The following is a 57,671-nucleotide window of genomic DNA, read 5'->3' on the forward strand; positions in this document are numbered from 1 at the left end:
GGCCGCGTTGTCCCGGACGAGCTCGGCCGCCTGCCGCTGGTCGCCCGCGTACCACAGATGCTCGGCGACCTCCGCGAGGCGGCGGTGGTGCAGTACGTGGCGCTCCACGGCCACCTCGAACTCACCCGCCGCGCGCAGGCGTTCGGTGCCGAAGTCGCGGGCGACGCGGGTCATGCGGTAGCGGGGCGGGCGCAGGCCACCCGGCTCGTCCAGGGTGTCCAGCACGCCGGTGGCGGCCAGCCGGGCGAGGCAGGTGGAGACCTGGTGCGGGGTGACGCCCGCGCCCGCGCACAGGTATGCCGCCGTCGGCTCGGTGAACGCCCCCTGGAACACGCTGCTGCGACTCCACACCGCGCGCTCCGGCCGCTCGCAGAGCAGGTACGCCGCGCCGACGGCCGATCGCAGCGAGCGGTGCCGTCGCAGCGCCGGACCGGGGGCGGACAGCCAGCACTGGCTCTGCTCCAGCCGGTCGGCCAGCGCCTGGGCGGAGGGTTCCGCGTCCAGTTGGCCGGCGGCCAGCTCCACGGCGAGGGGCACGCCCTCCAGCAACCGGCAGATCCGGGCCACGGCCGCCGGCTCCGCGCGGAGACCGGGAGCGGCGTCGCGGGCGCGCGTACGAAAGAGTTCCGCCGCCGCGTCCGGGGCCAGCGGTGTCAGCCGCAGCACCCGTTCCTCACCCAGCCCGAGCACCTGGCGACAGGTCACCAGCACTCGCACTCCGGGCGCGTCCATCAGCAGCCGCTGCACCAGCCCCGCGCACTCGGTACGCACCGCGTCGGCATCGTCGAGCAACAGCAGCACGGGCCGCCGCCCGGCCGTGTCCCGCAGCGCCGCGACCAGGTCGGCGAGAGCGGGCCGGGCCTTCGCACGGGCGCCACGCCAGACCGGTACGGTCCCCGCGCCGACCGTCCGCCACCCGACCGGGTCCGCGCCCCGCGGCCCCACCACCGCCTCCGCCATCCGCGCGGCGAGCGCCCCCGCGGCGACAGGTCCGCCCCCGCCGGGGCACCGGACGTAGACCACCCGAGCCCAGGGGGGTCCGTCACCCCTGCCGTCCGCCAGCGCGACGGCGGCCAGCGCACTCTTCCCCACCCCAGCCGCCCCCGTCACCGTGACCAGCCGATGCCGGGCCAGCTCTTCCCGGAGGGCGTCCGTCTCCTCGCCCCGTCCGATCAGCCCGTCCGGTCCGCAACGCCCCGCTGCGGACGCCCACTCGGTGTTTTCCGCGTATGCCCACACTGTTCTGCGCTCCGTAGCTCGCGGCGGTGCGGCGCGCCCGTGGCCGCACGCTCAGAGGGCAGCCGAATCGTTCCTGCACCGCGCCGCCCCAACGCACGGTCCAACGGCCGCCCGCGAGCCCGGGTGCGGAGGCCGGCCAGGGATCACACTCCGCACTGAACCCTCGTACACGGGTGCACATGCTGGTGGGCGGCCCGGAGTCCGGACCGCCCATCGGTATGGCCTGCCGGACCGAGAAGCGCTTCAGTACTCGTCGTCCTCGTCCGGCCCCTTCCGCCTGCCGCCGCCACGGCCCGTCTCGTCGTCCTGGTCGATCGTCCTGACCGGGCGGCTACGGCCGGGCTCGGGCAGTTCGCCCAGGTCGCTGCGTAGGTAGAGGACGTCGCCGATGAAGAGGTCGTAGAGGAAGATGCCGACCAGGCCGCCGATCAGCGGGCCCACGATGGGAATCCACCAGTAGCCGCTGAACTGGCCGGGCTCGCTGCCCGGGAAGGCGAGGCTGCCCCAGCCCGCCAGCCAGGTGAACAGCCGGGGGCCGAAGTCGCGGGCGGGGTTGATGGCGTAGCCGGCGTTGGCGCCGTAGGACATGCCGATCGCGGCGACCGCGAAGCCCACGATCAGCGGGGCCAGATTCGCCTTCACCGCCTGGTTGCGCAGGTCCAGGATGGCGACCACGAACATCACCAGGAAGCCCGCGCCGACGATCTGGTCGATCAGCGGACCCCAGATGCCGCCGTGGAAGTAGGGCGCCGGGAAGGTGGCGAAGATGGAGAACGAGGCCAGGGAGTGGCCGTTGGTCTTCTGTCCCGGCACCGCCGCGTCGAAGGCGGCGATCGCGCTGTGGTAGACGAGGTACACCAGCGCCGCCCCGACGAACGCCCCCGCGACCTGGGCGAACCAGTACGGCAGCACCTTCAGCCACGGGAAGCCCCGGCGGACGGCCATGGCGAGGGTGACCGCGGGGTTGAGGTGGGCGCCGCTGACGCCGCCGGCCACGTACACGCCGAAGGTCACGGCCAGCGCCCAGCCCCAGGCGACCAGCAGCCAGTCGCCGGCGGCGAGGAAGATCGTCGTGGGGGTGGCGGCGCGGCCGGAGCCCGGCAGCGCGGCGACCGCCATGGCGACCACACCGCAGCCGAACGAGATGAGGACGAAGGTTCCGATGAACTCCGCCATGAGCTCGCCCGCCAGACCACCCCGGTGCCGGAGCCGGGACGGCTTGATGAGCGGGGGAATGTCTACAGCAGCCATGGAGGCCCCCTAGCAGAGGAGCGGTAGGGCAGACGTCCTCATGTTCACCCACCCCACTCCGGCCCGCAGGGCGGGAAACCCTTCTGGCCTAAGGGTTCTTGCGGGGCGCCCTCGCAAGGAACGCCCTACGCGGCGTCAGGCCCACGCGAGACGCGCCGTCTGTGCCGCCGTCACCGTACGCACCATCAGCGCCCCCGCCGCGGCCGCGCCCGCCACGGCCAGGTCGGCCGCGAGCAGCGCCCGATCTCCGAGTGAGGCCGGGCGATGACGGAGTCGGCGTCCCCCTGCCGGAGGGCCCCGCCGAGCAGACCGGCCGGCCACAGACCCCACCCCACGTCGACCACGGCCGGCAGCCGCCGCTCGGGCGCACTTCGCCCGGTAGGCGTCGGCCACGATGCCGCGCGGGAACCAGAGGTTCACGCGCCCCGGCGGCCAGGCGGGCGAGGGAGTGAGTCCGAGGCCCGCGGGTCGGGGGGCGCGGCAGGGGTGTCGAGAGCGCTGTCCGAGGTCATGGGGTCACGGGGTCATGGGGTCACGGGGTCACGGGGTCACGGGGCACATCCTCGCGCGGCCGGACGGCCCGGTAACAGGGACTGTCGGGCCCGCGAGACCCGTGAAGAACAGGACAGGACAAGGGGCCGGTGCCGCGCGGGAGAGCGTCGCGGCACCGGCCCGTAGGGGGGAGGCGGTGGTCAGATGACCGCACGGCCCTCCGGGTGCCAGTTCGCCAGCGCCCAGATGATGAAGAAGTCGATGGCGATCAGGATCAGCGACCAGATGGGCGCGTACGGCAGGAAGAGGAACTGCAGGATCAGGCCCAGCGAGGTGATCACGATGCCGATCACCCGCGCCCAGGCCGCGCCCATCAGCACCCCGGCACCGGTCGCCACCACGATCACACCGGCCACCAGCAGGATCCAGCCCCAGCCGGTCAGGTTGATCTTGTAGACGTAGGCGTTGATCCGCGCGTACACGTCGTCCGCGGCGATCGCCGAGATGCCCTGGAAGATGTGGAGGATGCCGTTCACCAGCATCAGCACACCCGCGAAGATGGCGCCTCCCTCGGCCAGCCGGTTGTGCTCGGGCCGCGCCGACTGCGTCTGCTGGGTCATGGCCGTTACCTCCGACGTCTCGTCCCCCCGTGACCCCGGACGGGGTCTAGGAACGACGATCCGGCTCGTGGCGCCCGGCGACCACGGGGACTAGGCCGTACGGGTGACGCCCCGGTGCGGTCCGGGACGCCTCACGCCATCGAGAGGAACACCGCTCCTCGCTCCGGTCGCCCTCCTGTCCAGCCGAGCCACACGCGCCGGCGCACCGGGTTCGAGGCCGGGCACCGCGCGCGGTCCGGGCCGCGTCTCCGTGGTGCGGGGGCGCCCCCTGGCCCGGTCCTCCGTGGCGAGGCACCGCTCGCGGACCGCACCGGCGTCGGGCAGGGCGTCGTCGAGCGTCCGGTGGTCGCGGCCCTGGCGATGCGGCAGGACGGGCAGGGCGGCGGACGTCCCGGTCGGTGGCCGTGGGGACATGCGGCGAATCCAGGCCGGTGACCTGGGACGATTCGCCCGGGGAGCGGTCAACCTCTGCCCAATGTCCGCTCATACACTGGCTGTTCGCGGGCCGAGGGCGGCCCCGCGGCACAGCACCGGGGACCGGCGCGGAATCTTCACGGTGGATGTCGAGACGAACCGGCTCCGCGTCCGTACTGCTGTGTGTCTGAACCGCCTGTCGGCGGAAACCACGACCGGGCAGGAGGAACGGTGCGCTTTTCGCGGAACGCGACGGGAACTCTCTTCGTGGGCGGTGCCATGGCACTGACCCTCGCGGCGCTGGCATACCCGGGCATGCTCGGGCTGGACACCGTCTCCACTGCGCAGACCCGCATCATCGCCAACACCCAGTGGGGTCCGCTCACCGAGCAGGACCGGGACTTCGTGGTGAAGGTGCGCGCGGCCGGGCTGTGGGAGTACCCGCTCGGGCAGATCGGGCTCCAGAAGGGCGCCTCCCCGGGGGTCAAGGAGGCCAGCAAGCACTTGGTCGACGGGCACGCGGCGCTGGACGCCTCCTGCCGCAAGATCGCGCCGATGCTGAACATCACGATCCCCAACGTGGCGAGCCCCCAGCAGGAGGGGTTCGTGACCCAGCTGAAGGGCGAGACGGGCAAGGCGTTCGACACCGACTTCGCCAACATCCTGCGGATGACGCACGGCTCGATCTTCAACGCCATCGCGAAGATCCGGTCCACCACCAAGAACTCGCTGATCCGCTCGCTGGCCGACCAGGCCAACGACACCGTGCTGGACCACATGACGGTGATGGAGAAGACCGGCCTGGTCGACTTCGACCAGACCATCTTCCAGCAGACCACCCCGCCCAAGCTGCCCTCGGACAACCTGACGCCGCCCGCGCCGGACCCCGGCCAGCCGCAGGTCGTGCTCACCCCGCCGCCGAACGCCACCTCGACCCCGCTGGCCATCCCCGGCGTGCCCGGCTCGAACAGCACCCGCGAGGAACCGGCCCCGGCCCAGCCGAGCCCCACGCCGACGATCGGCTGAGGGCTGTCGTCCGGATCAGGCCGGGCTCGCGTGGGCCGGGGAGGATCAGGACGGCAGGCCCTGGCCCAGCCAGACCGTCGTGTCCGGCGGGAGCACGTCCGGCTCGCTCAACGGGATGCTGGACAGCAGGAGCTGGCCGGCCGGACGGTCGACCGGTTCGGTGCCGAGGTTGGTCAGGCAGCGCCAGCCCTGGGCGCGGGTGAAGTCCAGTACGCCGGACGGCGCGCCGGGCGTCCAGGTCAGTTCCTCGCCCTGCAGCAGCTTGCGGCGCAGCCGGAGGGCGGTGCGGTACAGCTCCAGCGTGGAGCCCTCCGCTCCGGCCTGCGCCTCGACGGCGTACCGGGCGAACGACTCCGGCTGCGGCAACCAGGCCGGACCCGGCCCGAAGCCGTACGAGGGCCCGGTGACCGTCCACGGCAGGGGGACGCGGCTGCCGTCCCGGCCCTTACGGGTGTGCCCCGACTGTTCCCAGACCGGGTCGCGCAGGGCCTCGGCGGGCAGGTCGGCGACCTCGGGCAGGCCCAGTTCCTCGCCCTGGTAGAGGTACGCCGAGCCGGGCAGCGCCAGCATCAGCAGGGTGGCCGCGCGGGCCCGGCGCAGCCCTGCCTCGGGGTCGCTCTCGGGGTCGGTGCCGCCAGAGCGCAGCCAGGCGTCCGGATCGGTGCCGGGCGGCAGGATCAGGCGGGAGGCGTGCCGGACCACGTCGTGGTTGGAGAGCACCCAGGTGGCCGAGGCACCGACGGTGTGCGCCTCCGCGAGGGAGGCGGTGATGGCGCGGCGCAGCCGGTCCGCGTCCCAGACGGTCTGAAGGTATTCGAAGTTGAACGCCTGGCCGAGTTCGTCGGGGCGGGCGTACAGGGCGCGGCGGGTGTCCGGGACCCAGGCTTCGGCCACGGCGGTGCGGGGCGGGTCGTAGGCGTCCAGCAGGGTGCGCCAGTCGCGGTAGATGTCATGGACCTCGTCCCGGTCCCAGTAGGGGTGGCTGCCGGGGGCGATCAGGGGCAGGGCCTCCTCGCCGGTGGCGCCGATGCCCCCGACGTCCCGCAGGGGTTCGGCGAGGTCCTTGGCCAGACCGTGGGCGACGTCCACCCGGAAGCCGTCCACGCCCCGGTCGGACCAGAAGCGCAGGGTGGTGCGGAAGTCCTCGCGGACCTCGGGGTGCGACCAGTCGAGGTCGGGCTGCTCGGGGGCGAACAGATGGAGGTACCAGTCGCCGTCCGGGACCCGGCTCCAGGCGCTGCCGCCGAACACCGACCGCCAGTCGGTGGGCGGGAGTTCGCCGTACGTACCCCTTCCGGGGCGGAAGACGTGGCGGGCGCGGGCCGGCGATCCCGGCGCGGAGAGCAGGGCCTCCTGGAACCAGGCGTGGCGGTGCGAGGTGTGGTTCGGGACGAGGTCGACGATGACCTTCAGGCCCAGCCGGTGGGCCTTGGCGACCAGGACGTCGAAGTCGTCCAGGGTGCCGAGGCGGGGGTCGACACCCCGGTGGTCGGCGACGTCGTAGCCGCCGTCGGCCAGTTCGGAGGGGTAGAAGGGGCTGAGCCACAGGGCGTCGACGCCGAGCGTGGCCAGGTGGCCGAGGCGCGCGGTGACGCCCGCGAGGTCGCCCATGCCGTCGCCGTCGGCGTCCGCGAAGCTGCGGGGATAGACCTGGTAGATGACGGCCTGCCGCCACCAGTCGGGGTTCCGGGACGAGAGGTCCGCCATGCGGGCTCCGTTCGTACGGGTTCACCTGGAGGTGTCGACGGGAAGCTGTCCACATCGCCCGGCGGGGGAAACCTCCCTCAGGGCCGCTCCACCGTCTTCAGGTACAGGTCCACGTAGCGGGTCACGTCGACGTCCAGGGCGACGTCCACCAGGGGCCGTGCGCGGGCGCCCCCGTGGATCTCGGCCTCGCCCGGCCCGGGGCGGCGGTCCACGACGGTCTGGCCGCGCCCGGGACCGGGGGCGAGGCCGATCTCGACCGGGAGCGGGCGGGTGGTGAGGCCGGCCGGGTCGGCCACCGCGCAGACCGCGCCCGCGTCGCCGAGGCCGCCCGCCTCCTCGTCGTCCGGGGTGGTGCCGGGTGCGCTGGGACGGTGGGCCAGCAGGTCGCCGGCGAGTCTCGCGCCGGGCTCCACCGAGGCGCGCAGGCGGCGCACCTCGGTGCCGGGCACCACGAGGCGGGTGAACACGTCCAGTCCGTACATCGTGATGGGCACGTCCGCGCCGAGCAGGATCGCGGCCGCCTCCGGGTCGTGCCAGACGTTGAACTCCGCGACCGGGGTGGCGTTTCCGACACCTACCGCGCCGCCCATGAAGACGACGCGCTCGATGTTGCGTGTCACCTCGGGATGGGTGCGCAGCAGCAGCGCGATGTTGGTCAGGGGCGCGGTGGGGATCAGGGTCACCGGGCGCGGGGAGGCGAGGATCTCCCGGCGCAGCAGGGTGACGGCGTCCACGGCGGCCGGGGCGCGGGTGGGTGCGGGCAGACCCAGGTCGCCCATGCCGTCGCTCCCGTGGACGTGGCGGGCCGGGCGGGCGGGCTCCAGCAGCGGGCGTTCGGCGCCCCTGGCCACCGGGATGCCGGGGGCGCCGGCCCGTTCCAGCACGGTGAGGGTGTTGCGCACCACCCCGTCCACGTCGGTGTTCCCGGCCACGCAGGTCACCGCACGCAGGTCGAGTCCGGGGTGGCGGACGGCGAGGAGCAGTGCCAGGGCGTCGTCGACGCCGGTGTCGCAGTCGATGATCACGGGCACCACGGGCTGCACGGCGGCCTCCTGCCGGTCGTCGCTGCGTAAGGACGCCTCGACCCTAAGGGAGCCTGCGGCCGCGGGCTTCCGGGTCCTCACCCGAACGGACCGGAGCGCTGGTGGGCCGTGATCGCCGGTGGTGCCGTAGGAGCAGGCAGCGGCCACAGCGACCAGGAGGAACACCCGATGACCGGAGGCATACGTACCCGCGGCGCCCGTGTCCTCCTGCCGCTCGGCGGACTGCTCGCGCTGAGCGGCTGCGCGACCCTCGGTCTGGAGCATCCGCCGACCGCCACGTACTCGCTGCCGACGGTCGAGAAGCCCGCGGCCACCTCCAGGGCCCCCTCCGGCGGGGGCTCCGCGCTCACCGACGCGCAGGCGCGGGCCGCGCTGGTCACCGAGTCCGATCTCGGCTCGCCGTGGGCGGCGGCGGGTGGCATCGCGACCTGGCGGGACGGCATGCTGAAGGCGAAATCCGAGGTGGCCGAGTGCCAGCGGCTGCTGGACGCGCTCTACTCCGACCAGGTCCTCGGCGCCCCCGCCCGCGTCGCCGTCGCCCTGGACGACCCGGCCTCCGAGGCCCAGCTCCGCTACCAGATCGGCGCCCGCCGCCCCTCCGACGTGGACACCGACCTGAAGTGGCTCGGCGAGATGCCGGCCAGGTGCGCCCGCTTCACCGCCACCACCCGGACCGGCTGGACCGAGGACATCCAGGTCTCCGGCCTCCCTCTCCCCGAGGTCGGGGACAGACGACAGGGCCTCCGCCTCACCCTCGCCGCCACCGACCCCGAGAACCCCGACGCCGAGGAACAGCACCTCACCCTCGAACTGGCCGCCGTCCGGGTCGGTGAGGACGCCTTCGCCCTCACCAACGGCGGCCAGGGCGACGTCCCGAACGACGCGACCCAGGCGGCGGTACAGATAGGCGCGCTGAGGCTGGCGGACGTACGGCGGCAGGGGCGGGCGCAGGTCTGAGGGACGTCCCGTGATCCCCGGCGGATCGGCGCGCGGCGTCGGACGCGGTGCGTCGCAGGGCGGAGGCCGTCCGCGTCCTGGCCGTACGCGGAGGGTCCGGCAACGCGGCCGGGCGCCGTGGCCGGCGTCGCGCGCCCGCCGAGGGATGCGGGAGAGCCCTCAGAAGGGCGGCGCCGCCGGTGCCGGGCCCAGGGTCGTCGTCCCCGGTGCCGTCCGGTGGCCCAGGCCCGTGCGGTAGGCGTCCAGAGCCGCTTCGGTGCGGCCCGTGCGGCGGAGCAGGTCGCCGAGGAGACGGCAGAGGTCGGCCAGGTCGCCCGCGGCGCCCGCGCGTTCGAGGAGGCTCAGGGCCCGTACGTAGTGCTCCTCGGCCACGTCCGTCTCGTCCGCGTCCTCGGCGATGATGCCGAGGAGGCGGTGGGCGGCGGCGGCGTGGACGGCGCCGCGTTCGGAGGAGAAGTCGCCCAGGACGCCTTCGAGAAGGGCGGCGGCCTCGCCGGGTCTGCCCCGGCGGTGCAGGACGTCGGCCAGTTCGACGGCGGCCTGGCTGCGGTACAGCGCGGCACGGGTCTCGGCCAGCATGTCCAGCGCGAGGCGCAACTCGGTCTCGGCACTCTCCAGTTCACCCGCCTGGGCATGGACGTAACCGCGCATCCAGTGGCAGTTGGCCAGCTCGGTGCGCAGCCGGAGCTGGCGGTAGAGCCCGGCCGCCTTGGCGAGGGAGGCGTCCGCCTCGGCGTGCCGGCCCTCGGCGAGCAGCGTACGGGCGACCGAGCGGTGCATCCGGGCGATCAGCGCGGGGTCGGCGGCGTGCGGGGCGAGGGCGAGGGCGAACTCCGCGGCCTGGGCGGCGCGGGCGTGGGCGCCCATGTCCATGTAGGGCCCGATGACGGCGGTGTAGAGGTGCAGCAGGGCGTCCGGGTCGTGCAGTCCGCTCCGGTTGAGTTCGTCGAGGGCGGACTCCAGCAGGTAGACCGCGTAGCGGAGTTCACCGGACAGGTAGTGCGCCACGGCCCTGCCGCGTACGGCGGGCACCCGTTCCGGGAGGGTCCCGCCGGACAGCAGTTCCTCCGCCCGCTCGAAGTGGGCCCGCGCCGTGTGCAGTTCGCCCGTCTCCAGCGCGCATTCGCCAAGTCCCAGCAGCCCGGCAGCCTGTTCGGGGACGAGGGCGTGTTCCTCCGCCTCGGCCAGCAGGCCCGAGTACCGCTCCCCGGCCTCCTCGGCACGGCCGTCCGCGAGCGCCCGCTGCGCCTCGGTGAGCCGGAGCCGCAGGGCGGTGGCGAGCCCGGCGGGGCGGCCGGAGGCCAGCTCGTCGTAGGTGACGCCGAGCCGGTCCGCGATGTGCCTGAGGGCGTCGTCGGAGGCGCGGACCCGGCCCGCCTCCAGGGTGGAGATGTAGGCGGGGGTGTAGGCGGGCTCCGCCAACTGCCGCTGCGTCATTCCCCTTTCGGCGCGCAGTCGTTGAACGCGTCGCCCGACCACCTCCGGCCCGTCCCGCTCCGGCATCCCTGCGCCTCCCCAACTCCCCTGGCGCCCCTTGTCGTTGGGGCTCCGCAGCCCTAGGTTAAACGGCGGCTCAAGTCCGCTTGACCCGTCGCTGATGTTGCGAGGTAGCCGTGCCAGGTCGCACCCCCACCCCCGTCGCACGCCCCCATGCTGCCGCCCGCGCGCGGCTCCGCCCGGCGGACGCCGGCCCGTTCGCCAGAGGGGTCGTGGCGGCCGTCGTGGCGGTGGCCACCCTGGTGATCGCCGGGCACGCCTGCCCGGCCCGCGCGGCGGACGCCGTCCCCGAGCCGGTGGCCCGGTACGCCCAGCCCTGAACCCCCCACAACCGCTCCGCGCAAGGGATTTTCTCGCCCGAACCCGGGTAAGGACCACTCCGGGCCGAGCGGCGAGCCGCTCCGAACCCTTCCAGGACAAAGGTTGTACGGGAGTGGAATATCTCACCGTCAACAGTTGACAGCGGCCCCCGCCATTAGGGTGTGCCTCGGTCCGGCCAGGCCCTTCACCAAGCGCGAACCGCCTTGCCGCTGAACGGGGTTTCTTTTCGGTGGCCGGGGTCGGGGGGCCAGGGCGGAAGGGCACGGGGGATGACGGGTAGCAGCCTGCGCACGGAGGACACCGGAGCACCGGACACCACCGGCGAGACCGTGCGGCCGCCCGGGAGACGGGCGAGACGCGTCCTGCGCTGGACCACCCTCGCCCTGGCCCTGCTCCTGCTCGGTACCGCCGCCGCCGGTTACCTCTACTACCGGCACCTCAACGGCAACCTCGCCAAGGCCCCGCTCAATCTCGGCGACAGCCCCAACCCCAGGGCCACCCCGGACGCGGCGGGCCGTACCCCGCTGAACATCCTGCTGATCGGCTCGGACAGCCGGAACACCGCCGACGACCTCGAACTCGGCGGCTCCAGGGGCGACGTGGGCCGCCCCCCGCTGGCGGACGTGCAGATGCTGGTGCACGTCTCGGCGGACCGGAACGACATGTCGGTGATCAGCCTCCCCCGCGACACCATGGTCCCGATCCCCCGCTGCACCGACCCCGCCACCAGGAAGGTGTATCCGGAGCTGAGCCTGGCGATGGCGAACGAGTCGCTCGGCCGGGGCGGACCCGGCTGCACGGTCGCCACCTGGATGCGGCTCACCGGCATTCCCGTGGACCACTTCATGATGGTCGACTTCTCCGGCGTGGTCGCCATGGCCGACGCCGTCGGGGGCGTCCCGGTCTGCGTGGAGCAGAACGTCTGGTCGCACACCGCGAACGGCCACGGCTCCGGCCTCAGGCTCAGGGCGGGCACCCACCCGGTCAAGGGCAGGCAGGCCCTCCAGTGGCTCCGCACCCGCTACGGCTTCGAGGACGGCACCGACGTCGGCCGCACCCACGCCCAGCACATGTACATGAACTCGATGGTCCGCCGGCTCCGCGCCGACGCCACCCTCGGCAACCCCGCCGAGATGCGGCGACTCGCGGAGGCCGCGACCGAGGCCCTCACCGTCGACGAGGGCCTCGGCACGGTCAAGAAGCTGTACGACCTCTCGATGGAGCTGCAGAAGGTGCCCACCGAGCGGATCACCATGACCACGCTGCCCACCACCCCCTGGTCGCAGGACCGCAACCGCCTGGTGCCCGCCGCCGACGACGCCGACAGGCTCGTCTCCCTGGTCCGCGACGACGTCCCGCTGGACGGCCGCGGCACCAAGGACCCCGCTCCGAAGGCCACCGACCCGGCGGCGCCCGCCGCCGAGATCACCGTCCGGGTCGAGAACGGCACCGGCGCGGGCCTGGAGTCCCCCGCGCCCGGCCGCGCCGGAGCGGTCGCCGGCATCCTCCGCGACCACGGCTTCACCCGCACCATCGAGGAGAGGAAACCCGCCGCCGAGCCCGGCACCTCCGTCCTCTACTCCGGCACCACGCTCAGGGGGGACGCCCTCGCGGTGGCCAAGAAGCTGAACATCCCCGCCGCCCGGGTCCGCGCGGTGGACGACGCCCGGGACATCACCCTCGTCGTCGGCGCCGACTGGCCCGTGGGGGACCGCTTCCCGGAACCCGCCACGCGCGAGGTCCCCAAGTCCGCGGCCGCACTGAAAGGCGACAGGACGGACGCCTGCATGAAGATCCAGGAAGGCTTCACCTGGTGATCACCGCGTGACGCGGTCAGAGGCATGACCTGATCTCTGCGCGGCCCACCCGGGGAAGACGTACCGGAACCGCACGGTGGAGATCCGGGCCGACCCCTACGGCGCCGGCAAGCCGGACAAGCTGGTGAAGTCCGGCAAGGCCGACTCCCACGGCGGCCTCGCCGTCACCCTCGGTGCGGTACACCGGCGGCCACGGCCAGGGGGGTCGGCTACCGTCTCCGGGTGCGTTCGTCGTACGTCGACGGCAGGTCCGGTGACAGCGTGGACTTCACGACCCGCGGCTCCTGGAAGTACTTCCTGTCCACCAAGTGATCTCAGCTCTGGTGCAGTTGGCCCAGCCGCTCCCGCACGTCGTCCAGGGCACCCTCCCGGCGCCCTGGTACGCGGGCCCGCAACTCCGCCAGCTCGCGCCCCAGTTCGCGGACCCGCTCCGCGTCCTCGATGCGGCCCCACTGGTGGTGGGCGCGGTCCACCGCGGACTCCACGGCGGGGGCGTCGGGAGCGTGGCCGGAGGAGAGGCGGAAGCCTGCCACACCGAGCCAGGCGCGGCAGCTGCGCACCGGGTCGCCGGCGAACATCGCCAGGTCGGCGCGGACCTCCGCCCAGTGCAGGGCGTCCTCGGAGGCCGGCCCGTGCCGTCGTACGGCCGCCTCCTGGTGACGGGCGGCCAGCCGGTCGGCGTCGGCGTGCCGCCCGGCCCGGACGGCGGCGCTCAGCGCGGCGTGCGGGTCGCCCTCGTCGTCCGGCGCGGTGAGCACCAGGTTCGACGTCAGCTCCGCCGCGATCCGTTCCAGCGCCCGCCGGTGCAGCTCCGCGACCGGCGGACGGTGCCCGCCGCGCAGCAGCGCCGCCACCGCCCGCATGTACGTCGGCTCCGCGATCCGGCGCCGCCCGGGCGGGGGCGCGATCCGGCCGTGCACGACCGCCGTGCGGCCCGAGTCCAGCGGGCGCTCGGCCAGAGTGGCCCACGTCTCGGCGTCCGCGTGCAGGTCCAGCAGCAGATGGGTGGTCCCGGCCGGACGGAGCCGCAGCTCGTCCTTCAGCCAGTGCCAGGGCAGCGCCGTGTAGCGGGCGGTGGCCGGGGTGGTGCGGGCCAGTGCCAGGTGCGGGAGCCGCTGGCGGCGGTCCAGCAGCAGTTGCCCGGTGACGTACACCGTCAGCGGGCCGGACGCGGCGGCGGCCGCGCGCAGCCGGGTCAGCACGCCCTGCGGATCGAGCGGGTCGGCGAGTTCCACCACGTGCGCGGTGTCGGTGCCAGCCAGCACGGACGGCGCGACCGCGCCCAGTACGGGCAGCACGGCCGCCGCGTCCACCAGGCGGCCGCGGCCCAGCGGCGCGGCCGCGAGCAGCAGCACGGTTCCAGGCATGGCGCCTCCCCCTCTTCGGCCGGCCGGTTACGCCGGTCAGCCAGCACCGTAACCGCTGGACGCGGGCGGCCGCGTCTCAGGGCGGCGAAGGTCGCCCGGTCGTGGGCCCGGAGGGGGGACCGGACTGCGGCTCGGGGAGCCTGCGCATGGCGAAGGCGGTGGTGTCGTCGCCGAGCCGGTCGCGGGTGTGCCGCAGCACGCCCTCGCGGACCAGGCGGACCAGCCGCCGTGGCTTGGTCACACCGGCGTCGCCGGCCACGGCCCGCGTGATCTCGGGCAGCAGTGGATAGAACTCGCCGGCACGGTCGCGGGCCTCGGTGACGCCGTCCGTCACCATCAGCAGCGTCTCGTCCTCGTCCAGCCGCTCACGGCAGGCGGGCGGCTGCGGATCACCGGAGGGCGTCCCGCACACGAGGTCCCCGAACCCGATCGGCAACCGCTGCCCGCCCAGCAGCGGGCGCACCCGGCGCGGGCCCACGGCGAGCGGTGGTTCGTGGCCGAAGTTGACCACCTCGACGGTGTGCCGGTCGTCGTCGGGGAACCCCAGCAGCAGCGCGGTGGCGAACCGGTCGGGGTCGTGGCGGCCGAGCGCGGCGGTGTGCCGGCGGTGGCGGCTCATGCGCGCCTCCAGCCGCTCGGCCACGTCCGCCAGCTCCGGCTCGTGGTACGCCGCCTCGCGGAAGGTACCGAGCAGCGCGGCGGCCGTCTCCACGGCGCCCAGGCCCTTGCCCTGCACGTCGCCGAGGAGCACCCGGGTGCCATGGGGGCTGGGCTGGATGTCGTAGAAGTCGCCGCCCACCCGAGCGTCCACGTCGGCGGCGAGATACACCCCCGCGTGCTCCAGTCCGCCCCAGTTCGGCGGCAGCGGGCGCAGCACGGTACGGCGGGTGGTCTCGGCGATGTCCCGCATGTGCAGGCCCTGCCGTTCCCGGCGGTCCCGCACCGCGGAGACGATCACGGCGAGCGCCCCGCCGAGCGCGAGCAGGACGAAGTCGACGGTGCCGGCCCGGTACCGCTCGGGGAAGACCGCGTCCGCCACCAGATACGCGGCCAGCGACAGCAGGGCGAACGTGATGGTGGTGCCGACCCCGCAGATCGCGGCGGCGATGCTCGGCACCAGGATGATCCAGGAGACGACGCGGAACTTCTCGGACGTCTGGAGGTCCACCGCCACGACGGCCACCAGCAGTACCAGCGGCACCAGCCAGGCGGTGCGGGGGCCGAGGAACCGTCGCTCGCGCCGGTCCCGGTACTCCATCTCGGTCACGAGCCCCATCTCCGTCCCGAGGCCGCGCGCAGGTCGCGGCGGGCCGCCGTCCTCGGAAACCTCAGGGGAACACGGGCCGGTTCCTGCCGCATCCGGGCCCCGTCACCCGCCCGGCCGAGTTGCCGGGCCGTCGCCGCAGGTGTGCCCTGGAAGCCGGGCCGTCACGTCGTGGCCCGAAGCGGCGAGAGAAGGAGCGCTCTCATGGCTCACGCGGCACCCGCGCCCGGCACGCCGATCCGAGGCGGCCGCAAGGACGCCCCGAAGGCGATCACCCCGCCCCCCGACATCTTCGACAGCCGTACCCACCGCATGGCCAGGGTGGCGGTGCCGGTGGTGCTGGCGCTGGTCTACGGCTACTGGGCGGCCGCGAACCGGCGCTCCGGCGGCCCGATCACCGGCTGGAACATGCTGTTCGGGTGGGTGACCGCGCTGGTCTTCGGGGTCGTCATGTTCGCCGTGCTGACTCTCGCGCCCCGGCTGCGGCGCGAGACGCACGCGCTGCTGTGGGCGGTCTTCGTCGGCGTGTCCTTCGGCTTCCTCTACAACCAGGCGGGCGCCTCGCCGGTGCGGTCGGTGGGCATCCCGCTGATCGTGGCGGCGGCGACGTTCATCGTGTTCTTCTACCGCTTCTACACCCGCGAGGACGCGGCGGGACACCGGGTGAGCTGAGGGGCGGGCCGGGGGCGCCCGTTCCCCCGAACGTACGCCCACCGCTCGCGCCGAAGGCCCGGCGGGACTTGCCTGGAGTGCGTGCACCCCCGACTGAGGAGTGCCCTGTCGGCCGCGCTGATCGCCCTGGCCTGCCTCATCGTGCCCTTCGGCGCACCTGCGGCCTGGGCGGCCTACACACTCACCGACACGGGCCGGTACGTCACCACGATGGCCCCGCTCGCCGCCGACCCGGCCGTGCGGGACGCCGTCGCGGACACCGTCGGCGACGGCATCCTCCGCGAGGTGGACCAGCACGCGGACATGACACCGGTACGCGGCTCGGTCGGCCCCTTCGTCCGGGACGCGGTGCGCTCCTTCACCCACACCCGCGCCTTCCGCCTCGCCTGGGACACCGGCAACCGGGTCACCCACGACGCGGTGCTGCGCGCGCTGCGCGAGGAGGCCCCGGCGGACGGCACCCCACGCGCGGTCACCGTCGACCTGGCCCCGGTGACCGCCGAGGTCAAGGAACGGCTCGCCGAGGACCACATTCCGCTCGCCGCCCGCATCCCGGTGCGCCACACCGAGGTCCCGGTGCTCCCGGCGGGGGAGCTGACCCGGTACCGCAAGGGATTCCACATGCTCGAAGTCGCCGGTCTGTGGCTGCCGGTGGCAGCCGTCCTGTTCGCCGCCGCGGGGATCGCCCTGGCCGTACGCCGCCGCCGCGCGATCGTCGCCACCGCCCTCGGCACCGCCCTGGGCGGCGCCCTCCTCGGCCTGGCCCTCACGGCCGGCCGCGTCCTCACCCTCGCCGACCTCCCCGCCGACGTCCCCCACCCGGTGGCCGCCGCCGTCTACGACACCCTCACCTCCGGTCTCCGTACGGTCTCCTGGCTCCTGCTGACCCTGGGCCTGGCGGTGGCCCTGACGGCGTGGCTGTCCCGGCGCAGGTCGGTGCGCCGACGGGGAGAGGGCGGGGGGAAGTCCACGAGGTCGCCCGCGCGGACCCGGGCGCGGGTGTAGGCGGCCCCACGCCGGAGGCCGGCCGGGCTCCGCCACGTGCGGGTCCGCTGCGGAGCGCCTCAACGTTTCCGCCGGGCGGGCCGGTTGGAGAGCCCTGATGGACACAGTGGACATAATGGGCGCATGTTCCGAGAGTTGCCCATCGGCCTCACCCCGCCCGACTGGCTCGTTCGGAACCTCCGGCCGCAGCCGGCGCCCGTCAACTGGGCCGCGGCGGCGCGGGCCTCCGTGGCGATGGCGTCGCCGCTGGCCCTCGGGTTCGCGGCCGGGCGGCCGGAGCTCGGGGCGCTCGCCTCCATGGGGGCGCTGAACGGGGTCATCGGCGACACCGCCGAGGCGTACCGGCTGCGGGTCATCACCATCGCCGTACCGCAGCTCACGGGGGCCGTAGGGATCATCCTCGGCCAGCTCGCCTTCGGGCGGGGATGGTTCGCCGTCGCCGTGGTCACCGGTGTCGCACTGGTCTCCGGGATGATCTCGACCATCGGCGCGGTGGCCTCGGTGTCGGGGCTGCTGCTCCTGCTCAACTGCGTGGTCGGCGCCGGGCTCCCGCTGCCCCACCCCTGGTGGCTGGCACCGCTGCTGATGACCGGGGGCGGCCTGCTGGTCCTGGCCCTCGCCCTGCTGGCGTGGCCGCTGCGGGCCGGGGTGCCGGAGCGCGCGTCGGTTGCGAACGCCTACCGCAAGGTCGCCGACCTGCTGGACGACACCGGCGACCAGGACCGCTACACCGCCACCCGCTTCGACGTCACCCGCGCCCTGAACCAGGCGTACGACCTGATCCTCGGGCACCGCGCCCGGCACCACGGCCGCAGCGAGGAACTCACCCGGCTGCTGGCCCGGCTGAACGCCATCACCCCCGTCGTGGAGGCCGCGCCGGCCGTCCACCTCACCGGCCGCACCCTGCCCCCCGAGGTGCCCCGCGCGGTACGGGAACTGGCCGACGCCATCGAGACCGGCCGTACCACCGGCCTGCGCCTGCCCGCGCTCCCCCTCGCCCTCACGGAGACCGAACGCGCCGTCGACCACGCCCTCAGGCACGCCGCGGAGGTGGTCACCTCACCCTCGGTGGACCCGCGCGGCGTCGACGAACGCACCGTCGCGCTGCACGTGCGCGTCGTCCGCGCCGCCCGGGACGCGGTGCTCTCCGCGGGCTCCTGGCGCTACGGGCTCCGCCTCGCCGTCTGCATCGGCATCGCGCAGGCCCTCGTCTCCCTCGTCCCGGTCCCGCGCTCGTACTGGGTCGCGCTGACCATCACCTTCGTCCTCAAGCCCGACTTCGGCTCGGTCTTCTCCCGCGCGCTGCTGCGCGCGATGGGCACGGTGGCGGGGCTGGTGATCGCCGCGGCGGTCCTGGCGGAGGTGCCGATCGGCTGGTGGGACGTACCGGTGATGATGCTGCTCGCGCCGCTCGTCCCGGCGCTCACCCCGCGCGGCTACGGCTTCCAGACCGCCGCGATCACCCCGGTGATCCTGCTGCTCTCCGACATCCTCAACCACCAGGGCACCGGCCTGCTGCTGCCCCGCCTGCTGGACTCCCTGATGGGCTGCGGGATCGCCCTGGTCGCGGGGTACCTCCTGTGGCCGGAGAGCTGGCGCACCCGCGTCGGCGACCGGCTCGCCGACGCGGTCGAGGACACGGCGGCGTACGTGGAGACGGCGTTCGGCGCGGAGACGGACCCCGCCCGCCGCACGCGGATGCGGCGCCGCCTCTACCGTGACCTCTCCACCATCCGGACGGAATTCCAGCGCGCGCTCACCGAACCGCCGCCCACCGGACGGCGCGCCGCGGCATGGTGGCCGCTGGTGGTCGCCGTGGAGCGGATCGTCGACGCGACGACCGCGGCGCGCGTCCGCGTCCACCACGGCGCACCGCCCCCGTCCTCCGCCGAGATCCGCCAAGTGGTGTGCCAGCTAGGTGAATTGGCTGAGGGTGTCCGGGAGGCCGACACCCTCATCGCCTTCCCCGTCCACCTGACCGGACCGGCCGGCAGCGTACTGGAACCGGTACGACAAGAAGTGGCGGCCGCGAGAGCCATCGCCACACCGCACTGACGGGCCGCTAACCTAACGTGGCCGTCCTGGCCAGGGATTACGGCGACAACTCACGCGAAGGGGTGCGCACATGGGCATTCTCACTCTCCTGCGGAACGCGTTCGGCCGAGGACGCAAAGGGCGTCCCGCCGAGGCGGAGAGTGCAGACCACCTCCCGACCCCCCGCCAGGAGCACGAACTGGTAACAGAGGCGTCCGAGGGCCCGCGGGTCCCCTCGCAGGGGGTTTCGGAGTCGCCGAAGGCGGATGCGGGGTCTGCACCAAAGGCGGAGACTCCGCCCGCGCCGACGGCGGATGCCGTGGCGACGGCGGAGCCGGCGGCGGAGACCGTGCCGGAGACCGCGATGCCGGAGCCGGCGGCGGAGACCGTGCCGGAGACCCCGGAGACCCCGGAGGCGGCGGAGGCGCCCGCACCGGAAGCCCTGGCCCCGAAGGAGCCGGCCGAGGCGGCCGCAGCGCAGACGGCGGCGCCGGAAACCGAGACCGCGCCCGCGTCGAAGGCGCTGGACTCCGAGGAGCCGACGGAGACGGAAACCGTCGCGCCGGAGATCCCCGCCACCGCGGAGACGCCGGCTGAGCAGGAGCCGGCCACCCCGGAGATCCAGCCCCTGATGATGGAACCCGCCATCATCGACGCGGACCCGGAAATCGTGGTCCCCCAGCAGCGCACCGAGCCCCTCCCCGAGGCGGAGGCCGAGCACGAGCAGCCGGCCATCCCCGAGCAGTCCACGGAGCCGCCCGCCGGCGCCCTGGCGCATCCGAAGACCCCGGAAGCAGACGCCGCCCAGGACACCGCCGCGGACCCGGAGGACGCCCCCGCCCCGGAGGCGATCGCCCGCCCCGGGGCGGAGCCCACCCCCGAGCCGGACACGAAGGCCGAGCCGGAGACCACCCCCGAGCCCGAGGCCGCGGCCGGACCGGAGACCATCGAGGCCCCGGAGACCACCCCGGCCCCGGAAACCGACGCCGAGCCGGAGGCCGCTTCCGCCCCGGAGGCCGAGGCCCCCGACGCTTTCGCGCCCTCGCAGGCCGCTCCCGCCGACGACGCGTCCCGCGCGACCGCGAGCGAGACCGGGTCTCTCACCGGCACCCCCTCGCTCGCCACCGCCCAGGCCGCCGCCGCGGCGGCCCTCGCCCACACCGGCCTCACCGGCACGACGGCGAAGCTCTACCTCGTACTGGACCGCTCCACGAGCATGCGCCCGTACTACCGGGACGGCTCGGCCCAGGCCCTCGCCGACCAGACCCTCGCCCTCGCGGCCCACCTGGACAAGGACCAGACCGTCCACGTGGTCTTCTTCTCCACCGAGGTCGACGGCACCACCGACCTCACCCTGACCGAGGACCACGCCACCAGGATCGACGAGACGCACGCGAAACTCGGCCGTATGGGCCGCACCAGCTACCACGTCGCCGTGGAAGCCGTGCTCGCCCACCACGACACGCACAACGCCCCCGGCGACGACGTCCTGGTCGTCTTCCAGACGGACGGCGCCCCCGACGCCAAGACCCCCGCCACCAAGGCCCTCGCGGACGCCGCGAAGACCCACCCCAAGGTGTTCTTCTCGTTCGTCGCCTTCGGCGAGCCGGACAACAAGGCGTTCGACTACCTCCGCAGGCTGAAGACCGGGAACACGTCCTTCTTCCACGCCGGCCCCACCCCCCGCGAGCTGACGGACACCGAGCTCTACGAGGGCGTGCTCGCCGGCTGGCGCCCGTAACCCCTCTCCCGCCCCCGGTGCCGCCCGCGTCCCACCCCGTAAAACGGGAGGCGGGCGGCATACACACGTCGGCTACGATTTCAAGGTTCGCAAAGACGATCCGACCCGGGAGCAGCCTCCAATGGCTCGACACCTCATCACCAGCGCCCTTCCGTACATCAACGGGATCAAGCACCTGGGCAACATGGTGGGGTCCATGCTCCCGGCGGACGTGTACTCCCGGTACCTCCGCCAGCGCGGCCACGAGGTCCTGTACATCTGCGCGACCGACGAGCACGGCACCCCCGCCGAGCTGGCCGCGAAGGAGCGGGGCCTGCCGGTGGACGCGTTCTGCGCCCAGGCGCACGACGCGCAGAAGGCGGTGTACGACGGCTTCGCGCTGGCCTTCGACTACTTCGGCCGCAGCTCCTCCGCCGAGAACCGCGACATCACCCAGCACTTCGCCCGGAAGCTGAACGAGAACGGCTTCATCGAGGAGCGGGCGATCCGCCAGGTCTACTCCCCGGCCGACGGCCGCTTCCTGCCGGACCGCTACGTGGAGGGCACCTGCCCGCACTGCGGTTACGACAAGGCCCGCGGCGACCAGTGCGAGAACTGCACCCGCGTGCTGGACCCCACCGACCTGATCGAGCCGCGCAGTGCGATCTCCGGCTCCACGGACCTGGAGGTCCGCGAGACCAAGCACCTCTTCCTGCTGCAGTCCAAGCTCCAGCACGAGGTCGAGGAGTGGGTGGCCCGGCACGAGCAGGACTGGCCGCAGCTCGCCTCCTCCATCGCCCGCAAGTGGCTGACCGAGGGCCTGCACGACCGCGCGATCACCCGTGACCTGGACTGGGGCGTGCCCGTCCCGGCCGACACCTGGCCGGAGCTGGCCGCCGAGGGCAAGGTCTTCTACGTCTGGTTCGACGCCCCGATCGAGTACATCGGCGCGACCAAGGAATGGGCGGACCAGGAGCCGGAGAACCGGGACTGGAAGTCCTGGTGGTACGAGGCGGACGACACCGTCCGCTACACGCAGTTCATGGCCAAGGACAACGTCCCGTTCCACACGGTGATGTTCCCGGCCACCGAGCTGGGCGTGCGCGAGCCCTGGAAGAAGGTCGACTACGTCAAGGCGTTCAACTGGCTGACGTACTACGGCGGCAAGTTCTCCACCTCGCAGAAGCGGGGCGTCTTCACCGACCAGGCCCTGGACATCCTGCCCGCTGACTACTGGCGCTACTTCCTGATCGCCAACGCCCCCGAGTCGGACGACTCGTCCTTCACCTGGGAGCACTTCACGGCCACGGTGAACAAGGACCTGGCGGACACGCTGGGCAACTTCGTCAACCGCGTCCTGTCCTTCTCCAGGAAGCGCTTCGGCGACGAGGTCCCGGCGGGCGGCGAGCCCGGCGAGGCGGAGGCCCGCCTGGGCGAGGAGATCGCCGGGCTGCTCGCGGAGTACGAGAGCCAGATGGAGGCGCTCCAGTTCCGCAAGGCGGCCTCCGCCCTGCGCGCCCTGTGGTCGGCCGGCAACTCCTACCTGGAGGAGAAGGCCCCCTGGCTGCAGATCAAGACCGACCAGGACGCGGCGGCCCTCACCCTGCGCACCGCGATGAACCTGATCCACCTCTACGCGGTCGTCTCCGAGCCCTTCATCCCGTCCTCGGCGGCGGCGATGCGGGCGGCGTTCGACCTGCCGGACGACACGGCCACGTGGACCACCGGGGAAGAGGCCCGCACCCTCACCACCCTCCGGCCCGGCATCCCCTTCACCGTCCCCCCGGTCCTCTTCGCCAAGCTCACGGACGAGGACCTGGAGACCTACAAGGAGCGCTTCGGCGGTCAGCCCGCCTGAGCCCCACCGGGGCGGCACGCCGCCGACGGGCTCCGGGTCTGGCAGAGTACGGGCCTCGTGGAGGCTTGCGGAGTTCATCGGCGGTTGTTGGCGGACGTGGTCAGCGCGGGGAGCCCCTACGGCCTGGTGCTGGCCGGGGGCTACGCGCTGGAGGCGCACGGGCTGGTGGGGCGCGGGCACGCGAATCTCGACTTCGCCACCGAGAGCGGCGAGGCGATGGAGGCGGTCGTCAGGGGCCTTGCGGCGGCGCTCGAGGCCCGGGGCGCGGTGTGCGGGCCGGGGCGGTCGGGGCGCTGTCCGGTCAGCTCGTCGTGGGTGATCCGCAGAGCGGGGAGGACGTCGATCTCACGCTGCACAAGGAAGCCTTCTGGCAACCACCCGAGCTGACCGCGTACGGGCCCGCCCTGTCCCGCGCGGACGCCGTCGGCACGAAGATCCGCGCGCTGTACGACCGGGGAGCGGCCGTCGACCTGATCGACGCCCGCGCCGCCGCCGAGCACTACACGCTGCCCGAGCTGGAGGAGCTGGGCCGGCGGCACGCGTACGACTCCTTCGACCTCACCACCCTCCAGTCCCGCCTGACCGGCACCGACTTCTTCTCCGACGTCGAGTTCCTCCGCCACGGACTTTCCCGCGAGGACGTCGGCCCGCTGCGCGCCTGGGCCCAGCGCTGGTCAGACGACATCGCGGAACGCCTGCTGGAGGACGGCACCGATCCGGATCAGGACGAGGAATAGCGACGGCCCGGCTCCCCGAAGGGGCCGGGCCGTCTCCACATGTACCGCGTACTACTTCGGCTGCGGCTTCCTGACGCTCAGGTGCAGCTCGCGCAGGCGGGACTCGTCCAGCTCGGTCGGGGCGCCCATCATGAGGTCCTGGGCGTTGCCGTTGAGCGGGAAGGCGATGGTCTCGCGGATGTTGGGCTCGTCGGCGAGGAGCATGACGATGCGGTCCACTCCGGGGGCGATGCCACCGTGCGGCGGAGCGCCGAAGCGGAACGCGCGGAGCATGCCGGCGAACTTGTCCTCGACCGTGTCACGGTCGTAGCCCGCGATCTCGAACGCCTTGAGCATGATGTCCGGCTCGTGGTTCCGGATGGCGCCGGAGGAGAGCTCCACGCCGTTGCAGACGATGTCGTACTGCCAGCCCAGGATGTCCAGCGGGTCCTGGGTCTCCAGGGCCTCCAGGCCGCCCTGCGGCATCGAGAACGGGTTGTGGGAGAAGTCGATCTTGCCCGTCTCCTCGTCCCGCTCGTACATCGGGAAGTCGACGATCCAGCAGAAACGGAAGACGCCGTCCTCGAACTGGTCCGCGCGCCTGGCCGCCTCGACGCGCACCGCGCCCATGATCTTGGAGACCTCGTCGAACTCGCCCGCGCCGAAGAACACCGCGTGGCCCGGGGCCAGCGAGAGGCGCTTGGTCAGCTCGGCGACATTGTCCTCGGTGAGGAACTTGGCGATCGGGCCGGTCAGCGAACCGTCCTCGCCGACGCGCACCCAGGCCAGGCCCTGAGCGCCCTGCGAGACGGCGAACTCGCCGAGCCCGTCGAAGAACTTGCGGCTCTGGCCCGCGACGTCGGGCACCGGCAGGGCCCGCACGTGCTTGCCCGCGAACGCCTTGAACGCCGAACCCTCGAAGACGTCGGTGATGTCCACGAGCTCCAGCTTGGCGCGCAGATCCGGCTTGTCGGAGCCGTACTTGAGCATCGCCTCGCGGAACGGGATGCGCGGGAACGGCGAGGTGACGTGGCGGCCGCCGCCGAACTCCTCGAACAGCTCGGTCATGAGCTTCTCGATCGGCTGGAAGACGTCCTCCTGCTCGACGAAGCTCATCTCGACGTCGAGCTGGTAGAACTCGCCCGGCGAGCGGTCGGCACGGGCGTCCTCGTCACGGAAGCAGGGCGCGATCTGGAAGTACCGGTCGAAGCCGGAGATCATCAGAAGCTGCTTGAACTGCTGCGGGGCCTGGGGCAGGGCGTAGAAGCGGCCCGCGTGGACGCGCGAGGGCACGACGTAGTCGCGGGCGCCCTCCGGGGAGGTGGCGGACAGGATCGGCGTCGCCATCTCGTTGAAGCCCATCGCGGACATCTTCTGACGCATGGCGGAGATGACCGCCGTGCGCAGCATGATGTTGCGGTGCATGCGCTCACGGCGCAGGTCCAGGAAGCGGTACTCCAGGCGCCGCTCCTCGTTGACCCCGTCCTCCGCGTTGATCGTGAAGGGCAGTGGGGCGGCGGCGCCCAGCAGCTCCACCTCCGCGACCTCGACCTCGATCTCGCCGGTGGGCAGTTCGGGGTTCACGTTCTCGGTTCCACGTGAAACGACGCGGCCGTCGACGCGGACCGTGGACTCCTTGGTGATGGAGTCCAGCGCCTCGTACGCGGGGGTGCCGGGGCGGGCCACGAGCTGCGTGATGCCGTGGTGGTCACGCAGATCGATGAAGAGGATGCCGCCCAGGTCGCGCCGATTGTGCAGCCAGCCACTCAGCCGGACGTCGGTACCGACGTCGGAGGCGCGGAGCTGGCCGCAGGTGTGGGACCTGTACCGATGCATCGTCGTTCATCGTCCTTCGTTGGGGGTTCTTCGCCGGGACTGTGCTCTCCCCGGCCAGAACGGGCACGGGGCCCGGACCCATCAAGGGTACCGGGCACCCCGTGATCGCCTCCCCACCATTACCACCGGCCGAACCAGGGTGGCAGTACCGGGGACGACCTTCTTAAAGTGGGGCAATGCGCACAGGTGAGCCACTGCCGTCCCTGGGGGATGTCCTCGTCTCCCTCGCCACGGGGGTCTGGCAGTGGGACACGGCCACGGAGATGGTCACCGTGGACGCGGAGGCGGCGCGGCTGCTGGGACTGCCCGCCCGCCCCGCCACCCTCACCGAGAACCAGGCCCGTGCCCGGATGCACCCCTCGGACTGGCACGAGATCACCGGAGTCATCCCGCTCGCCGTGGCCCGCGGCACGCTCGCCGAGGTGCGCATCCGGGTCGTGGACGCGGAGGGCCGCACCGTCCGGGTGGTGCGGAGCCGGTCCAAGCCGGCCTACGACCGGGACCGGGGGGCGTACGAGCTGGTCGGCACCCTTCAGGAGGTCATCGAGCCGGCGCCGGGCACGTCCTCGGCGCGCAGCGCGATCACCGGGGACTGGCGGCGCTCCCGCGAGGCGTTCCTGCTGGACGCGGGCCGCGCGCTGGCCGAGGCGCGGTCGACGGCGGAGGTGCTGCGGGTCGCGGCCACGCTGTCCATGCCGGGCTTCTCCCCGGACGGGCTCGCGGTGTTCGCCGTGGAGGGCGACCGGCTGACGATCATCGGCCAGCACGGCTACCTCCCGGGCGACCACGCCCCCTTCACCCAGATGCCGCTGTCCACGGACTATCCGGCCGCCGAGGTGGTCCGTACCGGCCAGGCCGTCTATCTCTCCACGCCGGGCGAGTACCGGGACCGCTATCCGACCACCTGGCCGCTGGCCGAGCGGTTCGGGCGCTGCTCGTGGGCGTTCCTGCCGCTGACGCTGGGCGGGCGGACGCGGGGCGCGTGGATGGCGGCGTTCAGCGACCGGGTGGCGTTCACCCCGGACGAGCGGGCGGTGCTGACCACGGTCGCCCGGATGCTGGCGCAGGCGCTGACACGGGCGAGCGACGCGGAGACCCAGCGAGAGCTGTCCGAGGGGCTCCAGCGGTCGATGATGCCCTCGCTGCTCCCGGAGATCCCCGGCATGGACGTGGCCGCGCGCTACATCCCGACCGGCGGCGGACTCCAGGTGGGCGGCGACTGGTACGACATGATCCCGCTGCCCGGCGGGAGCTCCTCGGCCACCGCGCAGGGCGGCAGGTTCGCGCTGGTCATCGGGGACGTGCAGGGACACGACGTGCGGGCGGCGGGCCTGATGGGCCAGCTCCGGATCGCGCTGCGGGCGTACGCCGCGGAGGGGCACCGACCGGACGCGGTGCTCTCCCGCGCCTCCCGCTTCCTGCACGGCATCACCCACGACGACCACACGACCGACCTGCGCTTCGCCACCTGCCTGTACGCGGAGGCAGACCCGGCGACCGGACGCCTGGAGGTGGCACGCGCCGGGCACCCGGAGCCGGTGATCCGGCTGCCCGACGGCACGGTGGTGCTCAGGCCGGCCGCGGGCGGGCTGCCGCTGGGCGTCGATCCGGACGGGGACTATCCGACGACCCGGTTCACGCTGGAGCCCGGCGAGACCATGATGCTGTGCACCGACGGCCTGATCGAGACCGGCGGCCACGACATGGAGAGCGGCTGGCGGCGCATCAGGGCGATCCTCGAGGAGTACAACGCCAAGGAGCCGGAGCGCGAAAGCGGCCTGGAGGGGCTCGCGGACGCGCTGGTGCAGGGGGTGCACGGGCCCTCCTCGCACCACACCACCGGCCCGCTGACCGACCGCCGCGAGGACGACATCGCGGTGCTGCTGCTGTTCCGTTCCGGTGAGGGCTGGGGGCGCGACGGCCCGGCGCACACGGCCCGGACCCAGGTGCGCAGCACGCTGCTGTCGGTGGCGCAGGACGAGCCGGAGCGCATCGCGGAGGCCCGCCAGCACCTGCGCGAGCTGCTGCACGACTGGAGCCCGCCCGAGCAGGTGGACGCGGCGGTGCTGCTGGTCTCCGAGATGATCACCAACGTGCTGGTGCACACCGACGCCGACGCACTGCTGCTCGCGGAGATCTTCGGCGAGCACGACCAGCGGCGGCTGCGCGTCCAGGTCACCGACGGCGGGGACGACCTCCCGCACAAGCGCCGCCCCGGCGAGCTGGCCTCCTCCGGGCGCGGCCTGATGCTGATCGAGATGCTGGCCGACGCCTGGGGGGTCGAGCCGCGCGGCGAGGGCAAGAGCATCTGGTTCGAGCTGTACGAGCGCCCCGGGGACGAGAGAGAGCGGGGAGGGGAGGCTGTAAGGGCTGTCCCGTGATGCCCGGTGGAATCAGCGCGTCGGCGGCGGATGCGGTGCATCGCAGCCGACAACACGGCGAGGCGCCGTAGCTGTCGTCGCGCGCCCGCCGGGGATCACGGGACAGCCCTCAGGGGTCCTCGTGCGGGGTGCCGTAGCGCTCGCGGAGTTCTTGGACGACGCCGAAGACGGCAGCGGTGAGGGGGACCGCGAGGAGCATGCCGAGGATGCCCGCGACGGAGGCGCCCGCGGTGATCGTCAGCATGACCACCGCCGGGTGCATCTGTACGGTGCGGCTCTGGATGGCCGGCTGGAGAACATGCCCCTCCAGCACCTGGACCGCGAGCACAACGCCGAGCGCCCAGAGCGCGATCACGAGACCCCGGTCCGCGAGCGCGACCAGGACGGCGACCGCGCCGGAGAGGAAGGCGCCGAGGTAGGGGATGTACGCGGCGACGAAGACGAGCGCGCCGAGGCCCACCGCGCCGGGTACGCGCAGGACCAGCAGGCCGACGGTGATGCAGACGGCGTCGATGAGCGCGATGATCGTCGTCCCGCGCATGAACCCCTCGACCGCCTCGAAGGCCCGGCGCGCCATGGCCTCCACCACGTCGGCGGTACCCGCGGGGGCGAAGCCGCGCAGGGAGCGCAGGGCGCGGGGGGAGTCGCGCAGGAAGAAGAAGACCAGCAGCAGGGCGAGGACGGCGATGGCGATGGTCTCGCCGACCACGCTGACGCCGCTGATGACGTTGGAGACGGCGGTGCCGCCGAACTTGCCGAGCAGTTCGCGGGCGTTGCCGGCCAGGTCGTCCAGGCCGGTGCCGGCGGCGCCGAAGTGCCGGGCCACGGCCCTGGCCGCCTGGCGGAGGGACGCCACGATCTCGTCGCCGGTGTCCACGAGCGCGGCGACCACGATGTAGACCGCGCCACCGACCACCGCCACGACGGCCACGCAGGTCAGCGCGGCGGCGAGGCTGGCGTTCAGCCTCATCCTGAGCAGCCAGCGGTACAGCGGGCCCAGCAGGGCGGTGCCGAGCAGGGCCAGCAGTACGGGGGTGACGGCGGTACGCAGTTCCCCGCACAGCCGGATGCCGACCCACCCGAGGGCGGCGGCCAGCAGCAGCACGGCGCACCAGGCGGCGAACCGGCGCACGGGTACGGGGAGCAGCGACACGCCTCCAGCGGAGCACGCCAGGATTCCGCTGTCCTGCCACGGCAGGCCGGGTGGGTGAGATCCGCGTCTCTCCGTGTGCCGTACCAGGGGGCCGCGGCCCCCTGGTACGGCGGTTCACATCAGCCCTGCGGGCCCTTCTCCGTCATGCCGTGCACCGCCGGCACCGTGCCCAGGCGGCCCTTCTGGAAGTCCTCGAAGGCCTGCATGAGCTGGTCCTTGGTGTTCATGACGAACGGGCCGTAGTGGGCCATGGGCTCACGGATGGGCTGTCCGCCGAGGAGGACGACCTCCAGGTCCGGGGTGTGGGAGTCCTGCTGCTCGTCCGCGCGGACGGTCAGCGCGGACCCGGAGCCGAAGACCGCCGTCTGCCCGGTGCGCACCGGACGGCGCTCCGCGCCCACCGAACCGCGCCCGGCGAGGACGTAGGCGAGGCCGTTGAAGTCCTCGCGCCACGGCAGGGTGATCTCGGCGCCCGGCGCCACCGTCGCGTGGATCATGGTGATCGGCGTGTGGGTGATGCCGGGACCCGCGTGGCCGTCCAGCTCACCGGCGATGACGCGCAGCAGCGCGCCGCCGTCGGGGGAGGTGAGCAACTGGACGCTGCCGCCCCGGATGTCCTGGTAGCGCGGCGCCATCATCTTGTCCTTGGCGGGGAGGTTCACCCAGAGCTGGAGCCCGTGGAAGAGACCGCCCGACATGACCAGGTGCTCCGGCGGGGCCTCGATGTGCAGCAGGCCCGAGCCGGCGGTCATCCACTGGGTGTCGCCGTTGGTGATGGTGCCGCCACCGCCGTTGGAGTCCTGGTGGTCGAAGATGCCGTCGATGATGTAGGTGACGGTCTCGAAGCCGCGGTGCGGGTGCCAGGGGGTGCCCTTGGGCTCGCCCGGCGCGTACTCCACCTCGCCCATCTGGTCCATCATGATGAACGGGTCGAGGTGGCGGTAGTTGATCCCGGCGAAGGCGCGGCGCACCGGGAACCCCTCGCCCTCGAAGCCGCTCGGCGCGGTGGTCACGGTGAGCACCGGACGCGACACGGCGTCGGCGGACGCGGTCACACGGGGCAGCGTCAACGGGTTCTCGACGGTCACTGCAGGCATGGTCGGTACCTCCTTGTGGACCCAGTTTAGTTGAGCGTTGAACTTTTCGCCAGCCACAACACGGCAGGCCCGGAGGTGATTCCCTCCGGGCCCGACCTGATCCGAACGAGAGGCGGCGCCTAGCCGTACATACGGCGCATGGCGAAGTCGACCATCTGCTCCACCGCCTTGGCGTCGAACACCATCCGGTGCTCGCCCTCCATGTCGACCACGAAGCCGTAGCCGGTGGGGAGCAGGTCGATCACCTCGGCGCCGGTGATCACGAAGTACTTGGACTCCTTGCCCGCGTACCGGCGCAGCTCCTTCAGCGAGGTGAACATCGGGATCACCGGCTGCTGGGTGTTGTGCAGGGCGAGGAAGCCGGGGGTGTCGCCGCGCGGGCAGTACACCTTGGACGTGGCGAAGACCTGCTGGAAGTCCTCGGCGGGCATCTGCCCGGTGGTGAAGGCGCGCACCGCGTCCGCCAGCGAGGGCGCGGACGGCTCCGGGTAGAGCGGCGGCTGCTGGCCGTACCCGCCGACACCACCCGGCTGCTGCTGCGGCGGCACGTACTGCTGCTGGGCGCCCACGTTCTGGTCGTAGCCGTACATGGGCGCAAGAGTACCGAGCGCGGGCGGCGGGGTCAGGCGAGCGGTAGAGGCTTCTCACACCCGCCGGGGTTGCGTCTTATTACCGGCGGGTAGCATCATCGTAGTCACCTGTTGGTACGTGATCAGCCGCGAGGAGTCAGTGCCTCGCCGAGTCCGTGATGGAGTCACCATGGGGCACTACAAGTCCAACCTCCGCGACATCGAGTTCAACCTCTTCGAAGTCCTGGGCCGCGAGAAGCTGTACGGCACCGGCCCGTTCGAGGAGATGGACACCGACACCGCGAAGTCCGTCCTCGCGGAGCTGACCCGTCTCTCGGAGAACGAGCTGGCCGAGTCCTTCGTGGACGCCGACCGCAACCCCCCGGTCTTCGACCCCGAGACGAACACCGCCCCGGTCCCGGCCTCCTTCAAGAAGAGCTACAAGTCCTTCATGGACTCGGAGTACTGGCGGCTCGGCCTGCCCGAGGAGATCGGCGGCACCAGCACCCCGCCGTCCCTGATCTGGGCCTACGCGGAGCTGGTGCTCGGCGCCAACCCGGCCGTCTGGATGTACTCCTCCGGCCCGGCGTTCGCGCGCATCCTCTTCGAGGAGGGCACCGAGGAGCAGAAGCAGTGGGCGAAGATCGCGGTCGAGAAGACCTGGGGCTCCACCATGGTCCTCACCGAGCCGGACGCCGGTTCGGACGTGGGCGCCGGCCGCACCAAGGCCGTGCAGCAGGAGGACGGCTCCTGGCACATCGAGGGCGTGAAGCGCTTCATCACCTCCGGTGAGCACGACATGGAGGAGAACATCCTCCACTACGTCCTCGCCCGTCCCGAGGGTGCCGGCCCCGGCACCAAGGGCCTCTCCCTCTTCCTCGTGCCGAAGTACCACTTCGACGGCGAGACCGGCGAACTGGGCGAGCGCAACGGCGTCTACGCCACCAACGTCGAGCACAAGATGGGCCTCAAGGCCTCCAACACCTGCGAGATGACGTTCGGCGACCGTCACCCGGCCGTGGGCTGGCTGATCGGTGACAAGCACGACGGCATCCGCCAGATGTTCCGCATCATCGAGTTCGCCCGCATGATGGTCGGCACGAAGGCCATCTCGACCCTGTCGACCGGCTACCTCAACGCGCTGGAGTACGCCAAGGAGCGCGTCCAGGGTCCCGACCTGGCGAACTTCATGGACAAGAAGGCGCCGAAGGTCACCATCACCCACCACCCCGACGTGCGCCGCTCCCTGATGACGCAGAAGGCGTACGCGGAGGGCATGCGCGCCCTGGTGCTGCACACCGCTGCCGTCCAGGACACCATCGCGCTCAAGGAGGCGAACGGTGAGGACGCCTCCACCGAGCACGCGCTGAACGACCTGCTCCTGCCGATCGTGAAGGGCTACGGCTCCGAGAAGGGCTACGAGCAGCTCGCGCAGTCGCTCCAGACCTTCGGCGGCTCCGGGTTCCTCCAGGAGTACCCGATCGAGCAGTACATCCGCGACGCCAAGATCGACACCCTCTACGAGGGCACCACCGCGATCCAGGGCCAGGACTTCTTCTTCCGGAAGATCGTCCGCAACCAGGGCACCGCGCTGAACGGTCTGGCCGAGGACATCAAGAAGTTCCTGGAGCTGGCCACCGGCGGCGAGGAGCTGGCGGGCGCCCGCGAGCACCTGGCCAAGGCGGCCGTGGAGCTGGAGGCGATCGTCGGCCTGATGCTGACCGACCTCGCCGCCACCGAGCAGGACGTCAAGAACATCTACAAGGTGGGCCTCAACACCACCCGCCTGCTGATGGCCTCCGGTGACGTGGTCGTCGGCTACCTCCTGCTGCGCGGCGCGGCCGTGGCCGCCGAGAAGCTTCAGACGGCCTCGGCGAAGGACAAGGCGTTCTACACCGGCAAGATCGCGGCGGCGAAGTTCTTCGCGGCCAACGTCCTGCCCGGCGTCACCCTGGCCCGCAAGGTCGCCTCCGGTGTCGACCTGGACCTGATGGAGCTGGACGAGGCCGCCTTCTAGTCCCCGTCCCTCTTCCCGGACACCCCGCGCGGGCCCGCTGCCTCCTTCCGGAGGGCGGGCCCGCGCTCGTCGTTAAGGTAAAGGCCATGAGCGCACCGTCCCGTTTCCACCGCGGCCACACCGACGACCTGATCGCCTTCCTGACGGCGAGCCCGACGCCGTACCACGCCGTGGCGGACGTCGCCGCGCGCCTGGAGGAGGCAGGCTTCACGCAGGTCTCCGAGACCGAGGCGTGGGACACCCCCGCGGGCACCGGCAGCGGGGGGCGGTACGTGCTGCGCGGCGGCGCGGTCGTCGCCTGGTACGTCCCCGAGGGCGCCACCCCGCACACCCCCTTCCGGATCGTCGGTGCGCACACCGACTCCCCGAACCTCCGGGTCAAGCCCGAGCCCGACAGCGGGGCGCACGGCTGGCGCCAGGTCGCGGTGGAGATCTACGGCGGCCCGCTGATGAACTCCTGGCTCGACCGCGACCTCGGCCTCGCCGGCCGGCTCACCCTGCGCGACGGCGGCTCCGTCCTGGTGGACGTCGACCGCCCGCTGCTGCGGGTGCCGCAGCTCGCCATCCACCTGGACCGCTCGGTCTCGGCGGACGGCCTCAAGCTCGACAAGCAGCGCCACCTCCAGCCCGTCTGGGGCCTCGGCGACGACGTCCGCGAGGGCGACCTGATCGCCTTCCTGGAGGAGGAGGCCGGGCTGGAGACCGGTTCGGTGGCGGGCTGGGACCTGATGACCTATCCGGTCGAGGCGCCCGCCTACCTCGGCCGAAACCGCGAACTTGTCGCCGGGCCCCGGATGGACAACCTGCTGTCCGTGCACGCCGGCACGGCCGCTCTGATCGCCGCCGCCACCTCCGGTGAACCCCTGGCCCACATCCCCGTACTGGCCGCCTTCGACCACGAGGAGAACGGCTCCCAGTCCGACACCGGCGCCGACGGCCCGCTCCTCGGCAGCGTCCTGGAGCGCTCGGTGTTCGCGCGCGGCGGCTCCTACGAGGACCGCGCCCGTGCCTTCGCCGGCACCGTCTGCCTCTCCTCCGACACCGGGCACGCCGTGCACCCCAACTACGCGGAGCGGCACGACCCCACGCACCACCCGCGGATCAACGGCGGCCCGATCCTCAAGGTGAACGTCAACAACCGCTACGCCACGGACGGTTCGGGCCGCGCGGTGTTCGCCGCCGCGTGCGAGCGGGCCGGGGTGCCGTTCCAGACGTTCGTCTCGAACAACTCGATGCCCTGCGGCACCACCATCGGTCCCATCACCGCCGCCCGCCACGGCATCAGCACCGTTGACATCGGTGTCGCCATCCTCTCCATGCACAGCGCGCGCGAACTGTGCGGCGCAGAGGACCCGTTCCTCCTCGCCGAGGCCCTGACGGCCTTTCTGGAGGCTTAGTCGACAGCGCGGTCGGGTGGCTAACCGGCCGGATGGGGGGTACCCGCTGTACGGGACCGGAGATTCCGGAACCGGATAGGGGAGGCGGGATCTCATGGGCCTCGGCGGATGCATCATCCTCATAGCCGTGGGAGCGATCCTCACGTTTGCCACCGACTGGCATATGAGCGGCGTCAACCTCGACCTGGTCGGCGTCATCTTCATGGCCGCCGGTCTCATCGGTCTGGTGACCTTCAGCGGCATCGCCCGGCGCCGCCGCGTGGTGGTCCCGCCCACCCAGGTCGTGGAGCAGGAGCGGCACCACACGGCGCGCGACGGCTACTCGGACGGCTACGGCGCCTGATTCAGCGCCCGGCACCCGCGTCCAGGCCCGCCAGCACCAGCGGCAGGCGGTCCGCGGCACCCTCGACGAGACGCACCGGGACGCCCCAGTCCTGCTGGTGCACGTGGCAGGCGGGGTACTCGTTCGCCGGGTCGTCGTCGCAGGAGGCGGCCATCGCGGAGACGTGCAGCACGCCCTCGCCGACGGCCGGATCCAGCTCCAGCTCCCGGCTCAGGTCGCTGTCCGCGCCGTCTCCCCCCAGCAGCAGCCCGGGCGGGGTCGCGGAGACCAGCAGACGGGTCGAGGGGCCGTAGCGGGTGTCCAGCTTCTGGCCCGCCGGGGCCTCAAAGATCACGTCCAGCCGCAGCCGGCCGGGAGCCACCTCGGTCGCCTCGCGCTGCGTGCGGTGGGCCACCGCCTCCACGCGCACCGCCTCCTCGGGCAGGCGCAGCCGGGTCAGCCGGTGGCGGGCGGACTCCACCACCACGATGTCGTCGCCGGCCAGCACCGCGTCGCTGGGCTCGCGCAGATCGGTGGCCAGCGTGGTGACCTCGCCGGTGGCGGGGTCGTAGCGGCGCAGGGCGTGGTTGTAGGTGTCGGCCACGGCGACCGAGCCGTCCGGCAGCGCGGTGACGCCCAGCGGATGCTGGAGCAGGGCCTGCCCGGCCTCTCCGTCCCGGTGGCCGAAGTCGAACAGACCGGTGCCGACGGCGGTGTGCACGGCGCCGTCCGGGTCGACCCAGCGCAGCGCGGAGGTCTCGGAGTCCGCGAGCCACAGCCGCTCGTCGGTCGCCGCGAGCCCCGAGGGCTGCGCGAACCACGCCTCGGCGCCGGGCCCGTCGACCAGGCCCTCGTTGGTGGTACCGGCCGCGACCTGGACGGTCCCCGCCGCCGGGTCGTAGGTCCAGAGCTGGTGCACGCCCGCCATGGCGATCCACACCCTGCCGCCGAAGAGGGCCACGTCCCACGGTGAGGACAGCGCGACCTCGCGGGCCGGTCCCGAGGTGGGGGCACCCTGCATCCACTGCCTGCCGGTGCCGGCCAGGGTGGTGACCGCTCCGGAGGCGGGGTCCAGGCGGCGCAGGGCGTGGTTCACGGTGTCGGCGACGACCACGGAGCCGTCCGCCAGCAGCGCGAGGCCCTGCGGCTCGTTGAACGACGCCTGCCCGGCGGGACCGTCCGCGAAGCCGCGCCCACCGGTGCCGATCCGGCGCACCACGCTCTCGCCGTCCTCGGCCAGCTCGACCAGCTGGTGCCGCGTGGTGTCGCTGACCAGGAAGTTCCCCGAGGGCAGCAGCAGCGCCTTGCCGGGGAAGCGCAGCACGGTCGGCTCCGGCTCCGGCGCCACATAGGGGCCGTCGCCCCGGCGCAGGGTGCCCTTGGCCTCGTGCTCGGCCTCCAGCTCCTCCACCAGCCGCTCGATGGCGTGCACATGGCCCTCGCCGGCGTGCTGGGCGACCACGTACCCCTCCGGGTCGATCACCACCAGGGTCGGCCAGGCGCGTACCGCGTACTGCTTCCAGGTGGCAAGCTCCGGGTCGTCCAGTACGGGGTGCTCCACGCCGTACCGCTCGACCGCGTCCACGACCGCCTGGTGCTCGGCCTCGTGCACGAACTTCGGGGAGTGCACACCGACCACGACCACCGTGTCCCGGTGCCGCTCCTCCAGCTCCCGCAGCTCGTCCAGGACGTGCAGGCAGTTGATGCAGCAGAACGTCCAGAAATCGAGGACGACGATGCGTCCTCGCAGGTCGGCCAGGGTGTACTGCCGATCGCCGGTGTTCAGCCAGCCGCCCTTGCCGACCAGCTCGGGAGCACGGACACGGACGCGTCGGGAAGCGGAGTCGTTCATGCTTCAAGGGTGCCACCCGGCGGGGCGGGGATCAGTCCAGGGGGTGTCCCCTCGTCCGCCGCTGCCGCCCTCGCCGCCCGCGACGAGGACGGCGCCCGTCCGGCCGCTTGAGACCGTTCGGGCGCGTGTCGCGGTGAGGAACACCTCCAGCCGGGGAAGCGCTTCTGACATGAGACTCCTCGTGCGCGACCGGCTGCTGGGCATCGGCGACGACTACTGGATCGAGGACGAGAACGGCCGGAAGGTCTTCCTCGTCGACGGCAAGGCGATGCGGCTGCGGGACACCTTCGAGCTGAAGGACACCGCGGGCGATGTCCTGATCGACATCCACCAGAAGATGTTCGCCCTGCGCGACACCATGGTGATCCAGCGGGACGGCGAGGACCTCGCCACCGTCCGCCGCAAGCGCCTCTCCCTGCTGCGCAACCACTACCGCGTGGAACTGGTCGACGGCACCGAGCTCGACATCAGCGGAAAGATCCTCGACCGCGAGTTCGCCGTCGAGTACCGGGGCGAACTCCTCGCGGTGATCTCCCGCCGCCTGCTCACCGTCCGCGACACCTACGGGGTCGACGTCGTACGGGAGGACGCCGACCCGGCGCTGCTCATCGCGGTGGCGGTGTGCGTGATCCACCTGGCGGAGAAGGAGCGGGAGGACGACTGAGTTCAGCGGCGGGGCGGTTCCATGCCGAGGACCCGGTCCTTCAGCGCGGGGAACTGCTCACGGGTCGCGTGGACCTTCGCCGGGTCGAACTCCACCGTGAGCACCTCCTCGTCCGGGCCCGCCTCCGCCAGTACCTCGCCCCACGGGTCCACCACGATCGAGTGACCCGCCTGGGCGACTCCCGCGTGCGTACCGGCCGTTCCACAGGCGAGGACGTACGCCTGGTTCTCCACCGCGCGTGCCCGGGCCAGCAGCGTCCAGTGCGCGCGGCGGCGCTCGGGCCAGCCCGCGGAGACGACCAGGGTCTCGGCGCCCGCCTCGGTGAGGGTGCGGAAGAGTTCGGGGAAGCGGAGGTCGTAGCAGGTGGCGAGGCCGACGGTGGTCTCCGGCAGGGCGACGGTGACCGGTTCGTGCCCGGCGCCCATCAGCACGGCCTCGCCCTGGTCGAAGCCGAACCGGTGGATCTTCCGGTAGGCGGCGGCGAGTGCACCGGAGGGCGAATGGACGAGCGCGGTGTTGTAGAGGGTGCCGTCGGGGTCCCGCTCCGGGATCGACCCGGCGTGCAGCCAGACGCCCGCGTCCCCCGCCGCCCGGGCCATCGCCTCGTGCGTGGGGCCCGCCAGCGGCTCGGCCTCGGTGGCGAAGGCGTCGTAGGCGAACGCCCCGGTGGTCCACAGCTCGGGCAGCACCACGAGGTCCGCACCCGCCTGGGCGCGTACGAGGCCCGCCGCGCGCAGGCGCCGTTCGGCAACGGATTCGCCCTCGTCCACACGGATCTGGATCAGCGAGGCGCGCACACTACCACCGTCCTGGCGTTCGAGTCGTTCCCACGGGCCTACGATCGTCACACGAAAGCACTGCCGGGGGGTATCGGAGCAGCGTAACTTGGGGGTCCCCCCTCCTCGCGCAAGCCGGGAGCGTGGGGGTCCTCCAGACACCCGCCCAGTGCAGCCGCTGATTCTGCCCGTGTACCGACCGCCGAGGGGTCCTGTTCCGTGAGTCTGCATCCCACCCTCCAGCCCTACGCCGACGCCTGGAACCACTCGATCGACGCGATATCCGAGCTGGTGAACTCGCTGGCCGAGGCCGAGTGGAACCGGCGTACGCCGTGCCCCGGGTGGTCGGTGCGGGACGTGGTCTCCCACGTCATCGGGCTGGACTGCGAGATGCTCGGCGACCCCCGGCCGATCCACACACTGCCCCGCGACCTCTTCCACGTCACCAACGAGGCGCAGCGGTACATGGAGATGCAGGTCGACGTGCGCCGCCACCACACGGCACCGGAGATGACGTCCGAGCTGGAGTACACGGTCATCCGGCGCAACCGGCAGATCCGCAACGAGTCCCGGCAGCCCGACACCGTCGTCCGGGGTCCGATGGGCAAGGAAATCACCCTCGAACTCGCCATGCGGATGCGGGCGTTCGACGTCTGGGTGCACGAGCAGGACCTGCGCACCGCGCTCGGCCGACCGGGCAACCTGGACTCGCCCGGCGCACTGGTCGCCCGTGACCAGCTGCTGGCGGAGCTGCCCAAGGTGGTCGCCAAGAAGGCGGAGGCGCCGCGCAGTTCGGCGATCGTCTTCGACGTGCACGGGCCGCTGGAGTTCCTGCGCACGATCCGCGTCGACATCCAGGGCCGGGGCACGCTGGAGACGGCACCCGCGCTCGGCCCCGCCGCGAGCTTCAGCCTCGACTGGGAGACGTACTTCCGGCTGGCCTGCGGGCGGATCGGCGCGGAGGCGGCGGGCGACCGCGTCAAGACCGAGGGCGACCCGGAACTGACGGCGGCGATCCTGCGGAACTTCGCGGTCACGTCCTGACCGTCGACCGGGTGCCGGCGGCCCGGGCCGCCGTTACCGTCCCTGCCATGACCACCCGCAACCGGCTCACCTTCCACGGCCCCCTCTCCTCCGCCCGCGCCGACGCGATCGTCGACCGCCTCTCCGCGAACCGCCCCCGCACCGTCCTCGACATCGGCTGCGGATGGGGCGAACTGCTGCTCCGCGTGCTGGAGGCGGTCCCCAAGGCCCGGGGCACGGGGGTCGACCTCGACGAGACCGACCTGGCCCGGGGGCGCCGGTCGGCCGCGGAGCGGGGCCTGGCGGGACGCGTCGGCTTCCTGGCGGAGTCCGCCCGCGACACCGCCCACGGACCCGCCGACCTGGTCCTCTGCCTGGGCGCGAGCCACGCCCTGTCCGACGCCGACTGCCCCACGTCACAAGCACTGCGATCCCTGCGCCGTCTGGTCTGCGACAACGGCCGAGTCCTCCTGGGCGAGGCCTTCTGGGAACGCCGGCCCACCCCTGCCGAACTGGCGGGCATGTGGCCGGGCGCCGCCGAGTCCCACCACCACACCCTTCCCGCCCTCCTCGACCTCGCCGTCGCGTCCGGCTTCCGCCCCGAGTGGACGGAAACAGCGACCCTCTCGGAGTGGGAGCACTTCGAGTCGGGTTACCAGGCCGACCAGGAGGTCTGGCTCGCCGCCCACCCGGAGGCGGTCGAGGTCCGCGAACGCCTGGACCGCCACCGGGCGCAGTGGATGAACTACCGGGGGGTCCTGGGTATGGCCTATCTGACGCTGGTACCGGTCCTGCGCTGAGCGCCGGCCGGCTACACCGCGGGTACGTGCACCGTCTCCACCCGGCTCGCCACCAGCCGTTCCTCCTCGCGCCGGGCCGCCCGGGTGCGCAGGCGGAGGATCTGGCTGAGTCCCAGGGCCTGGAGGGCGAAGACGGCGCAGAAGGCGACGGAGTAGTCGTCGCCGGTGGCGTCGAGCAGGACACCGACGGCGAAGAGGGTGGTCATGGAGGCGATGAAGCCGCCCATGTTGGTGATGCCGGAGGCGGTGCCCTGGCGCTCGGGCGGGTTGGCGGGCCGGGCGAAGTCGAAGCCGAGCATGGAGGCGGGGCCGCAGGCGCCGAGCACCACGCACAGCACCAGCAGCAGCGCCATCGGCGCGTGCGCGCCCGGCCAGGCGAGGGTCAGCGCCCACATCACGGCGGTCGCGGCGACCGTACCGAGGGCCAGCGGGAACCGGGCCGCGTGGTGCCGGGCGACGACCTGGCCGTAGACGAGCCCGATCACCATGTTGGAGAGCACGACCAGGGTGAGCAGCTCACCCGCGGTCGCCCGGCTGAGCCCCTGCGCCTGCACCAGGAACGGCAGCCCCCACAGCAGCAGGAAGACCATCGCCGGGAACTGGGTGGTGAAGTGCACCCACATCCCCAGCCGGGTGCCGGGCTCCCGCCACGCCTCCGCGATCTGCCGGCGCACGTACGCGGCGCCCTGGTGCGTGGAGGGCTCCGGCGCGTACCCCTCGGGGTGGTCCTTGAGGAACAGCAGCGTCAGCACCAGCACGACCACGCCCGCGAACGCGCTGCCCGCGAACGCCGTGGTCCAGCCGAGCCCGTGCAGCAGGCGGGCCAGCGCCAGGGTCGAGACGAGGTTGCCCGCCATGCCGACCAGCCCGGCGAGCTGGGCGACGAAGGGGCCGCGCCGGGCCGGGAACCAGCGGGTGCCGAGCCGCAGCACGCTGATGAACGTCATCGCGTCCCCGCAGCCCAGCAGCGCGCGGGAGGCGAGGGCGGTGCCGTACGACGGGGAGAAGGCGAAGCCGAGCTGCCCGGCCGTGAACAGCACCGCGCCCATGCACAGCACCTTCTTCGTGCCGAGCCGGTCCACCAGGAGGCCGACGGGTATCTGCATGCCCGCGTACACGAGCAGTTGCAGGATCGAGAACGTCGACAGCGCGGAGGCGTTCACGTGGAAGCGGTCCGCCGCGTCCAGGCCGGCCACCCCGAGCGAGGTGCGGAAGATGACGGCGACGAAGTAGACCGCGACGCCCAGGGACCAGACGGCGACTGCCCGGCGGCCGCCCGGAGGATCACCCGGCAGGACGGTCGTGGCCCGGCTCATCGGACCTCCCCGCGTGCCAGCCCGGAGAACCAGCCGACGTGCCGGTGCACCAGGCCGACCGCCGCCTCCGCGTCCCCGGCGCGCAGCGCCGCCAGGATCCCGGCGTGCTCGGTGAGGGTCTTGGCGATCCGGTCGGGGTGCGAGTGCATCACGGCCACGCCCATCCGGAGCTGGCGGTCGCGCAGCTGGTCGTAGAGGCGGGAGAGGATCTCGTTCCCGCCGCTGCGCACGATCTCGGCGTGGAAGCAGCGGTCGGTGACGGCGGCGGCGGCGAAGTCGCCCGCCGCGGCCTGCTCCCGCTGCCGCTGGAGCAGCTCGGCGAGCCGGTCCAGCAGGGCCGGCGGCGCGGGGACCGCCTTGCGGGCGGCGTGCTCCTCGACCAGCAGCCGGGTCTCCACCACGTCGGCGATCTCCTGCGCGGAGACCGGCAGGACCAGCGCGCCCTTCTTCGGGTACAGCCGGATCAGTCCCTCGGCCTCCAGCCGCAGCAGCGCCTCGCGGACGGGGGTGCGGGACACCCCCACCATCTCGGCCAGCTCGCCTTCGGTGAGCAGGGTGCCGCCCTCGTACCGGCGGTCGAGGACGCCCTGTTTGACGTGGGTGTAGACGCGGTCGGCGGCGGGGGGCCGTCTGGTGGCCGTTTGCATGCCCACAGGATAGATACAACAGACCGGGGCGGGGTGCCGTGGTCCAGCATGCGGATGCGGGTGAAGGGACGTCAGGGGAGGCCGGAAATTTCCTTCGCACGGAGTGCAACCATGGGGGCCGTTCACTTGTCACACAGGTGCGGCCCTCCTTTCAGGGCACCTCAACTAGGCCGCATTCCAAGGGCATTTCAGACAATCGAGGTATTTCGCTTTGATTACCGGCATCAAGGGCTCCTCCCTCCGCAGGGCCGCCGCCGTCGCCGTCGCGTCCGGCGCGCTGCTCACCACCAGTGCCCTCACCGCAGCGCCCGCGCAGGCCGCCTCCGCGCCTTCGATCGTGGCCGCGGGCGGCTACGCGATGAACAACTCCACCGGCGCCTCGCTGTACAGCAAGGCCGCGGACACCCGCCGCTCCACCGGCTCCACCACCAAGATCATGACCGCGAAGGTCGTCCTGGCGCAGCCGAACCTGAACCTGGACGCCAAGGTCACCATCCCCAAGGGCGCCAGCGACTACATCGTCGCCAACAACGCGTCCTCGGCCGGCCTGATCGTCGGTGACAAGGTCACCGTCCGCCAGCTCCTCTACGGGCTGATGCTGCCGTCCGGCTGCGACGCCGCGTACGTCCTCGCGGACAAGTACGGCTCGGGCAGCACGCACTCCGCGCGCGTGAGTTCCTTCCTCGGCAAGATGAACTCCGCCGCGAAGGCCCTCGGCCTGAAGAACACGCACTTCGATTCCTTCGACGGCATCGGCAAGGGCTCGAACTACTCGACCCCGCGCGACCTGACGAAGATCGCCAGCAGCGCGATGAAGAGCGCCAACTTCCGCGCGATCGTCAAGACCAAGTCGTACACGGCGAGGACGGTCACCAAGACCGGCAGCACGCGCACGATGAAGGCGTGGACCAACACCAACACGCTGCTGAGCAGCTACAGCGGCACCATCGGCGTCAAGACCGGCTCCGGTCCCGAGGCCAAGTACTGCCTCGTCTTCGCCGCCACCCGCAACGGCAGGACGGTCATCGGCACGGTCCTCGCGTCGTCCTCCGTCACCCAGCGCGGTACGGACGCGACCAAGATCCTGAACTACGGCTTCAGCAAGTAGGCCGCGCCGTTTCGACGGAAACAGGGCCCGTCCGCACGGCGTGAACCGTGCGGACGGGCCCTGTCCCTTTCGGGCCGGGAACCCGACCGGAGTCGGGGTCCCGGCACCTCCACAGATGCGACGGGCCTGTCAGGCCCAGGAGATGAGTCGCTTCGGCTGTTCCAGGATCGCCGCCACGTCCGCGAGGACCTTGGAGCCGAGTTCACCGTCGACCAGGCGGTGGTCGAAGCTGAGGGCGAGGGTGGTCACCTGACGGGGCTTCACCTTGCCCTTGTGGACCCACGGCTGGAGCTTGATAGCGCCGACCGCGAGGATCGCGGACTCGCCGGGGTTGAGGATCGGCGTACCGGTGTCGACGCCGAAGACGCCGACGTTGGTGATGGTCACCGTGCCGCCCTGCATCGCCGCCGGGGACGTCCTGCCCTCGCGGGCCGTGGTCACCAGCTCGCCCAGCGCAGCGGACAACTGCGGGAGCGTCTTGTCCTGCGCGTCCTTGACGTTGGGCACGATCAGGCCGCGCGGAGTCGCCGCCGCGATGCCCAGGTTGACGTAGTGCTTGAGCACGATCTCCTGGGCGGCCTCGTCCCAGGACGCGTTGACCTCGGGGTTGCGCTTGATCGCGACCAGCAGGGCCTTGGCGATCAGCAGCAGCGGGTTCACCCGCAGCCCCTGGAACTCCTTGTCCTGCTTCAGCTCCTCGACCAGCTTCATCGTCCGCGTCACGTCCACCGTCACGAACTCCGTGACATGCGGCGCCGTGAACGCCGAGCCGATCATCGCCTGCGCGGTCGCCTTGCGGACCCCCTTGACCGGGATGCGCGTCTCCCGCGCGGAGTCGTACACCGCGACGGCGGGCGCCGGCGCGGTCGCCTGCACGGCGGCCGGGGCGGGGGCCGGGGCCTCGACGACCGTCTCGACCGGGGCCACCGCCGCGTGCACGTCCTCGCGGGTGATGATGCCGCCCGGCCCGGACGGGGTGACCCGCGCCAGGTCGACGCCCAGGTCCTTGGCCAGCTTGCGCACCGGCGGCTTGGCCAGCGGGCGCTCCTTCACCGGCGCGGCACCGTGCCCGTTCAGCCCGGCCGGCGCGGCGGCCGCCGCCTCGGCCCCCTTGCGGGGACGCCGCTTGGTGGAGGAGACGGCGACCCCGTACCCCACCAGCACCGGGGTACGGCCCTGCGGCTCGGCCTCCTCGGCGGGCGCGGGCGCGGGCTCGGCGGGCGCGGCCGGCGCCGGCTCGGGAGCCGCCCCGCCCGACACGTCCACCGCGATGATCGCCGTACCCACGTCGACCGTCGTGCCCTCGGCGAAGCGCAGCTCGCGCACCACCCCGTCGTAGGGGATGGGGAGTTCGACGGCCGCCTTGGCGGTCTCGACCTCGCACACCGCCTGGCCGTCGGTGACCGTGTCCCCGACCTGCACGTACCACTTGAGAATCTCGGCCTCGGTGAGCCCCTCGCCCACGTCCGGCATCTTGAACTCGCGCACGGAAGCTTCCGTCATCGTCGTCACGAAACCTTCCTCAGTACGCAAGGGCGCGGTCGACGGCGTCGAGCACCCGGTCAAGGCCCGGCAGGTACTCGTCCTCCAGGCGCGCCGGCGGGTACGGGGCGTGGTAGCCGCCGACCCGGAGCACCGGAGCCTCCAGGTGGTAGAAGCACCGCTCGGTGATCCGCGCGGCGATCTCCGCGCCGGAGCCGAGGAACACCGGCGCCTCGTGGACGACCACCAGACGGCGGGTCTTCTCGACCGAGGACTGGATGGTGTCGAAGTCCAGCGGGGAGACCGAGCGGAGGTCGAGCACCTCCAGCGACCTGCCCTCCTCGGCGGCCGCCTCCGCCACCTGCTGGCAGAGCTTGACCATGGGGCCGTACGCGGCCAGCGTCAGGTCGGTGCCCTCGCGGACCACGCTCGCCCGGTGCAGCGGGCCGGGGATCAGCTCGGGGTCGACCTCGCCCTTGTCCCAGTAGCGCCGCTTGGGCTCGAAGTAGATCACCGGGTCGTCGCTCTGGATGGCCTGCTGCATCATCCAGTAGGCGTCCGAGGCGTTGGACGGGCTGACCACCTTCAGGCCCGCCACGTGCGCGAACAGCGCCTCGGGGGACTCGGAGTGGTGCTCGACCGCGCCGATGCCGCCGCCGTAGGGGATGCGGATGACGACGGGCATCTTGACCTTGCCCAGCGAGCGGGCGTGCATCTTCGCGAGCTGGGTGACGATCTGGTCGTACGCCGGGAAGACGAAGCCGTCGAACTGGATCTCGACGACCGGGCGGTAGCCGCGCAGGGCCAGGCCGATCGCGGTGCCGACGATGCCGGACTCGGCGAGCGGGGTGTCGATGACCCGCTCCTCGCCGAAGTCCTTCTGGAGGCCGTCGGTCACCCGGAAGACACCGCCGAGCTTGCCGACGTCCTCGCCCATGACCAGGACCTTGGGGTCGGTCTCCAGCGCGCGCCGCAGCGATTCGTTGATCGCCTTGGCCAGAGCCATTTTCTCCGCCATGTCAGTTGCCCCCCTCGGCGTCCGCGAACGACGCCTGGTAGGCGGCGAACTGGGCGCGCTCCTCGTCGACGAGCGCGTGCCCGTCCGCGTACACGTTCTCGAAGATGGCGAAGCGGTCCGGGTCCGGCATGGCGCGGACCGCCTCCCGCACTCGCCTGCCCAGCGCCTCGGACTCGTTCTCCAGTTCCGTGAAGAATCCGTCGTCCGCGTGCTTCGAGGACTCCAGGTAGGCCCGCAGGCGCAGGATCGGGTCCTTCGCCTCCCAGGCGACACGCTCGTCGTCGTGCCGGTAGCGGGTGGGGTCGTCGGAGGTGGTGTGGGCGCCCATCCGGTAGGTGAACGCCTCGACCAGGGTCGGGCCCTCGCCGTTGCGGGCGCGCTCCAGCGCCCAGCGGGTCACGGCGAGGCAGGCCAGCACGTCGTTGCCGTCGACCCGGACGCCGGGGAAGCCGTAGCCCTGGGCGCGCTGGTAGAGCGGGACGCGGGTCTGCTTCTCGGTGGGCTCGGAGATCGCCCACTGGTTGTTCTGGCAGAAGAACACGACCGGGGCGTTGTAGACCGCGGAGAAGGTGAACGACTCCGCCACGTCGCCCTGGCTGGACGCGCCGTCGCCGAAGTAGGCGATCACGGCCGAGTCGGCACCGTCCTTGGCCACGCCCATCGCGTAGCCGGTGGCGTGCAGCGTCTGCGAGCCGATGACGATCGTGTACAGGTGGAAGTTGTTGCTGTTGGGGTCCCAGCCGCCGTTGTTCACACCCCGGAACATGCCGAGCAGGTTGGTCGGGTCGACCCCCCGGCACCAGGCGACGCCGTGCTCGCGGTAGGTCGGGAAGACGTAGTCGTCCTCACGGGTGGCGCGGCCGGAGCCGATCTGGGCGGCCTCCTGGCCGAGCAGCGAGGCCCACAGACCCAGCTCGCCCTGGCGCTGGAGGGCGGTCGCCTCCGCGTCGAAGCGGCGGGTGAGCACCATGTCGCGGTACAGACCGCGCAGCTCGTCGGGGGTGATGCCGGCGACGTAGGCGTCGAACTCGGCGTTCTTGACCCGCTTGCCCTCCGGCGTCAGGAGCTGCACCAGCTCCGGCTCGGTGCCCTGCTTCGCGGTGCTGCGGGTGCTGCGCCCGGTACCGGCGGTACCGGCCTTGCCTGCGGCGCTGCGTCGCGGCTTGCGCGCGGCACTGCTCTCCACGGTCACGTGTGCTCCTCCGTCGTTCCGGCCCACGGGGTTGCCGGTGAGCCTGAGTTCCCCCTTGCCCGGTCGGAGCCGGGGGAGCGGCCACCTCTTCTCGACCACCGGGCACGGGGTGGGTGCCGCTCGGCCGGGAACAGGCGTGACAGGTGCCCCGGCGAGCGCCTGCGGCTTTTAACGTTACCCAGTGCTCCACATTTCTGTGAAACCCCTCCTGACCTGCGATTTTGCTTGGATTTCCAAGTAAATCGACAAGGCCGGGAAGTTCCCTGGTCACAGCCTTGCAGGAGGCCGGAGCAACGGCACGTTATCCCGCGCACCCAGCTCAAAGGAAGAGTCCCGGCGCGTCATCGGGGCCGGTCCGGCATTTCTTTCGCACCGCGCGCGAATTTCGCTCCGGCGGAACAGCGGGACGTTCACCGGGGCGCTTCGGGTGACCGAATGCGACCGCCGACGACTTCCTGTGACAACCCCCAGCTCACGGGGGCTTTGCGTGCCCTAGCATCGGCGGGTGCAGCGCCTTCGTACATCACCCGTCGTGCCCCACGCGCCCCCGCTGGGCACCTTGTTACCCCTGTACGGAGCGGGTGCGGCCCTCGCCTGCGAGCCGGTCGACCAAGGACTGCTCAACCGGGGCTTCCGGGTGCGCACCACGCGGGGCCGATATTTCCTCAAGCACCACTTCGACCCCGACACGGCCGACCCCGACGCCATCGAGCGCCGCCATCTGGCCACCCAGCGCCTCGCCGAGGTGGGAGTCCCGGCCGTCCCGCCGCTCACCCACCGCGAGGGCCGTACGGTCGCGGTCGTCGGCGGTCACGCCTACGCCCTGCATCCCTGGGTCGACGGCGGGCATCTGCACGGCGGCCAGCTCACCCGCTCCGAGAGCGCGCGCCTGGGCGCGCTGCTGGGCGCCGTGCACGCCTGCCTGGAACGTGTGATGCCGCCCAAGGGGCGCACCCGCCCGGCCACGAGCCCGCACCCCGTGGAGAGCGCCGACCCGGCCGACACCTTCGCCCTCATCGACGAGCTGCTGGGCCACGTCCACCGCCACAGACCGGCCGACGCCTTCGACGACCTGGCCCGCCACCGGCTGCTGGAACGCCGGTCGCTGCTGGAGCAGCACACGCACCGCCGCCCGCCGCCCGGCGGCCCGGTGGGGTGGGTGCACGGCGACTTCCATCCGTTCAACCTGCTCTACCGGGGCGGCAGCCCGGCCGCCATCGTCGACTGGGACCGCCTCGGGGTCCAGCCCCGCGCCGAGGAGGCCGTACGCGCGGCCGCGATCTTCTTCGTACGGCCCGCGGGGATGCTGGACCTGCCCAAGGCGCGGGCGTACGCGCGGGCGTACCGGCGCGCGGCGCGCGCCACCCCCTCGGAGCTGGCGGCGGCCGTGCACCGGGTGTGGTGGGAGCGCCTGAACGACTTCTGGATGCTGCGCTGGCACTACGAGCGCGGTGACACCCGCGCCGACTGCCAGTTCCCGGCCGCCTCCGCGCTCGCGGTGTGGTGGACGCGGGAGTACGACGCGGTGTGCGACGCCTTCACGAGCTGACCGCCGCGAGAGCGGTCAGCTGCCGGCCGGCCCGTCCGGGCCCGTTGCAGGGGCCGGCGGGGTCGGCATTCAAGTGCCGGTGGCGCCGGCCGCGTCCGCGCCGGCCGCCGCACCGGCGTCCGTGCCGCCGGCCCCGGCCGTGGAGCCCTGGTCGGTGCCGCCGGCGTTGCCCGTGCCGTCCGTGGTGCCCGCGTCCGTCCCGCCGCCGGCCGTGTCGCCCGTGGCGGGCGGCGAGGTCTGCGGGGCGCTCGGCTGGTCCGAGGTCTGCTGGCCGGTCGGCTCGTCCGTCGGCTCGGCCGTGCCGGGGTCCGTCGGCTGGTAGGACGGGGTGTAGTCCGAGCCGTTGCTCCAGCCGCCCGAGCCGCCCTGGGTGGCCGGGTCGTCCGTCGGCTCCTTGGTGGTGTCGTCGGTGGGCTTCGGGGACGCCTTCTCGTCCTTGTGCGTCCGGGACTGCGTCGGGGTCGGCTTGGTGTCCTTGCCCTCGGTGCCGCCGGTGTTGTTCAGCGCGAGCGCCACACCGGCCACGACCGCGACCACGGCGAGCGCGGCCAGCACCCACAGCTTGCCCCTGCCGCTGCCCTTGTTGCCGTGGCCCTCGAAGCCGCCGTCGTCGCCGCCCCCGTACCCGCCGGGCAGGATCGGCTGCGGGATCTGCGTGGTGCCGCCGCCGTAGCCGCCGGACTGGGGCATCACGGTGGTGCCCGCATACCCGCCGGGCGGGGTCGGCGCACCCGCGGCGGCGTCCACCGGGCCGGTGTTCCAGGTGCCGGAGTGGCCGCCCTGGTCGTACAGCATCTGCAGGCCGTACTGGATCAGGCCGCGCATCTCCTCGGCCGTCTGGAAGCGGTCGTCCGGTTCCTTGGCGAGGGACCGCATGACCAGGCCGTCCAGCTCGGGCGGGCAGCCGGCGGTGACCTGCGAGGGGGGCACCGGCATGTCCTGGACGTGCTGGTAGACCACCGACAGCGGGGTCTCGCCGGTGAAGGGGGGCCGCAGCGCGAGGAGCTCGTAGAGCAGGCAGCCGGTCGCGTACAGGTCGGAGCGGTGGTCGACAGCCTTGCCGAGCGCCTGCTCGGGGGAGAGGTACTGCGGGGTGCCCATGACCATGCCGGTCTGGGTCATCGTCGTGGAAGCGCCGTGCAGGGCGCGGGCGATGCCGAAGTCCATCACCTTGACCGCGCCGTTGTCGGTGATGATGACGTTGGCGGGCTTGATGTCGCGGTGCACGATGCCGTGCTGGTGCGAGTAGGCGAGCGCGTCCAGCACGCCCGAGACGATGATCAGGGCCTGCTCGGGGCCCGGCGCGTCCGCGTCGACCAGCAGCTCGCGGATGGTCCGGCCCTCCACCAGCTCCATCACGATGTACGGCACGGCCTGGCCGTTCACCTGGTCCTCGCCGGAGTCGTACACGGCGACGATCGAGTGGTGGTTGAGCCCGGCCACCGACTGGGCCTCGCGCGTGAAGCGTGCCTTGGAGGTCGGGTCCTCGGCGAGGTCGGCGCGCAGCAGCTTGACCGCGACCGTACGGCCGAGCCGGACGTCCTCGGCCGCGAACACCTCGGCCATGCCGCCCCGGCCGAGCCGGTGGGTGAGCCGGTAGCGGCCGTCGCCGACGAGTCCGCCGTTGCCCCAGTTCTCCGGCGCCTCGGCCATGCCGCCGCCGGCCGCCGCCTGGGGGTCGGACGGGCCTTGGGCGCCGTGCGTCTGTGCCATCGGTCCTCGCCGTCGTTTCTGCCCGCGGTGCGCGCGGTGTTGATACGGACTCCGTCGGCCACGCTACAGCCTCGCCGGTGGCCGCCGGTCCCGATCCGGCACCGGGACGGGCCCAGGACGGACCGGCCATGAAACCCGCAGCACAGGCCGTCGTGCAAATTCCGTGCACCGGTCGTATGCCGGCTGTAACGCTTGCGCGACGCTTCTTTCGCGTACGGTCACGGAACGGGCACCGGGCTTGACGTGTCCGTGCCCTCAGGCAGACTTGGCCGGGAATGACACATTCGATCAAGGCGGGCGCCACGCGGCGCGTGTCCGGTCGATGACGGCTCCGACGGGCCAGTGGGGGACACGGAACGATGAGCCAGGACGGCGCACAGGGCGGCCGGTACACGGGGCGGGCACTGGCCGGCGGCCGCTACCGGCTCCAGGACCTGCTCGGCGAGGGCGGCATGGCCGCCGTGCACCTGGCCCACGACTCGGTGCTGGACCGCCAGGTGGCCATCAAGACCCTGCACACCGATCTGGGCCGGGAGCAGGCGTTCCGCGAGCGGTTCCGCCGCGAGGCCCAGGCCGTGGCCAAGCTCACGCACACCAACATCGTCTCCGTCTTCGACACCGGCGAGGACGAAGCGGACGGCATGCCCTACATCGTCATGGAGTACGTGGAGGGCCGCCCGCTCGGCTCCGTGCTCGCCGACGACGTACGGCAGTTCGGCGCGATGCCCGCCGACAAGGCCCTGAGGATCACCGCGGACGTGCTGGCCGCGCTGGAGATCAGCCACGAGAAGGGGCTGGTCCACCGGGACATCAAGCCGGGCAACGTGATGACCACCAAGCGCGGGGTGGTCAAGGTGATGGACTTCGGCATCGCGCGGGCCATGCAGTCCGGGGTCACCTCGATGACGCAGACCGGCATGGTCGTGGGCACCCCGCAGTACCTCTCCCCCGAGCAGGCCCTCGGCCGCGGGGTGGACGCCCGCTCCGACCTGTACTCGGTCGGCATCATGCTGTTCCAGCTCGTCACCGGCCGGCTGCCGTTCGACGCGGACTCGCCGCTGGCCATCGCCTACGCGCACGTCCAGGAGGAGCCGGTCGCGCCCTCCTCGATCAACCGCGCGCTGCCCCCGGCGGTGGACGCCCTGGTGGCCCGCGCACTGAGGAAGAACCCCAACGAACGCTTCCCCACCGCCGAGGCGATGCGCGAGGAGTGCCTTCGGGTGGCCGCCTCGCTCCAGCAGTCGGCGCCCAGCATCGTGCCGGGCACCGGTCCTGCGCAGAGCGGCTCGGGCGTGGGTTCGGCGGTGTTCCCGCCGATCGACCACACCGCCCCGCAGCCCCACCCCGGCCAGCTGCAGCAGCCCTACCAGCCGACGCCGAACCCCTACGGCACCCCGCCCCCGTCCTACGGCTACCCGCAGCAGGGCTACTCCCAGCAGGGCGGCTACCCGACACAGCCCGCCTACGGGTCCCAGCCGCCGACCAGCGTGCCCGCCTCGGGGAGCGGCGGCCGGAACAACAAGCCGGTGCTGATCGGCTCGGCCGCGGTGGCCGTGGTGCTGATCGCGGGCCTGCTGATCGCACTGAACATGAACAAGAAGGACGACACCACGGGGGACGGCGGCTCCCCCAGCGCCTCCACGTCCTCGCACGCCGCCGGCTACCGGGGTCCGGACACCTCGCGCACCATCGACGACACCGAGTGCACCGAGCCGCAGGAGTCGTACGACGACGAGAAGAAGATCCGGCTGCCCGACTTCCGGTACAAGAACATCGACTCCGTGAAGGCGTGCTTCCAGGCCGCGAGCTGGCAGTACAAGGTGAAGAAGGAAGACAACAACACCTGGGGCGACGGAACGGTCCTCGACCAGTTTCCCGCGCCGGGCACGGACGTCGACCCGAAGAACCTGGGCGAGGTGTCGCTGAGCGTCTCCACGGGCGAGCCGCCGCAGTAGGCGTCCCACGCGAAGGGCCCGGCGGACGGTTTCCGCCGGGCCCTTCACGGGTTCCCTGGACTACAGGTACGGCCCGCCCGAGCGGCCGCCGGTGTGCTGCTCCTCGGCGCCCTCCGGGACACTGCCCGGCGGCAGCGCACGGCGCATCTGCTCCAACTGGGCGCGGGCGGCCATCTGCTGGGCGAACAGCGTGGTCTGGATGCCGTGGAAGAGGCCCTCCAGCCAGCCGACCAGCTGGGCCTGGGCGATCCGCAGCTCGGCATCGCTCGGCGTCGCCTCGTCGGCGAACGGCAGCGACAGCCGCTCCAGCTCCGCCACCAGCTCAGGCGCGAGGCCGTCCTCCAGCTCCTTGACCGAGCTGGCGTGGATCTCCTTCAGCCGGACCCGGCTCGCCTCGTCCAGAGGGGCGGCGCGCACCTCCTCCAGCAACTGCTTGATCATGCTGCCGATCCGCATGACCTTCGCCGGCTGCTCCACCTGGTCCGTCACCGGGATCTCGCGGGAGCCCCCGTCCGTGTCGCCACCGAGCGCCATCCCGTCCTGGCCCACGACGAGGATCTGGGGGTTCTCGGGCGACCGTTCGTTCCTCGGCATCTCCATACCGTCATTCTCTCGCACCCGCCCACCCCCTCACCGCCACACCCCCGCACGCCGGTGATCCGGGCCGTCCCGACCCCGACGGCCCAGCCCGAAATGCCGGGTGCACCGGCGGATGTGAGGCTGGATTCCTTCTTGCCCGGCGTTTCCCCGGAGGTCACCGACGTGACTCCATGGCTGCGACTCACGCTCCCCCTGGTGCGGGTGCTGCTCGTCCTGGCGACGACGGCCACGCCCGTGTACGGCACCACGGCCGCGTACGGCGTCCAGAGCGCCCCTCCGGGTTCGCCCACCCCGTCCGGCCGCTCCTCCGCACCCGCCGTGCGGGCCCGGAACGCTGCCGACACCGCCTCACCGTCCCCCACCGTCTCCAAGCCGGCGCGGGCCGGGAGCCGGGGCGGGGAGGGGCGGATGCGGCCCGGGCGGCCCGAGCCGCCCGACCCGGCCCAGGACCCGTCGGGCAGCGTCACGCCCACCACCCCGCAGGCCGCCTACCCGGAGGAGCCGGAGACCGCCGACAGTCCCGCCGCGCCCACACCGACCCTCACCCCGGCCCCGGCCTCGCGGCCCGCCGCCGTACGCCAGGGGGAGGACGCCACCGCGCAGGCGCCGCGGGTCCTTCCCCTGGGCAGCGGACTGGTCCTGCTGGGCCTCGGGATCGCGCTGGCCAGGCTGGGCCTGCGCATCCGCCGTACCTGAGGGGCGCTCCGGGGACGGGGCTCAGGGCGCGACCAGCAGCACCTTGCCGATGTGGCCGCTGTCCTCCACCACGCGGTGTCCCTCGGCCGCGTCCGTCATCGGCACCTCTCGGTCGACGACGGGACGCACGACGCCCGACACGATCAGCGGCCAGACGTGCTCGCGTACGGCCGCCACGATGGCCGCCTTCTCGCTCAGCGGACGGGCCCGCAGCGAGGTCGCGCTGACCGCGCCGCGCTTGCCCAGCAGCAGACCGATGTTCAGCTCGCCCTTGATGCCGCCCTGCATCCCGATGATCATCAGGCGTCCGTTGACGGCCAGCGTCTCGACGTTGCGGCCCAGGTACTTGGCGCCCATGTTGTCGAGGATGACGTCGGCGCCCTTGCCGTCCGTGGCCTGCTCGATCTCGGCGACGAAGTCCTGGTCGCGGTAGTTGATCAGGATGTCCGCGCCCAGCTCGGCACAGAAGTCCAGCTTCTCCTTGGTCCCGGCGGTCACCGCGACCCTCGCCCCGACGGCCTTGGCCAGCTGGACCGCCATGGTGCCGATGCCGCTGGAACCACCGTGCACCAGCAGCAGTTCGCCGGGCCGGAGGTGGGCCAGCATGAAGACGTTGGACCAGACCGTGGAGGCCACCTCGGGCAGCGCCGCCGCCTGCTTCAGGTCGATGCCCTCGGGCACGGGCAGCAGTTGCCCGGCCGGGACGACGACCTTCTGCGCGTAACCGCCGCCCGCGAGCAGCGCGCACACCTCGTCGCCCACGGACCAGCCGGAGACACCGGGGCCGAGCGCGGCGATCCGGCCGGAGCACTCCAGACCGGGGTAGGCGGAGGCACCGGGCGGCGGGTCGTAGTAGCCCTGGCGCTGCATGATGTCGGCCCGGTTGACGGCGCTGGCCACCACCTCGACCAGCACCTCGCCCTCGCCGGGCACCGGATCGGGCACCTCGGTCCAGGTCAGGTTCTCGGGCCCGCCGGGTTCGGAAATCGTGATCGCATGCATGCCCGCGACGCTACTCCCCGGCCGCGCCGCGGTCCCGGCGGCCCGCTCAGTCGCCCGGCAGTGGACGGGCGTGCGGGGTGACATGCGCGGTGGGAGTGGCCCGGACGATGGTGATCAGCCGGTCGGTGAGCTGCAACTCCCCCACGGCCGGGTCGTCGTAGCCGAGCACCCGGTGGCCCCGGACGACGCTCACCACGAGGTCCTCGGTGTCGCGCGGGCGGCGGCCCACCTCGGCACGGACCACCGGGCGGTCCACGATGTCCAGGCCGCTGCCCTGCTGGATGAGGTCCTCCATCACCATGCCGGCGGCGGGGCTGAGCACGGAGAGGCCGAGCAGCCGGCCCGCGGCTCCGGAGCTGGTGATGACCGCGTCGGCGCCGGACTGCTTGAGCAGCGGGGCGTTCTCCTCCTCGCGCACGGCGGCCACGATCTTGGCGCCCCGGTTGAGCTGGCGCGCCGTCAGAGTGACGAGCACGGCGGTGTCGTCACGCTGCGGGGCGATGATGATCTGCCGCGCCTTGTGCAGCTCTGCGCGCCGCAGCACCTCGCTGCGGGTCGCGTCGCCGGTGACGCCCGCGTACCCCTCGGCGGTGGCCGCCTCGATCGCCTTCGAGCTGGGGTCGACCACGACGACCTGTTCCTTCTTCAGCCCGGTGGCGCAGACGGTCTGGATCGCCGAACGCCCCTTCGTGCCGAAGCCGATGACCACGGTGTGGTCGCGCAAGGTGGACCTCCAGCGATTGAGCCGCCACTCCTCACGGGTGCGTTCGGTGAGGACCTCCAGCGTGGTGCCGACCAGGATGATCAGGAAGAGCACGCGCAGCGGGGTGATGACGAGGATGTTGATGAGCCGGGCACCGTCGCTCACCGGGGTGATGTCGCCGTACCCGGTGGTGGAGAGGGTGACCGTCGCGTAGTAGAACGCGTCGAGCAGGTCGACGGGACCGTCGGAGTTGTCGCGGTAGCCGCTGCGGTCGGCGTAGACGACGAACGCGGTGGTCACCAGCACCATCAGCGCCATCACCAGGCGCTTGGCGACCTGGCGGATGGGGCGTTCCACCGCCTTCCTCGGGAGCTTCACCCGCGAGGGCACCAGATGCTCGCCGGCCTGGCGGGCTATGGCGTCGTGGCCCGGAAGTTTCACGTGAAACACACCCCGATCCCGGCCGTGTCCCACGGCAGGTCCAGCAGTTCCAGTCCGGCGTCCTGTCCTGCCCCGCCCGGCGGGACGACGGCCAGCGCGTCGGCGGTGGCGATCCCGCGCAGCATGGCGGGCCCGCTGTAGTGCAGCGGTACGGCCCGCTCCCCGCGCAGCACGACCGGAACGAGCCGGGTGTCGCGAGCGTGCCCCTGCACCGCTTCCCTGAGCGGCATCCGGTACGCCTCGGGCGCCGGGTGGGCGGCCAGCACGCGCAGCAGCGGCTCGGCCAGGGTGAGCAGCCCGGAGACGGCCGCGAGCGGGTTGCCGGGCAGCCCGACGAGATGCTGGTCCGCCTTGGTGCGGGCCAGCAGCATGGGGTGGCCGGGGCGCACGGCGACGCCGTCGACGAGGAGTTCGGCGCCGAGCCGCTCCAGGGTGGGATGGACGTGGTCCACGGGTCCGGCGGCGGTGCCCCCGGTGGTGACGATCAGGTCGGCGCGTGAGGTGGTGATCGCCCGGCGCAGCGCCTTGGCGTCGTCGCCCAGCCTGCGGACGGCGATGACCTCGGCACCGAGCGCGCGCAGCCACGGCGCCAGCATCGGGCCGAGCGCGTCCCGGATCAGCCCGTCGTGCGGCAGCCCCTCGGTGAGGAGTTCGTCGCCGAGGACGATGACCTCGGCGCGCGGGCGCGGGACCACGGTGAGGGTGTCGTACCCGGCCGCCGCGGCGAGGCCCAGTACGGCCGGGGTGATCAGGGTGCCGGTGGGCAGCAACTGGTCGCCGCGGCGGCACTCCTGGCCGCGGGGGCGGATGTCCTGGCCGTGGCTCGTATCGCCGGTGGCGTGCAGCCGGTCCTGGGGGCCGGTGCGGCCGTGCTCGCTGCGCAGGACGGCGGTGACGCCGGCGGGTACGCGGGCGCCGGTGGCGATCCGGACCGCCTCGCCGTCGGTGAGCGGCTCGGGAGGCGCGTGCCCGGCGAGCACTCCGCCGTCGCGGATCCGCCAGGGGCCGGGGCCGGCGACGGCCCAGCCGTCCATCGCGGAGGTGTCGAAGGAGGGCAGGTCGCTGAGCGCGTCCAGGGGGGCCGCGAGGACCAGGCCGAGGGCGTCGCCCAGGGCGACGGAGACAGGTGGGCGCCGTGTGGCCCGGCGGGCGGCTCGGGCCGCGGTGTCACGGGCCTCGGGCCAGGGGATGGCGTGGTGCTGGGGGTGTGCGTGCCCGGCCCGGTCGGGGCGGCCCGGCCGGTCTGCGGGGTCGGGGCGGTCGGGGCGGCCCGGCTGGTCGGCGGCGGGGTCGCTCTTGGGTGCGCGGACGAGGGCCAGGGCCTCTTCCACGTCGAGATCGTCGGCGTCGCCGCGGCCGGCGTGCGGTCCCGACTGGGTGCCGGAGGCGGTCATCCGGCGTCCGGGGCGGCCCCGCCCCCGCTGTGCTCGGCTTCCCAGCGGTTGGCCAGGTCGGCGACCTTGGCGGCCGCCTCGGCGACGGACGCGGGGTCGCCCTTGCCCCGGGCGGCGGCGTAGCCGACCAGGAAGGTGGTGAGCGGGGCGGCGGGGCGTTCCACACCGTGGGCGACGTCGCGGGCGGCGTCCAGGAGGACGCGGGTGTCGACGTCGAGCTCGATGCCCAGCTCGTCCTTGACTGCGGTGATCCATTCGTTCAGCACGTGCCCATGCTCCCTGATCCGTGCCCTGGCGCGGGCGATGTCCTCCCAGGTGTCGCAGTCGAAGGAGGCCAGCGGGTCGGTGAGCCGGGTCAGGCGCAGGGCGCCGGTCAGACGGCGCAGAGGCAGCCCGGTCAGGCCGCCGTTCCCGGTGTGCCGGGCGCGCTCGGCCGGCTCGGCCCGCTCGGCCCGCTCGGTGGTGGCGAGGTCCGCGAGGGCGCCGCGCAGGGAGGCGGTGCGGTACGCGGCCACCAGTGGCTGGTCGCGGCCGTCGCCGTCGGTGAGTATCGCCCCGTCGGCATGGCCTGCCCGCAGGGCGGCCAGCAGTCGGTGCACGGTGTCCGCGCCGAGGAACGGCAGGTCGGCGGAGAGCACCACCGTGTACTCGGCCGTGGTGAGCCGCAGCCCCGCGTCGAGCGCGGCGACGGGTCCGCCGCCGGCCGGCTCCTCGCGCGCCCAGCGCACCGGCCGGGCAGTGGGACGGGGGCCGGCCACGACCACGGTGGTGGCCGCGTCCGCGCAGGCGTCCAGCACCCGGTCGAGCAGCGCCCGGCCGCCGACCCGGACACCCGGCTTGTCGGCCCCGCCGAGCCGCCGGGCCCCGCCACCGGCCAGCACGACGGCGTCGTACGGGGAGCCGGTCGCCGGACCGGAACCGCCGGACCCGGAGGATGCGGCCGGCGAGGGGCCGGCCGGGGCGTTGTCGGTCACTCCTCGAGTATGGCTGGTGGGCCCTCGGGGGCGGACGCCGCCCGGCGGGCACCGGGCGGCCGGGCTCACACGGTGCGCAGCAGTACGGCCGGCTGTTCCACGCAGTCCGCCACGTACCGGAGGAAGCCGCCCGCCGTGCCGCCGTCGCAGACCCGGTGGTCGAAGGTGAGCGAGAGCTGCACGACCTGACGTACGGCCAGTTCGCCCTCGTGCACCCACGGCTTGGGGACGATGCGGCCGACGCCGAGCATGGCGGCCTCGGGGTGGTTGACGATCGGGGTGGAGCCGTCGACCCCGAAGACGCCGTAGTTGTTCAGCGTGAAGGTCCCGCCGGTGAGTTCACCCGGCGTCAGCCGTCCGGCGCGGGCGGCTTCGGTGAGCCGGGCGAACTCGGCGGTCAGCGACTCGGCGTCCCGGGTGTGCGCGTCCCGCACCACGGGCACCACCAGCCCACGCTCGGTCTGTGCGGCGAATCCCAGATGCACGCCCCGCAGTTGGACGACCTCGCGGGCCTCGGTGTCGACGTAGGAGTTCAGCTCCGGGAACCGCGCGAGGGCCGCGGCGCAGATACGGGCGAGCAGGGCCACCAGGGAGATCTTCGGGCCCCCCGCGGTGTTCATCGCGGTCCGCGCGCGCAGGAGTTCGGTCGCGTCGGCGTCGACCCAGCAGGTGGCGTCCGGGATCTCCCGGCGGCTGCGGCTCAGCTTCTCGGCGACGGCCCCGCGCAGGCCCTTGAGGGGGATGCGGGTGGCTTCGGCCTGGGCGACCAGGGCGGGGGCCGCGGCTGCCGGGGGCTCGGCGGCCTCGACGCGTAGGGCCGCTTCGACGTCGGCGCGCAGGATGAGACCGTCCGGGCCGGTGCCGCGCAGGGCGCGCAGGTCGACGCCGTTGTCGCGGGCGAGCTTGCGGACGAGGGGGGAGATGACCGGGACGGGGCCCTGCGTGGCGGGGGGCACCGGTGTGGTCGTGGCGGG

At 72.8% G+C, this 57,671-nt stretch carries 46 protein-coding genes and 2 pseudogenes (1 of these 48 running past the window's edge); 22 read left to right on the forward strand and 26 right to left on the reverse strand.

The annotated features are described in order from the left end of the window. The 3 genes from ACWCV3_RS08540 to ACWCV3_RS08550 form a co-directional block, all read right to left on the reverse strand. Positions 1 to 1,239: ATP-binding protein (locus ACWCV3_RS08540; protein ID WP_451220360.1), on the reverse strand; the 1,239-nt coding region annotated here is incomplete at its 3' end. A gap of 243 nt (positions 1,240 to 1,482) precedes the next feature. Then, positions 1,483 to 2,490, reverse strand: coding sequence for an MIP/aquaporin family protein (locus tag ACWCV3_RS08545; protein WP_451220363.1), 1,008 nt, complete (start codon positions 2,488 to 2,490; stop codon positions 1,483 to 1,485). 692 nt (positions 2,491 to 3,182) lie between these two features. Next, on the reverse strand, positions 3,183 to 3,602 hold the full coding sequence (locus tag ACWCV3_RS08550) for a DUF7144 family membrane protein (protein WP_451220366.1): 420 nt from the start codon (positions 3,600 to 3,602) through the stop codon (positions 3,183 to 3,185). Between the two features lie 693 nt (positions 3,603 to 4,295). On the opposite strand from ACWCV3_RS08550, the gene ACWCV3_RS08555 reads away from it, so the two are divergent. Next, a complete protein-coding gene (locus ACWCV3_RS08555; RefSeq protein ID WP_451220369.1) occupies positions 4,296 to 5,042 on the forward strand; it encodes a DUF4142 domain-containing protein in 747 nt (248 codons plus the stop codon). 45 nt (positions 5,043 to 5,087) lie between these two features. Here the strand turns inward: ACWCV3_RS08555 and ACWCV3_RS08560 are convergent, their stop codons facing one another. Next, positions 5,088 to 6,749, reverse strand: a complete 1,662-nt coding sequence (locus tag ACWCV3_RS08560; RefSeq protein WP_451220372.1) for a glycoside hydrolase family 13 protein — start codon at positions 6,747 to 6,749, stop codon at positions 5,088 to 5,090. 77 nt (positions 6,750 to 6,826) lie between these two features. Continuing rightward, complete coding sequence (locus ACWCV3_RS08565; protein ID WP_451220375.1) at positions 6,827 to 7,792, reverse strand: nucleoside hydrolase; 966 nt, start codon at positions 7,790 to 7,792, stop codon at positions 6,827 to 6,829. A gap of 168 nt (positions 7,793 to 7,960) precedes the next feature. On the opposite strand from ACWCV3_RS08565, the gene ACWCV3_RS08570 reads away from it, so the two are divergent. After that, positions 7,961 to 8,749 (forward strand): hypothetical protein, encoded by a 789-nt coding sequence (locus tag ACWCV3_RS08570; RefSeq protein ID WP_451220378.1) that lies wholly within the window; start codon positions 7,961 to 7,963, stop codon positions 8,747 to 8,749. A gap of 159 nt (positions 8,750 to 8,908) precedes the next feature. Here ACWCV3_RS08570 and ACWCV3_RS08575 read toward each other — a convergent pair whose 3' ends face one another. Further along, complete coding sequence (locus ACWCV3_RS08575; protein ID WP_451220381.1) at positions 8,909 to 10,252, reverse strand: tetratricopeptide repeat protein; 1,344 nt, start codon at positions 10,250 to 10,252, stop codon at positions 8,909 to 8,911. Positions 10,253 to 10,362: 110 nt separating this feature from the next. Between ACWCV3_RS08575 and ACWCV3_RS08580 the strand changes: the two genes are divergently transcribed. From ACWCV3_RS08580 to ACWCV3_RS08590, 3 genes and pseudogenes are all read left to right on the forward strand, one after another. Further along, positions 10,363 to 10,566: a hypothetical protein gene (locus ACWCV3_RS08580; RefSeq protein ID WP_451220384.1), complete on the forward strand. Its 204-nt coding sequence runs from the start codon at positions 10,363 to 10,365 to the stop codon at positions 10,564 to 10,566. A 270-nt stretch (positions 10,567 to 10,836) separates the two neighbouring features. Next, positions 10,837 to 12,384: an LCP family protein gene (locus ACWCV3_RS08585; protein WP_451220387.1), complete on the forward strand. Its 1,548-nt coding sequence runs from the start codon at positions 10,837 to 10,839 to the stop codon at positions 12,382 to 12,384. A gap of 43 nt (positions 12,385 to 12,427) precedes the next feature. Further along, positions 12,428 to 12,696, forward strand: a pseudogene (locus ACWCV3_RS08590) (hypothetical protein); the annotation flags it as partial. 2 nt (positions 12,697 to 12,698) lie between these two features. On the opposite strand, the gene ACWCV3_RS08595 reads toward ACWCV3_RS08590, so the two are convergent. Both ACWCV3_RS08595 and ACWCV3_RS08600 read right to left on the reverse strand, forming a co-directional pair. Then, positions 12,699 to 13,751 (reverse strand): hypothetical protein, encoded by a 1,053-nt coding sequence (locus tag ACWCV3_RS08595; RefSeq protein ID WP_451220390.1) that lies wholly within the window; start codon positions 13,749 to 13,751, stop codon positions 12,699 to 12,701. Positions 13,752 to 13,827: 76 nt separating this feature from the next. Beyond that, entirely contained in the window at positions 13,828 to 15,009 is a 1,182-nt protein-coding gene (locus ACWCV3_RS08600) for a PP2C family protein-serine/threonine phosphatase (protein WP_451220910.1), read from the reverse strand. Positions 15,010 to 15,219: 210 nt separating this feature from the next. Between ACWCV3_RS08600 and ACWCV3_RS08605 the strand changes: the two genes are divergently transcribed. The 6 genes and pseudogenes from ACWCV3_RS08605 to ACWCV3_RS08630 all read left to right on the forward strand — a co-directional run bounded on the left by ACWCV3_RS08605 (position 15,220) and on the right by ACWCV3_RS08630 (position 23,041). Beyond that, complete coding sequence (locus tag ACWCV3_RS08605; protein WP_451220393.1) at positions 15,220 to 15,687, forward strand: hypothetical protein; 468 nt, start codon at positions 15,220 to 15,222, stop codon at positions 15,685 to 15,687. A gap of 81 nt (positions 15,688 to 15,768) precedes the next feature. After that, positions 15,769 to 16,692 (forward strand): hypothetical protein, encoded by a 924-nt coding sequence (locus tag ACWCV3_RS08610; protein WP_451220395.1) that lies wholly within the window; start codon positions 15,769 to 15,771, stop codon positions 16,690 to 16,692. A 123-nt stretch (positions 16,693 to 16,815) separates the two neighbouring features. After that, positions 16,816 to 18,747, forward strand: a complete 1,932-nt coding sequence (locus ACWCV3_RS08615) for an FUSC family protein (RefSeq protein WP_451220397.1) — start codon at positions 16,816 to 16,818, stop codon at positions 18,745 to 18,747. A gap of 298 nt (positions 18,748 to 19,045) precedes the next feature. Continuing rightward, a complete protein-coding gene (locus ACWCV3_RS08620) occupies positions 19,046 to 20,467 on the forward strand; it encodes a VWA domain-containing protein (protein ID WP_451220400.1) in 1,422 nt (473 codons plus the stop codon). A 121-nt stretch (positions 20,468 to 20,588) separates the two neighbouring features. Next, positions 20,589 to 22,304: a methionine--tRNA ligase gene (gene metG / locus ACWCV3_RS08625; RefSeq protein ID WP_451220402.1), complete on the forward strand. Its 1,716-nt coding sequence runs from the start codon at positions 20,589 to 20,591 to the stop codon at positions 22,302 to 22,304. Positions 22,305 to 22,361: 57 nt separating this feature from the next. Then, positions 22,362 to 23,041: pseudogene (locus tag ACWCV3_RS08630) on the forward strand (hypothetical protein). 51 nt (positions 23,042 to 23,092) lie between these two features. Here the strand turns inward: ACWCV3_RS08630 and aspS are convergent. Continuing rightward, positions 23,093 to 24,856, reverse strand: coding sequence for an aspartate--tRNA ligase (gene aspS, locus ACWCV3_RS08635; RefSeq protein WP_451220405.1), 1,764 nt, complete (start codon positions 24,854 to 24,856; stop codon positions 23,093 to 23,095). Positions 24,857 to 25,032: 176 nt separating this feature from the next. Here aspS and ACWCV3_RS08640 point away from each other — a divergent pair, with 176 nt between their 5' ends. Next, a complete protein-coding gene (locus tag ACWCV3_RS08640) occupies positions 25,033 to 27,237 on the forward strand; it encodes a SpoIIE family protein phosphatase (protein WP_451220407.1) in 2,205 nt (734 codons plus the stop codon). Positions 27,238 to 27,346: 109 nt separating this feature from the next. Here the strand turns inward: ACWCV3_RS08640 and ACWCV3_RS08645 are convergent, their stop codons facing one another. The 3 genes from ACWCV3_RS08645 to ACWCV3_RS08655 form a co-directional block, all read right to left on the reverse strand. Continuing rightward, entirely contained in the window at positions 27,347 to 28,390 is a 1,044-nt protein-coding gene (locus tag ACWCV3_RS08645; RefSeq protein WP_451220410.1) for an AI-2E family transporter, read from the reverse strand. Between the two features lie 119 nt (positions 28,391 to 28,509). Further along, positions 28,510 to 29,487 (reverse strand): pirin family protein, encoded by a 978-nt coding sequence (locus tag ACWCV3_RS08650; protein WP_451220412.1) that lies wholly within the window; start codon positions 29,485 to 29,487, stop codon positions 28,510 to 28,512. A 119-nt stretch (positions 29,488 to 29,606) separates the two neighbouring features. Continuing rightward, positions 29,607 to 30,077, reverse strand: a complete 471-nt coding sequence (locus ACWCV3_RS08655) for an SseB family protein (protein WP_135787274.1) — start codon at positions 30,075 to 30,077, stop codon at positions 29,607 to 29,609. 169 nt (positions 30,078 to 30,246) lie between these two features. Between ACWCV3_RS08655 and ACWCV3_RS08660 the strand changes: the two genes are divergently transcribed. The 3 genes from ACWCV3_RS08660 (at position 30,247) to ACWCV3_RS08670 (ending at position 33,813) form a co-directional block, all read left to right on the forward strand. Then, positions 30,247 to 32,073, forward strand: a complete 1,827-nt coding sequence (locus tag ACWCV3_RS08660) for an acyl-CoA dehydrogenase (RefSeq protein ID WP_451220415.1) — start codon at positions 30,247 to 30,249, stop codon at positions 32,071 to 32,073. Positions 32,074 to 32,159: 86 nt separating this feature from the next. Beyond that, complete coding sequence (locus ACWCV3_RS08665) at positions 32,160 to 33,470, forward strand: M18 family aminopeptidase (protein ID WP_451220418.1); 1,311 nt, start codon at positions 32,160 to 32,162, stop codon at positions 33,468 to 33,470. A 94-nt stretch (positions 33,471 to 33,564) separates the two neighbouring features. Next, complete coding sequence (locus ACWCV3_RS08670; RefSeq protein WP_451220421.1) at positions 33,565 to 33,813, forward strand: DUF6458 family protein; 249 nt, start codon at positions 33,565 to 33,567, stop codon at positions 33,811 to 33,813. 1 nt (position 33,814) lies between these two features. On the opposite strand, the gene ACWCV3_RS08675 is transcribed toward ACWCV3_RS08670, so the two are convergent. After that, a complete protein-coding gene (locus ACWCV3_RS08675; RefSeq protein WP_451220424.1) occupies positions 33,815 to 35,644 on the reverse strand; it encodes an NHL domain-containing thioredoxin family protein in 1,830 nt (609 codons plus the stop codon). Between the two features lie 169 nt (positions 35,645 to 35,813). Between ACWCV3_RS08675 and ACWCV3_RS08680 the strand changes: the two genes are divergently transcribed. Beyond that, positions 35,814 to 36,308 carry an LURP-one-related/scramblase family protein gene (locus ACWCV3_RS08680; RefSeq protein ID WP_451220427.1) on the forward strand — a complete coding sequence of 165 codons (495 nt, stop codon included), beginning with the start codon at positions 35,814 to 35,816 and terminating at the stop codon, positions 36,306 to 36,308. A 2-nt stretch (positions 36,309 to 36,310) separates the two neighbouring features. Here ACWCV3_RS08680 and ACWCV3_RS08685 read toward each other — a convergent pair whose 3' ends face one another. After that, entirely contained in the window at positions 36,311 to 37,105 is a 795-nt protein-coding gene (locus ACWCV3_RS08685; protein WP_451220913.1) for a carbon-nitrogen family hydrolase, read from the reverse strand. Positions 37,106 to 37,303: 198 nt separating this feature from the next. Here ACWCV3_RS08685 and ACWCV3_RS08690 point away from each other — a divergent pair, with 198 nt between their 5' ends. Together ACWCV3_RS08690 and ACWCV3_RS08695 are read left to right on the forward strand one after the other, a co-directional pair. Continuing rightward, positions 37,304 to 38,128 carry a maleylpyruvate isomerase family mycothiol-dependent enzyme gene (locus ACWCV3_RS08690; protein WP_451220430.1) on the forward strand — a complete coding sequence of 275 codons (825 nt, stop codon included), beginning with the start codon at positions 37,304 to 37,306 and terminating at the stop codon, positions 38,126 to 38,128. A 47-nt stretch (positions 38,129 to 38,175) separates the two neighbouring features. Next, positions 38,176 to 38,907, forward strand: a complete 732-nt coding sequence (locus ACWCV3_RS08695) for an SAM-dependent methyltransferase (protein WP_451220432.1) — start codon at positions 38,176 to 38,178, stop codon at positions 38,905 to 38,907. An 11-nt stretch (positions 38,908 to 38,918) separates the two neighbouring features. Here ACWCV3_RS08695 and ACWCV3_RS08700 read toward each other — a convergent pair whose 3' ends face one another. Further along, complete coding sequence (locus tag ACWCV3_RS08700) at positions 38,919 to 40,223, reverse strand: MFS transporter (protein ID WP_451220435.1); 1,305 nt, start codon at positions 40,221 to 40,223, stop codon at positions 38,919 to 38,921. Beyond that, positions 40,220 to 40,870, reverse strand: coding sequence for a GntR family transcriptional regulator (locus ACWCV3_RS08705; RefSeq protein ID WP_451220438.1), 651 nt, complete (start codon positions 40,868 to 40,870; stop codon positions 40,220 to 40,222). The genes ACWCV3_RS08700 and ACWCV3_RS08705 overlap by 4 nt, the downstream gene beginning before the upstream one ends. Before the next feature lie 211 nt (positions 40,871 to 41,081). On the opposite strand from ACWCV3_RS08705, the gene ACWCV3_RS08710 reads away from it, so the two are divergent. Next, positions 41,082 to 41,978, forward strand: coding sequence for a D-alanyl-D-alanine carboxypeptidase family protein (locus tag ACWCV3_RS08710; protein WP_451220440.1), 897 nt, complete (start codon positions 41,082 to 41,084; stop codon positions 41,976 to 41,978). Between the two features lie 129 nt (positions 41,979 to 42,107). Here ACWCV3_RS08710 and ACWCV3_RS08715 read toward each other — a convergent pair whose 3' ends face one another. The 3 genes from ACWCV3_RS08715 to pdhA are packed head-to-tail and all read right to left on the reverse strand — an operon-like array spanning position 42,108 to position 45,670. Beyond that, positions 42,108 to 43,490, reverse strand: a complete 1,383-nt coding sequence (locus tag ACWCV3_RS08715) for a dihydrolipoamide acetyltransferase family protein (protein ID WP_451220443.1) — start codon at positions 43,488 to 43,490, stop codon at positions 42,108 to 42,110. Between the two features lie 10 nt (positions 43,491 to 43,500). Further along, positions 43,501 to 44,478 carry an alpha-ketoacid dehydrogenase subunit beta gene (locus ACWCV3_RS08720; protein ID WP_451220445.1) on the reverse strand — a complete coding sequence of 326 codons (978 nt, stop codon included), beginning with the start codon at positions 44,476 to 44,478 and terminating at the stop codon, positions 43,501 to 43,503. A 1-nt stretch (position 44,479) separates the two neighbouring features. Next, a complete protein-coding gene (pdhA, locus tag ACWCV3_RS08725) occupies positions 44,480 to 45,670 on the reverse strand; it encodes a pyruvate dehydrogenase (acetyl-transferring) E1 component subunit alpha (RefSeq protein WP_451220448.1) in 1,191 nt (396 codons plus the stop codon). A gap of 532 nt (positions 45,671 to 46,202) precedes the next feature. Here pdhA and ACWCV3_RS08730 point away from each other — a divergent pair. Then, positions 46,203 to 47,219, forward strand: coding sequence for a phosphotransferase (locus ACWCV3_RS08730; RefSeq protein ID WP_451220451.1), 1,017 nt, complete (start codon positions 46,203 to 46,205; stop codon positions 47,217 to 47,219). A 69-nt stretch (positions 47,220 to 47,288) separates the two neighbouring features. Here ACWCV3_RS08730 and ACWCV3_RS08735 read toward each other — a convergent pair whose 3' ends face one another. Further along, positions 47,289 to 48,932, reverse strand: coding sequence for a protein kinase domain-containing protein (locus ACWCV3_RS08735; RefSeq protein ID WP_451220454.1), 1,644 nt, complete (start codon positions 48,930 to 48,932; stop codon positions 47,289 to 47,291). A gap of 359 nt (positions 48,933 to 49,291) precedes the next feature. Here ACWCV3_RS08735 and ACWCV3_RS08740 point away from each other — a divergent pair, with 359 nt between their 5' ends. Further along, positions 49,292 to 50,887: a protein kinase domain-containing protein gene (locus ACWCV3_RS08740; protein ID WP_451220456.1), complete on the forward strand. Its 1,596-nt coding sequence runs from the start codon at positions 49,292 to 49,294 to the stop codon at positions 50,885 to 50,887. A 60-nt stretch (positions 50,888 to 50,947) separates the two neighbouring features. Here ACWCV3_RS08740 and ACWCV3_RS08745 read toward each other — a convergent pair whose 3' ends face one another. Further along, a complete protein-coding gene (locus ACWCV3_RS08745; RefSeq protein ID WP_451220459.1) occupies positions 50,948 to 51,487 on the reverse strand; it encodes a bacterial proteasome activator family protein in 540 nt (179 codons plus the stop codon). A 132-nt stretch (positions 51,488 to 51,619) separates the two neighbouring features. Here ACWCV3_RS08745 and ACWCV3_RS08750 point away from each other — a divergent pair, with 132 nt between their 5' ends. After that, the gene (locus ACWCV3_RS08750; RefSeq protein WP_451220462.1) at positions 51,620 to 52,183 is read left to right on the forward strand and encodes a hypothetical protein; all 564 of its coding nucleotides are present in this window, start codon (positions 51,620 to 51,622) and stop codon (positions 52,181 to 52,183) included. Positions 52,184 to 52,204: 21 nt separating this feature from the next. Here the strand turns inward: ACWCV3_RS08750 and ACWCV3_RS08755 are convergent, their stop codons facing one another. The 5 genes from ACWCV3_RS08755 to ACWCV3_RS08775 form a co-directional block, all read right to left on the reverse strand. After that, positions 52,205 to 53,185, reverse strand: coding sequence for an NAD(P)H-quinone oxidoreductase (locus tag ACWCV3_RS08755; protein WP_451220465.1), 981 nt, complete (start codon positions 53,183 to 53,185; stop codon positions 52,205 to 52,207). Between the two features lie 46 nt (positions 53,186 to 53,231). Beyond that, entirely contained in the window at positions 53,232 to 54,329 is a 1,098-nt protein-coding gene (locus ACWCV3_RS08760; protein WP_451220468.1) for a potassium channel family protein, read from the reverse strand. Next, positions 54,326 to 55,723, reverse strand: a complete 1,398-nt coding sequence (locus ACWCV3_RS08765) for a molybdopterin molybdotransferase MoeA (protein ID WP_451220471.1) — start codon at positions 55,721 to 55,723, stop codon at positions 54,326 to 54,328. The genes ACWCV3_RS08760 and ACWCV3_RS08765 overlap by 4 nt, the downstream gene beginning before the upstream one ends. Beyond that, positions 55,720 to 56,697: an NTP transferase domain-containing protein gene (locus ACWCV3_RS08770; protein WP_451220474.1), complete on the reverse strand. Its 978-nt coding sequence runs from the start codon at positions 56,695 to 56,697 to the stop codon at positions 55,720 to 55,722. The genes ACWCV3_RS08765 and ACWCV3_RS08770 overlap by 4 nt, the downstream gene beginning before the upstream one ends. 65 nt (positions 56,698 to 56,762) lie before the next feature. After that, positions 56,763 to 57,671, reverse strand: the 3' portion of a protein-coding gene (locus ACWCV3_RS08775) for a dihydrolipoamide acetyltransferase family protein (RefSeq protein ID WP_451220477.1). It continues 456 nt past the right edge of the window; the window shows 909 of its 1,365 coding nt (coding positions 457–1,365); its start codon lies beyond the right edge, outside the window — the gene reads right to left on this strand; the stop codon is at positions 56,763 to 56,765.

It is taken from the genome of Streptomyces sp. NPDC001781, from assembly GCF_053596035.1.

Coding starts and splice junctions, on each gene's coding strand:
- ACWCV3_RS08740 (WP_451220456.1), top strand. CDS start 49,292: ATGAGCCAGGACGGCGCACAGGGCGGCCGGTACACGGGGCGGGCACTG.
- ACWCV3_RS08615 (WP_451220397.1), top strand. CDS start 16,816: ATGTTCCGAGAGTTGCCCATCGGCCTCACCCCGCCCGACTGGCTCGTT.
- ACWCV3_RS08545 (WP_451220363.1), bottom strand. CDS start 2,490: ATGGCTGCTGTAGACATTCCCCCGCTCATCAAGCCGTCCCGGCTCCGG.
- ACWCV3_RS08695 (WP_451220432.1), top strand. CDS start 38,176: ATGACCACCCGCAACCGGCTCACCTTCCACGGCCCCCTCTCCTCCGCC.
- ACWCV3_RS08700 (WP_451220435.1), bottom strand. CDS start 40,223: ATGAGCCGGGCCACGACCGTCCTGCCGGGTGATCCTCCGGGCGGCCGC.
- ACWCV3_RS08735 (WP_451220454.1), bottom strand. CDS start 48,932: ATGGCACAGACGCACGGCGCCCAAGGCCCGTCCGACCCCCAGGCGGCG.
- ACWCV3_RS08765 (WP_451220471.1), bottom strand. CDS start 55,723: ATGACCGCCTCCGGCACCCAGTCGGGACCGCACGCCGGCCGCGGCGAC.
- aspS (WP_451220405.1), bottom strand. CDS start 24,856: ATGCATCGGTACAGGTCCCACACCTGCGGCCAGCTCCGCGCCTCCGAC.
- ACWCV3_RS08655 (WP_135787274.1), bottom strand. CDS start 30,077: ATGTACGGCTACGACCAGAACGTGGGCGCCCAGCAGCAGTACGTGCCG.
- ACWCV3_RS08705 (WP_451220438.1), bottom strand. CDS start 40,870: ATGCAAACGGCCACCAGACGGCCCCCCGCCGCCGACCGCGTCTACACC.
- ACWCV3_RS08600 (WP_451220910.1), bottom strand. CDS start 15,009: ATGGAGTACCGGGACCGGCGCGAGCGACGGTTCCTCGGCCCCCGCACC.
- ACWCV3_RS08650 (WP_451220412.1), bottom strand. CDS start 29,487: ATGCCTGCAGTGACCGTCGAGAACCCGTTGACGCTGCCCCGTGTGACC.
- ACWCV3_RS08675 (WP_451220424.1), bottom strand. CDS start 35,644: ATGAACGACTCCGCTTCCCGACGCGTCCGTGTCCGTGCTCCCGAGCTG.
- metG (WP_451220402.1), top strand. CDS start 20,589: ATGGCTCGACACCTCATCACCAGCGCCCTTCCGTACATCAACGGGATC.
- ACWCV3_RS08570 (WP_451220378.1), top strand. CDS start 7,961: ATGACCGGAGGCATACGTACCCGCGGCGCCCGTGTCCTCCTGCCGCTC.
- ACWCV3_RS08670 (WP_451220421.1), top strand. CDS start 33,565: ATGGGCCTCGGCGGATGCATCATCCTCATAGCCGTGGGAGCGATCCTC.
- ACWCV3_RS08555 (WP_451220369.1), top strand. CDS start 4,296: ATGGCACTGACCCTCGCGGCGCTGGCATACCCGGGCATGCTCGGGCTG.
- ACWCV3_RS08665 (WP_451220418.1), top strand. CDS start 32,160: ATGAGCGCACCGTCCCGTTTCCACCGCGGCCACACCGACGACCTGATC.
- ACWCV3_RS08660 (WP_451220415.1), top strand. CDS start 30,247: ATGGGGCACTACAAGTCCAACCTCCGCGACATCGAGTTCAACCTCTTC.
- ACWCV3_RS08585 (WP_451220387.1), top strand. CDS start 10,837: ATGACGGGTAGCAGCCTGCGCACGGAGGACACCGGAGCACCGGACACC.
- ACWCV3_RS08595 (WP_451220390.1), bottom strand. CDS start 13,751: ATGCCTGGAACCGTGCTGCTGCTCGCGGCCGCGCCGCTGGGCCGCGGC.
- ACWCV3_RS08720 (WP_451220445.1), bottom strand. CDS start 44,478: ATGGCGGAGAAAATGGCTCTGGCCAAGGCGATCAACGAATCGCTGCGG.
- ACWCV3_RS08575 (WP_451220381.1), bottom strand. CDS start 10,252: ATGCCGGAGCGGGACGGGCCGGAGGTGGTCGGGCGACGCGTTCAACGA.
- ACWCV3_RS08605 (WP_451220393.1), top strand. CDS start 15,220: ATGGCTCACGCGGCACCCGCGCCCGGCACGCCGATCCGAGGCGGCCGC.
- ACWCV3_RS08550 (WP_451220366.1), bottom strand. CDS start 3,602: ATGACCCAGCAGACGCAGTCGGCGCGGCCCGAGCACAACCGGCTGGCC.
- ACWCV3_RS08560 (WP_451220372.1), bottom strand. CDS start 6,749: ATGGCGGACCTCTCGTCCCGGAACCCCGACTGGTGGCGGCAGGCCGTC.
- ACWCV3_RS08745 (WP_451220459.1), bottom strand. CDS start 51,487: ATGGAGATGCCGAGGAACGAACGGTCGCCCGAGAACCCCCAGATCCTC.
- ACWCV3_RS08680 (WP_451220427.1), top strand. CDS start 35,814: ATGAGACTCCTCGTGCGCGACCGGCTGCTGGGCATCGGCGACGACTAC.
- ACWCV3_RS08755 (WP_451220465.1), bottom strand. CDS start 53,185: ATGCATGCGATCACGATTTCCGAACCCGGCGGGCCCGAGAACCTGACC.
- ACWCV3_RS08640 (WP_451220407.1), top strand. CDS start 25,033: ATGCGCACAGGTGAGCCACTGCCGTCCCTGGGGGATGTCCTCGTCTCC.